Here is a 57,671-nt window from a genome sequence, read left to right as displayed (position 1 = left end):
CATACGCTATACGATACATATCAATCAGAAAAAAACAGACCAACAGAAGAACAGAATAAGGATTTACTTCATTTAGCTCAGCAAGTTCGAACAATTATTGGTAAGAAACCGAAATTGAAAGAAGTATATCGTAAATTACAAGAAGAGCACGACATAGAATTTTAACCAGAGGGGGCATTCAAATGAAACGTTGTGATTGGGTGAATGATGATCCCTTATATATCAATTATCATGATTATGAGTGGGGTGTACCTGAATATAATGATCAAAAGTTATTTGAATTACTCATTCTAGAAGGTGCTCAAGCTGGACTTAGCTGGTATACAGTGTTGAAGAAACGAGCGCATTATCAAGAAGTTTTTGATCATTTTGATCCAACTGAAATAGCTAAATATTCCGAACAAAAAGTAGAGCAATTACTTCAGGATCCTGGAATTATTCGAAACAAGTTGAAGATCAGATCTACGATTACCAATGCCCAAGCTTTTTTAGCTATTAAAGAGGAATTTGGTTCGTTCTCCTCTTATATATGGCAGTTTGTAGATGAGGAACCAATTATCAATCATTGGAGAACAATTGATGAAGTTCCTGCAACAACGGTTACTAGTGACCGAATGAGTAAAGATTTAAAAAAACGAGGCTTCAAATTTGTTGGATCGACAATCTGTTATGCATTTATGCAAGCAAGTGGAATGGTTGATGACCATATTGAGTCATGTATTTGTAGGAAAAAGGGATAGATGATTATTTGAAAATGCCTTTAATAAAGCTCAACCGAAAAATGTTATTCGGCTGAGCTTTTTCTTTGATCACGCCATAACTGTTCCAGAAGAATGACTAAACCAGTTCCTACTAATAAGCCGTTACTCATAATATTTTGTATAATAGACGGTAATCCGTTAAATACGCCAGCAGGTAAAAACATTGTCCCCATACCAACAAGATATGCAATTCCCACAATCGTCATTTTCCTTTGATCTAACTTTTCCAGTGTTATATTATTAATTGCTAATCCAACCAGCTGAACAAACGATGCCATTAATGCAGCATTTGCAACAGGCACAGGGATTGTTGCGATAAAAGTAACCACTGGAGGGAAGAAGGCAATGATAATTAGAATAATTGTAGCGTACACAAAGGGCATCTTTCTTTTTTGTCCTGTTAATGCAATAAATCCGGATGACGTTGCTAATGGAACATTGGCAATAGTAGAGAAAAGGCCAGCTATCCCATGGTTGATACCAGAGAGTGTTGTACCATTACTCACACGCACGTCCTGGTTAGTTTCTTTCAATCCAATTGTTTGAGTTGTTGCTACAACAGAGGCTACAACATTAGATATGGAAATAATTGCAGTTATAAAAGCAATAGGGATGACACTTAGATCAAACGCAGGTAAACCAAATGCTAACCATTCTGGAAGTGCGAACAACGGTATATCTTCTGTCACGCCTTGCCCACCAACAATGACGGCAAATGTTACCCAGCCAATTAAAATACCCATGAAAACAGCATAGTTACTTAGCCATCCTTTTGCAAAAACAGATAAACCTAGCACGATAAAAAAGGTAATAAAAGCAATGGTCGCTTCTTTTATTTGTATCGTTTGTGTACTTCCTTGTAAACCAAGCATTCCTTCTAAGAAAGTTCCGCTTAATTGAACAGTCAACAAGAAGAAAAATGTTCCTGTTACTAGAGGTGTGAAAATTGGCAACATGCGTTGGGCTAATTTTGTAATACCTAATAAAAACATAAATAGCCCAGTAACAATCATCATTGATTGCAATGTTTGCAACGTTCCTGTTAACGATGAACCAGTTGCAGCCATTACGGTAAAAATACTTACCCATATGCCAGCAGGACCTTCCATAATTGGCAGGCGATATCCGATTAGAGCTTGTAATAATGAAGCGATTCCGACTGTGAAAAATGTGCGTTGCATTAGTCCTGTTATTTCGGTTGCATCAAGGTGAAAAACAGCACCAATAACAATGGGCATCGCCACAGAACTAGCTAATAAAAATAGGAGCCATTGGAACGTCTCCATCGTTGTAGTAGTAAATCGTGTTGAATTCAATGAAAACACTCCTAATCAATCATTTTTATTTTTTATTTGTATGTTTAATTTCAGGGAAGAAAAGACTTAAAATAAATGCAAGCAGTCCAAGAATAAATAAACCAATAAAAACAGCGTCCATTGCTTGTGCTAGTGTTTCTTGCATAGTTGCTAAAACATTTGGCTCTAACCGATTTCTAGCTGTTTCATCTAATAGCATGTCCGTATTGGCTAGTGTTAATGATTCACCTTTATTAACTAATAGCTGATTCATTCGCTGATTTAATACACCGCCAAGGATTGCTGCTCCTGTAGCACTGCCAATGATTCGCATAAACATATTTAAAGATGTAGCGGATCCTCGTGTTTTCCAATCCACACTATTTTGAATGGCCACTATGAATGTCGTACTTGTTAGTCCCATACCTACACCAACAACAAAAGAACTAAAACCGACATAAATTGGTCCGTGAGTTGGTTCTAAAAACATAAACAATGTTCCACCTAAAAAAAGTGCAATACCACCCAATATTGCGGTAGGACGAAATCCGATTTTCAGTACTAAATGTCCGGCTGTAGTAGAAGATATAGGCCAGCCAATCGACATGGTGCTTAATGTGAATCCAGCAATAATAGGTGAATACCCCATCACGCCTTGCACATAAGTAGGTAAAAAACTAGATAGGCCAAGAATAATCATTCCTGAAACTAATGTGATTAGATTAGCTGTTGTCATTAATTTATTTTTCCATAAATGTAATGGCATCATTGGTGCAGCTGTTCTAGACTCTTGCCATAAAAAAAATCCAAACCCTACAATAAATATAGTAATCAAACCAATGATCGGAGCAGAAGCCCAATCCCACGCGGTTCCACCTTGAACTAAAACAATAATTAAAGCGGAAATAGAGACAAAGAATAGGCTAGTTCCGGCATAATCAATAGATTTTTTCTCTTTTGAAATTTCCTCATGAAAGAAAAGGGTAACTCCCACTAGTCCAAGAATACCTATCGGAACATTGATCCAAAAAATCCATGACCAATCGACAAACTTAACAATGATTCCTCCGAAAAGAGGACCAATAACGGAAGAAATACCCCAGACACTTGCTAGATAGCCCTGTACTTTTGCACGTTCTTCCATGGTATACATGTCTCCAACCATCGTTGCGACAACCGGCTGCACCGCTCCAGCACCGATACCTTGAATGATACGAAAGATAACTAATAGTGTCATCGTAGGTGCTAACCCACAAAGGATGGAGCCAGTTAAAAAAATTACAACGCCAGAAACATATATAGGTTTTCTACCATATAAATCAGATAATTTTCCGAAAATTAATGTAGTGACTGCCTGCATTAATAAAAAAGCGGAGAACACCCAACTGTACATCGAAAACCCACCTAAATCGGCAACAATATTAGGCATAGCTGTAGCGACAATCGTTCCTTCAATTGCCGCCATAAACATAGATAGAATTAAAGCTATAAGCACAAGTGGACGTTTCGTTTGTTTTTTCTTATGTAAAGCTAAATTTGCCTGCATTATTTATAACCTCATTTCAAAAAACCTACTTATACTACTTTAACGGAATTCCTTGAAAAATCAATTAGCATTTGTCATATGTTTATGATAATTGAGATATGAAGAATGAATGGAATAACAAAGGAGATATAGAATGAGCTTGCTTGATATAGGTAATAGGAATGGTGTAATCTTGACGTAACTCGTTTTATTTGTATTATCGTGAATTTGTTAAAACGAATGGATTAAAAAATTATCAAGGAGTGAAAAAATGGTCAAACGTTTATTAAGTGCAACCGCATCAGAAGTGGCAAAGTTTTCTCCAGAGGAATTAAAACAAAGTATAAAAGCTAATGAAGGAAGAACAGTATTGAGTGAAAATATTGTTGCGTGTGAGCCATTGCTTCCTGGTATTACAAACGCAGAAATTTCACGTTCGTTTGGAGCGGATCTTATTTTGTTAAATGTATTTGATGTCTTTCACCCTGTAGTATTAGGGATGTATGATGTTAACAATATGGCTGCAGCAACTCCAAATGATAATGTTATTTATGATTTAAAGAAATATGTTGGTAGACCAATTGGCATCAATCTAGAACCGGTAAGTGATTCGGCTGATATGGCAGAGGATAAACAAAACATCTCCAATGGAAGAGTGGCATCTAAAGAAACATTAGAAAGAGCAAATGAGTTAGGGTTTGATTTTATCTGTTTAACAGGAAATCCCGGAACCGGTGTAACAAACGCAGAAATCACAAAAGCGATCAAGCTCGCGAAAAAGTACTTCGATGGTATAGTGATTGCAGGTAAAATGCACGGATCGGGTGTGAATGAAGCCGTTGTTGATTTGAAAACCGTTGAAGAATTTTTAGAAGCAGGAACAGATATCCTTCTCGTTCCCGCAGTCGGTACGGTGTGGGGACTTGGCGATGATGAAGTGCGTCAAGCAGTTAAACGAGCACATGAAAAAGGTACATTAGTAATGAGTGCAATAGGAACGAGTCAAGAAAGTGCGCAACCAGAGACCGTTCGTGAAATAGCCATCCGCAACAAGATATTAGGCGTTGACATACAGCATATTGGCGATGGTAGCTATGCTGGAGTAGCCCCTGTTGAAAATATCTTTGCAATGAGCAAAGCAATCCGAGGAGAACGCCACACCGTAGCAATGATGGCAAGATCCATCTACAGATAAGAATGGGACATTGGGGTCAGTCCCCTTTGTCCCATTCTGCTCACAATAGTTCATTATTTTGTTATGAAGTTTTCGGTATAAAAGGGTTGGTTCTCATTATTAAATGCGACGCCGACTGTTAATAATTCGAACTCTTTCTTGAGAATGTTTTTTCGATGTCCTAATGAATTCATTAATCCTTCATGTGCATAAATACTACTTGATTGCCCCGTAGCTAAATTTTCACCTGCTATTCGAAACGCAACCCCGTCTTCTTGTAATCGATCAAAAGGAGACTGTTGATCTAAATTGGTATGTCCGAAATAATTGTTTTCAGCCATATCCTGGCTATGATCACGAACTGTCGACAATGCAGATTCTTCCCATGTTAAAGGCTTCAAGTCATTCTCAACCCGAGCAGCATTTGTGAGATCAAATAACTGGTACTCTAAACCTTTCTTTAATTCTTTGCTAGGCTCAGCAAAATAAGCAGGTTTTTGCATTTCCAACTGTTTGTTTATAATTTGAACAGCCGTAATTGTATGGTTTTCATGGACATCATAAAAAATAGTTACATAATTATTATCAATTAAAAAAGTATCATACTCCTCTTTTCCTTCAATTAAGTAATTTATTGATCCTTTTTTTATTCCGGATACAGGCTGATCTAATGTATTAAGCACCTCTTCCATTGTATTATCGAATGAAAGTTCTTCGGTTGAACTTAATAGAGGCTGATTGGTATATAATCCTGCAACTTTATCGTTTTTGTCATAGGCTATCATCATAAAATTATGGTAATTCTTATGATATGCCATCCACTCCACACCGTATTCATTTTTACTAGCACGTTGCGGCTTCCCAAGCTGTGATTCAACAGTTTTTCGTTCATCTCCAATTTCAATGTTGTAAATCGAAAAGGTTTGTTCAACGGGTTTATTTAGGTTTGGTTTTTCTATTTTAACTTCATTAGAGGGAGCAGTACTATCTATTTTATCGGTAAATAAATCTGTAACAAACTCATATCCTTGTTTTATTGAGTTAACTGTATTAGTTACAAAAGCACTTTCTTTAAAGCTAACAATATCCTCGCGCACTTCATGAACAGTAGCTTCTAAACCATCTTCTTTAAAACTGTCACCATAAAAATGCCAAAAAACTACAGCGAAAAGGATGATAAAAATAATCCCTTTTAATTTAGCCAAAAACTCACCTCGAATTCATAAATCGGATACTCTATTTTAGCAATTATCTCCCGTATAAACAATATTGGGACATTTGGGTCTGACCCCAATGTCCCATCAAACACCAATATCCTGAATGGAATAATGTTTATTTTATTTGATATGGGGGTAATTGACTGGTACTTACAATCTTTAACTATTTTAGGAGGAAGAAAAAATGAAAAAACACAGACATCGAAGTTTAATTGACTATTCCATTTTTATACCTTCGATCATTATTTTGATATTAATAAGTATTCCATTCTCTATGTATGAATCTAAATCTTTGGAAGTACTAAACCGGATATTTGATTCTGTTGTAAGCACGTTTTCTTGGGGGTATATTTGGTATGCAATCATCCTAGTTGGAGCAGGATTATATTTATCTTTTTCAAAATATGGAAATGTAGTTTTAGGAGATCCAAATGAAAAACCACGTTTCAATTTATTTGAATATGCATCAATCTTAATTGCGATGGGACTCGGTTCCACCATTATGCGAACGGGAATGGTAGAATGGGCAAATGTGACACTTGATCCCCCTTTTGGTGTAGAGGCAGGCTCTAGCGAAGCGCTCTTGTGGGGAAATTCATATGGTATGTTTATGTGGAGTTTTCAAGTATTTGCGATTTTCGTAATGGCTGCACCTGCATTAGGTTACATCCTACACGTTCGCAAAAAACCTTTTATGCGAATATCAGAAGCTTGCCGAGTATTATTTGGAGATAAATTTACAGACGGCATTGGTGGAAAAATTTTAGATATTATCTTTCTAGTAAGTATATTAGCTGGAGCAGCTGTAACTTTAGGTTTAGGAGCGCCGATTATTACATATAATTTAGCGGAATTGCTCCAAATTGAACAATCCTTTACATTAACACTAATTGTTACAATTATATGGGTAACCTTATTTTCTATTAGTGCTTATTTAGGTGTAGAAAAAGGCATCAAACGATTAAGTACATTTAATATGTATTTAGCAGGTGCTTTTGCTTTATTTATTATGATCGCAGGACCTGGAATTTTTATTTTAAACTATTTTACGGATAGTGTTGGATTTTTACTGTCAAATTACTTTAATATGTCGTTTCATACAAATGCAGTGAATTTAGGTGGAAAAACATATATAGAAAGTCAAACGATTTTTTGGTTTGCTTACAGTGCCACATGGGCAATGCTCCACAGTGTATTCGCTGCGAAAATATCTAGAGGAAGAACAATCAGAGAAATGATTTTAACCTATTTATTAGCACCGACAGCTATTTCATGGGTTGCGACCGGCGTATTAGGTGGACTAGGTGTTGATCGTTTCATGAGTGGAGCTGTAGATGTTTTATCTATTGTGCAGGAAGATGCTATGGCAGCTATACCAGCTATTCTCCGCACACTTCCATTGTCATCTATAGCAATCATTATATTTATTGTTGTAGCAATGATATTCTTAACGACAACATTAGACTCAACAACTTATACGATTGCTTCTTACACAGGGACCAAAGACATGAGTGAAAACGAGCCATCAAAGAAACTTCGAATCATTATTGCAGCCGTTATTACCATCACAGCACTTATTTTAATGCAGATCGGTGGACTCGCGCCATTAGAAGTATTATCTGGAATTATGGGTATCCCGATTATAGTTATTCAATTCTTGACAATTGCCGCTGCTAAAAAGATGATGGATCAGGATAAAGCATGGTTGCACAATGTCCGTAAAAAATAGTTGAAAAAGCTTTACTATTTGATAGCGATCGTGCTATAGTAAATGAGCGATGAGCTATTTTGCGTAAGACGAAAGATATGCTTTACTGCTAAACGTTACGTGGACTTAACGGTCTTTCGCCGCAAAACGTACATGATACTTGCAATAAGCAAGTAAAAGTCGATACCTATAATGGTGTCGACTTTTTTGATGGACTGATCTCTGTTTCTAGAGGAATTACCATAGCATACAATACAAGCGCTGATCGATTAATTTAGTATCGTTTATAATCCCTTGCTAACTAAATAAGTCTTAATATATATGATTGTTTGTAGTGATAAGTGTTGTTCAATGGAATATATTTTTTTGTAGTCAAAAACATGCTAAACTATTGCTAAATTAATCAATTTGAAAGAAGGACCAATAATGTTTAAAAAAGTGATTAGTTACGCGGGACTTGCTACCATAATAGCTGGAAGTCTCAAGGTACTATATGATACAAATATATTTAAAGTAAATTATGTAAAAATTGAGACAGATAAACTGCATCCTCAAACAGCGTTGACGATCTTGCATTTAACAGATATTCACAATAAAAATTTCGGGGAAAATAATCAGCAGCTTATTAAGAAAATTAAACAATTAAATCCAGATGTAATTGTTATTACAGGTGATCTGATTGATCGAAAAACAACAGATTTTTCAGGTATGTTTTACTTAGTTGAACAATTAAAGTCAATTTGCGAAAAATTGTATTTTGTTTCAGGTAATCACGAATGGGGTCACGAACATACAAAAGATCTTTTTAAAGGCTTAGAAGCAAGAAAAATTTATATCCTTGATAATACTAACCAAACTGTAGCTATAAATGAAAATATAATTAATATAGCAGGTGTCGCTGATTATGCAACATGCCATGAAGATATAAATGCAGCATTGAATCAAGTACAGCAGGATGAAAAATATACAATTCTGCTTTCGCATGCACCTGATATTATCAATGAAATAAGTAATGAGCCAATTGATTTGATTTTGTCAGGTCATACACACGGAGGGCAAATCAGATTACCATTTATCGGTGCACTTGTTGCTCCAGATCAAGGGCGATTTCCAACTTTGGATAAGGGCTTATTTGTACGAGGAGAAGACAAATATTTATACATTGATAGTGGGCTAGGTACAACAAAGATGCCAATCCGATTCTTTAACCAAAGTCAGTTATCTTTAATTACAATTGTAGGGAAATAAATAGTAATATTTACTTTTTAAACTATGACAGCTAAATAGAAGGAGTTTTAGTACTCTATGTTTTTAGGTAGTAATTAAATTTTTAACTAAGATAGCAATAATCTACAATTAATCACCTTTATACAATTTTAATTTACAAATTATCACCCTATTAGGATTAACAATCTGGAAAACGGGTATCTATACTTTGTAATAAGTTGTAAAAGGTGGTTGTTTTTATGGAGCAAATGTTGATTGGTATTATCTGTGCACCAGAATTACCTAGAAAAATTACAGAAAACATTATAGATGATTTATCAACAACTTTTTCTCAATCCATTACTGACAATGTTGAATGGAAGATTGAATATCAAGAGGATTTACTAACAGGTGCTGCAGAGAAGGTAGATGAAATCTTTGAAGCGGCTGAAAGAATTAAACAAAATAACAATTGGCAATACGTGATATGCTTAACTGATTTACCTATATACTCAACAGCTGGTGACATCGTTTTAGCCGACTTGAATATAGAACGAGGGATTGCTCAAATATCTCTCCCTGCATTTGGCTTTCCGCCGATGCAGGCAAGACTAAAAAAAGTGATATTACAGATGATGGTAGAGCTTTATAAAGATGAAAGTTTTGATAAAAAAGAATATAAACAAAATTTAAAAACAATTACAAGAAGCTTTCCGCTTTCTCCAGTTCGTCGAATAAAGCCTAAAGAAAAAGAGGGAAAAGTTGACTCGCGATATATTGTACATCCACGTGTAAATGGTGAAATTCGACTTATCTCAGGAATGACTATTGCGAATAGACCATGGTTGCTGATTACTTCTTTTAAACCGATCATTGCGGTTGCTTTTGCAACTGGCGCTTATTCTATAATCTTCACAACGTTATGGAAGTTGAGTGTGCATTTTTCTTTGATACGTTTAATCAGTTTAATGCTCGTGTCTATTGCGAGTATGGTTCTTTGGATTACGTTATCTCACAATTTGTGGGAAACATCGACAACCAAAGGGGATAAAAAAATCAAGCATTTATATAACATGGCAACAATAACTACATTGACTATTGGGGTAGTAACCTTTTACTCTTTACTATTCATCATTTTTTCTATTGCAATTCTTATTTTTGTGCCACCAGACATGTTTCAATCTGTGACTAGTATAAAAGAAGAAGTGGATGCTTTAATCTTACTACGCTTATCTTGGTTAGGTACTTCTGTAGCTATTCTAGCAGGTGCTATTGGTGCTGGTGTAGAAAACCCAGAGCTTGTTCGTAATATTGCTTATGGTTACAGACAGAAACAAAGATATAATGAAATTGAGAATTTATGAATTTTTAGAAAGTATTTCTTTTATATGTCGTTCGCGAGTGAAAGCTTGTGAACGTCATTTTTTTGTTCTAAAGATCTTGTTATTAATCATCGATCTATTATCTATCAAAATATATATTTCTAACATAAACACAATTTTAACAAACATAAACACATTAATTTTTTATTAAGAAAACGCTATCATATAATTGTAAGATTAAATACTTTACTTATAAATAAGGGAGAGTATCACATGAGTAAAACAATAGCATTAGCAGGTACATTTGATTCAAAAGGAAAAGAGTTTTTGTTCGTAAAAGATTTAATTGAATCATTAGGTTTTCAAACACTCACTATTCATACAGGTGTATTTGAAGCAGCATTTCAAGCAGATATATCGAATGCGCAAGTAGTAGAAGCAGCAGGCTATAAAATTGAAAAGATCGTTGCAGATAAAGACCGGGCTATAGCAACCGAAGCCTTAGCAAAGGGAATGGAGTTTTTACTTCCTAAATTGTATGAAGAAGGGAAGTTTGATGGTGTCTTGTCATTTGGTGGTACTGGCGGAACCTCCATTGTTACACCAGGAATGAGAGCATTGCCTATCGGTGTCCCAAAAGTAATGGTTTCAACGGTGGCTTCAGGAAATACACAGCCATATATAGGTACCAGTGATATTATTATGATGCCTTCGATTGTAGATGTAGCTGGTTTAAATGAAATATCGACGACAATTTTTAGTAATGCTGTATTTGCTATAACGGGCATGCTGGATTTTAAAGATAAAACAAAAAATGACCAAAGTGAGCATAGAAAGCCTTTAATTGCAGCATCTATGTTTGGGGTTACAACACCATGTATCAATCACGCTAAAAGTTATTTAGAAGATAGAGGTTATGAAGTTTTAATATTCCATGCTACTGGAATTGGTGGCCAAACAATGGAAAATTTAATATTAGAAGGATTTTTCGATGGAGTTCTTGATATAACCACAACAGAATGGGTAGACGAAATTGTAGGTGGTGTACTAAATGCTGGACCTCATCGGCTAGAGGCTGCAGCTACTTCTAGAACACCTCAAGTAGTTTCTGTAGGTGCACTTGACATGGTCAATTTTGGCCCATATAGCTCTGTTCCAGATGAATTTTATGATCGGAAATTTTATAAACATAATCCTACTGTAACTTTAATGAGAACGACACCAGAAGAGAACAGAAAAGTGGCAGAAGTAATTGCAACGAAGTTAAATCAAGCACAAGAAAGCACTGCTTTATTATTACCTTTAAAAGGTGTGTCAGGTTTAGATGCTGAAGGACAAGATTTCTATGGTCCTGAAGAAGATCAAGTTCTATTTGATACATTAAGAGAAAATATTAATCCCAATAATGTGCAACTATTAGAGTTAGATATGAATATAAATGACCCACAATTTGCGGAAGCTGCTGCAGAGAAGTTAATACAATTAATCGAACAAAAAAAAGGAGAGAAGTAATATGCTTTCAAGAAAAGAAATTTTAGATCGATTTAAAAAAGAAGTATCACAAGGTAATATATTATTAGGTGTTGGTGCAGGGACAGGTATTACGGCAAAGAGTAGTGAAGCTGGTGGTGCAGACATGTTAATCATCTACAATTCTGGACGATATCGCATGGCTGGTCGTGGTTCACTAGCTGGATTACTTTCATACGGCGATGCTAATGAAATTGTTATGGAAATGGGAAGAGAAGTTTTACCTGTAGTCGAAAACACCCCTGTTTTGGCTGGGGTGAATGGTACCGATCCGTTTAGAGTAATGGATGTTTTTCTTAAACAATTAAAAGAGCAAGGTTTTACTGGTGTGCAGAATTTTCCTACAGTTGGTTTAATAGATGGTGTGTTCCGACAAAATTTAGAAGAAACAGGAATGGGATATGGCTTAGAAGTGGAGATGATTCGTAAAGCACATGATTTAGATATGCTTACAACGCCGTATGTTTTTGATGAAGAACAAGCAACAGCTATGGCGGAAGCTGGTGCAGATATATTGGTTGCGCATATGGGCTTAACTACGAAAGGAACGATTGGCGCTCAAACTGCATTAACTCTTGATGATTGTGTAGAGCGTATTCAAAAAATAGTAGAGGCTGGAAAAGCGGTTAACCCTGATATTTTAGTCATTTGTCATGGCGGTCCAATTGCTGATCCAGAAGATGCTGATTATGTTATCCAGCGAGTAGAAGGAATAGTAGGTTTCTTTGGTGCATCAAGTATTGAGCGGTTCGCTGCTGAAAAAGGTATTAGAGAACAGTCAGAGGCATTTAAACAAATTAAAAAGTAATGTTTAGAAGATTCTAGATAATAATAATATGAAAAAAGCGGAACATAACCATGTATAATAGTACAGTTATGTTCTTTTTTTACATTTAATAAATCTTGCTAACATCACAATTATCATATTCATGTATAATAAAAATACAGATAAAAATTATTAAATGGAGTTTGATTACTATGACCTCAGCACAATCTGAAATCATAACAAGATTAAAAAAACAAATAAAAACAGATCGACACATTATTGGTGTTGCTGCAGGGTCGGGACTAACTGCAAGATACGCGGAAGCAGGAGGAGCTGATTTTATATTAGCTTTAAGTTCTGGTTATTTTCGACAAAGAGGTGTAAGTTCACTTGCTGGTTATTTAGCTATAGCAAATAGTAATCAAATCGTTATGGACTTCGCTAGGAAAGAGATCATACCTGCAATAAAAGAGATTCCTACTATATTTGGATTATCCGCAACGGATCCTATGATTCATTTAGAAAGTTATATTAAAGAGATTAAAGAGAATGGTTTCGCTGGAATTAATAATTATCCAACAATTGGACTTTTCGATGGAGAATTCCGCAAAGGATTAGAGTCACAAGGAATTACTTTTGACCGAGAAGTACAAGCGATTGAAATAGCAAGTAAGCAAGGACTTCTCACGGTTGCATTTGTGTTTAATACAGAGCAGGCAATTAAAATGCTGCATGCAGGTGCAGACATTATTTGTGTTCATTTGGGTTTGACATCTGGTGGAATCTTAGGTGGAAAGCAAATTAAATCTTTGCAAGCAGCAAAAAAATTAGCGGTTTCTATTTTTGATGCATGTAATAAAATAAATCCGGAAGTTATTAAAATGGTATATGGTGGGCCTCTTAATAAACCGATTGATGTACAATTTATGTATGATGATACCGAAATAAATGGCTATGTTGGTGGATCTGCTTTTGAAAGAATACCAGCAGAGCAAGCTATCTTAAGAGTTACTGAATCGTTCAAGTCTACTTTGGATATTCATTATGACGGATTAATACAAAAGATAATTGACGGGATTGGTTCTAATGAAGATTATGTAGATTTTGTTAAGGAATATATTCAATTACATTATAATCAAGAAATAACTTTAAATGAATTAGCAGAGATTTTGAACTTAAATCGATCTTATTTAAGTACGCTCTTCAAAAATAAAGTTGGTGTATCTTTTCAATCGTATCTCATTCAATTCCGCATGAATAGAGCATGTGAAATAATAGAAGAAGAAAAGGTATTATTAAAAAATGTAGCAGATATGGTAGGTTACACAGATTATGTACATTTCAGCAAAATATTTAAAAAAACAAAAGGAATGTCTCCGAAAAACTATGCGAATAAATATAAAGTAAGTAATCCTTATGAGTGAATAAAAAAGTTAATCTTTACTAGGTGAATATTTTGTAAACGTTTTAATACTTTGACAATTATTTAATCCAACAGTATATACTTATTGAGAAGCAATTGTTATGATGTGAATATATATTGTGAAAAGATTAACAATTGCTTGTTAGCATTTTTTCTTTTGGGTGAGAAGGCTTCTAGCCCCTAAATTAACACGTTGAAAAATCAATCTAATAGGCGATTGTAAAGGAAAATTAAGGAGGACTAAAAATGAAAAATGTTTTTATTTTAGGTGGAACAGGTTTACTTGGTTATCACACAGTTAGAGAGTTATTAAGGAGAGGTTACAAAGTATCTACCGTTTCTTTACCACCCATGCCTACAGAAGATTTATTACCAAAAGAGGTTACATGTCAATTAGGTGATATTAATGATATGACTGATGAAGAAGTTCTTGCTTTACTGAAAGGAAAAGATATATTTATTTATGCGGCTGGTGCTGATGAAAGAATGGTTCCAGAGATTCCAGGGGTCAAGTTTTACTATGATGCAAATGTTGTTCCTACACAAAGAATGGCGCGCTTAGCCAGAATATCTGGTGTGAAGAAGTTTGTTATTTATGGCTCTTATTTTTCTCACTTTGCAGAACAATGGACCGATTTAGAATTAGATAAACAACCTTATCCGAGAACTCGACTATTACAAGAAGAAGTTGCAATTTTAGAAGGAGAGGGTGAAATGGATGTTATGTCCATCCGTTTACCGTATATTTTCGGCACTATGCCAGGTAGGACGCCTCTCTGGTCTATGTTCTTGCCCGAGATTCAAGGGAAAGATGTAGTTCCAGTCTTAAGTGGTGGGACAGCAATGGTTACCGTTCAACAAGTAGCAGATGCAACGATCGGAGCATTGGAATTTGGTGAACATGGAGGAAAGTATGCTATTGGTGGTACAAATATGAAACACCAAGAGTTTTATCAGATTATTGCAGATTTATTAGGGCAAAAGGATACGCTGATTAAAGTGGTTCCGAAAGATCATATTAAACCTACTTTAGTGGAATATGATAAGAAACTAGCAGCTGAGGGAAAAGAACATGGAATACATCTAGGTTTAACAGCTGATATTAAAGACCGTGATGCATACCTAGATTCGAATGATACGATGACTATTTTAAAATATAATCAAGACGATGTAATTGCATCTATAAAAGAAACAATTAAAGTTTGTATCGATAATTCTAATTAAACATTTAGATGAAGTTTTTCCTTGCAAATTTGAAAGATTTTATCAATGCATTGTTATAAAATAGAGTACAAGCCTACACCTAAAACGGTGAGGCTTTCTTTTTTGTGTAGTTAATCAATCAATTGCAAAATGATTTTGCAATTTGCAACCAAGTGATTGCAAGATAACACGCAAGTATTTGGTCTTGGTGGTACATGAAAAGATTACTTATAATAAATGTGAGGTGAAGATAGATGAACAATCGCGCGCGAGATCTTGCTTTACTATTAACAGAGAATGACCTTTTGTTTACCATTAAAGAGCTAACTAAGCACTTTTCTGTTAGTCAACGTACCATCTATAATGACTTAATGGAAGTAGATGATTTTTTAAATAAAAATAAACTTCCTATGTTACAACGTCAAAAAGGAAAAGGTGTATCGTTGCAGCTTACGAAGAATGAGCTACAACATTTAAAATCGCTTCTTGATCAAGAAGAATTTATTTTTCATACACCAGAAGAAAGAAAATACTCTGCCTTACATTTCTTATTAATTCAACAGGGCTATGTAACGATTGACCAAATCTCAAATTTTCTTAAAGTATCAAGGAATACAGTCATTAGTGATATGAAGTATTGGAAACAGTGGTTTCAAGAACATGAATTATCACTAATGTCCTATCCTTACAAAGGCTTGAGAGTAGAAGGAAGAGAGTTATCTATAAGAAAAGCATTGCTGGCAGTTTTTCGAGAGGAAAAAAGAAACCGTATTCACATGACCAACACCGAGCAGTCTATCTTAAATGAATTTCTTTCCATTCAAGAAATCAATCACCTTGTACGTATAGTCGGAATGGCAGAACATAAATTACACATTATTATTTCAGATCACTCGTATTTCAGAGTTATTCTTCATCTTGGTTTAGCGATCAATCGAGTGAAACAGAGACGAATGTTAGGAAGGGATGCAATCTCAGATCGGGTTTTAGCAACGCGAGAATATGAGATAGCATGTATAGTTAAAAAAGAAATTAATCGTGCATTTGGGATTAGTTTTCCGGAAAATGAAGTGATGTATTTTGCTTCGCAGCTAGTTAGTAGTAGTTTGCAGGATACGAATCAATATGGTAATACAAATGAACAGTGGCTTCCATTACAAATGGTAACCCGGACGTTTATTGAAGAGCTTGAATCTATTTTTCATGTTTCATTTATAGAGGATGAACAGTTGTTCAATGGATTAATGGCTCATCTTAGACCTGCAATATACCGACTTAGTAATGGAACATCCATTGATAATCCTGTGTTGGATGCAATAAAGCAAAATTATCATTATGTTCATAATCATGTCATGCGAACAATTCCTATAATAGAAGCTCAATTAGGTGTTGGCTTTAATGAAGATGAAGCTTCTTTTATAACGATGTATGTTACAGCTGCGTTAGAAAGGCAAAAGAAACGAACGAGAAGAAAACCAGTTGTCATTATTGTTTGCGACACAGGAATGAGTACATCACAAATGTTAGCCACACAATTAAAAAATTTGTTTCGGATAAGAGTACTTGGGGCATTTCCAGCTAGACAAGCTTCAGAAATCGTTAAAGAACAAATAGTTGATTTAGTGATCACAACAGTCCCATTAACATTGCAGGAGATAAAAGTAGTCAATGTAAATCCTGTTTTGTTAAAAGAAGATATTAAGAAATTAACTTTGCTATTAGAAAAGTTTGAGGGGCAAGAATTGCTTGTGTTCGACATTTTGAAAATTATAGAACCTTACTGTACGATTCATGATCCGAAAGTACTTCAGGAAAAATTACAACAATATTTTCAAAGTGAAAAAACAAAGTTACCAAATCCGGAGAGGAGATCACATCCTGTGTTAATTGAAGTTTTAAATGAAAATCTAATAGAAACACAAGCAGAAGTAAAAGACAGAGATAGTGCAGTTAAATTAAGTGGTGAATTACTTCTAAAGAACAATCTTATTGAAGAAAAATATATTCAAGCAATGCTTGATAATGTAAAAGAAAACGGTACGTATATTGTTATTGCGCCAGGTATAGCGATGCCGCATGCCAGACCAGAATATGGTGCGAAAGATATTGGCTTTAGTATTGTTACATTAAAAGAACCAATTGTATTCGGGCATCGTACAAATGATCCTGTGAGAATTGTCATTGGATTATGTGCAATTGATCATGAGACTCACCTAACGGCTTTATCGGAATTAGTAGGTGTCTTAAATCAAGAAGAGAAATTGGAAGAAATACTAAATGCTAAAACAGCAGAAGATATCATGCGAATTTTTAAGGGGGATAAGTAAATGTATAAAATAGTGACAGTTTGTGGAGCCGGCGTAGGGAGTAGTATGATGCTTAAAGTATTCGCTCAACAAATTTTATCAAATGAAGGTGTAGAGGCAACTGTAGATGCATCTGATATTGGGTCTGTTAGTGCTGATGATTATGATATTGTAATTACCACATCTGATTTTGCGGACATTTTAAGAAACTCAAAAGCCAAGGTTGTTAGAATAGATAACATGATGGATAAAGAATTTTTAAGAACAGAATTATTGAAAGTAATCAATTAATCGTGTTTGTAAATATTTGATGTCCCGTAATGCTAACTTATGCTTATGGGACAGGATAACTATTGTCTATGAGCATATTATGTATCTATGACTTTAGTCAATTACTATTGCAGTGCGATAAAAAAGGAGAGAGCAGCTAATGGATTTTCTTATGTATCTCATTAACAATATATTCAGTCAAGCAGTATTTGTAATTGGAGCTGTTGTGCTAGTAGGTCTATTAATACAACGAAAGAGCTTTGACTCATTAGTTTCGTCTACAGTTAAAACAATGATAGGTTTTTTACTTATTAATACTGGTGCACAATCACTAGGAGTTTCCTTGCTCCCATTACAACCAATGCTCAGTAAAGTATTTCAGTTAAATGCGGAGATTCCTACACTTGAAGAAGCACAAATGGAAAGTTTTGTAGAGATAGGAACGGAAATGGCGTTAATTTTCGCATTAGGATTTATTATTCATATTTTATTTGCACGTATAACACCATTTAAATATGTGCATTTATCTGCACATGTATCTTTTTTCTATGCAGGATTAATTGCAGCTCTACTTAAATTTGGTACAAACATGGGATTCATTCCGCTTGTATTAACAGGTTCTCTTATTCTAGGTTTTTATTTAACATTTACTTGTTCATATGTGGCACCTTTAATGAAAAATATAAAAGGTGGCGAAGGATTTACTTTAGGTCACTCAAGTTCCAGTGGTGTTTGGATCGCAGCGAAACTTGGAGGTTTACTAGGTAATAAGAAAAACGATTTAGAAGATATTAAAATACCAAAAAGCTTAAACTTCCTACGAGAAATGACTATTGCATTAACAGTTATTATGACGCTATTATTTTTAGTTGTATCACTTATTTCTAATCCAGCTTGGGTAGCAGATAATATTAGTGGAGGAAGAGATATTGTTACTTTCTCTTTACTAAATGGTTTACAGTTTGGTTTATGGATTACCATTATTTTATCTGGGGTAAGGATGTTGTTGGCTGAAATCATCCCAGCATTCCATGGTATTGCAGATAAATTAATTCCGAATGCCAAGCCAGGTTTGGATGTACCGTTATTATTCCCAAATTATCCAACTTCAGTAATCGTAGGTTTCTTAACTAGTTTAGTAGCTGGATTTGTAGGGATGTTCATTTTAGCTATAGTTGATTATCCGATAGCAGTTTTTCCAGCGTTAATACCAACGTTTTTTACAGGTGCAGTAACTGCCATTTTCGGTAATTCGACAGGTGGAATTAGAGGCGCGTTAATTGGTTCATTCACGAATGGTTTAATCCTAATTATAGGACAAGCATTATTGCTTCAGCATATAGGTTCTTATGGTTCTATCATGCGTATTCTTAGTGAAACAGACTATGCTCTATACGGGCCATTAATGGGTATGCTGTTGAAGCTGATAGGAGGGTAATGGTTTATGAAACAACTCGCCCTTTATCTACCATGTTGCTATCCTAATGAAGATCGTTTTTTTGAAATATTAGACATAATGGATTTACACAAGGTAGATGTATTAGAGCTTGGCATTCCGGTAACAGACCCCCACATGGATGGTGCGGTTATTAAAGAAAGTCATCAGCAGGTATTAGTCCAAGGATTTGATAGAACGTATTTAAATCAAATCCTCATGAAGATTAAAGAAAAATACACATTTAAAGTTGTTCTTATGACATATAAAGAAGGAGTGGATAATTATGATCTATTCACTATCGATAGTCAGTTAATAGATGGTATATTGTGCGTAGATCAAGAAATTACGTTAGAAGATTATCCAATGCCTATCCAACTGTATAATGAAACGATGTCAGATCAATTATTAGAAGAACAGCTGAAGAATAATCGCGTATTTGCCTATTGTATGAGTGGTGCTGGAAAAACGGGGAGCTTTAACCAAGTACCTACAAATTACATTGAAACAATAGAACGAATTAGAAAGTATAGCAATCTACCCATTTTTGTTGGGTTTGGGATCAAAGACGAACAAGATGTTGCTAGTGTGTATTATAATGGTGCAGATGGCGTAATTATTGGATCTTTTTTTGTGAAAATGATTGCAAGCGAATCCTTAGAAACTGTCACTTCGTATTTAAAAAGTTTAAAAAATGTTTCATTGTAACTATATAAAAGTAAGTGAAGAAAGGTGGGGAATAAGATCCCTGCCTTTCTTCATATAGTTAAAAGGTGTTGTGATTGGATTATCTCCTTCTATAAATAACTTTAAAGTAATTATTTCATAAAATTCATACTATAAATTAAAAAATACATTTATTGAAAAAATAATTCTTTTGAACTATGAAAAGGGAAAATTAATCGTTTTTTAATGATTTTTTATATTTTGAAGTTTAAAAAGTCGATAAAAAGAAATTATAATCAGTAATTATATACTACTTAATTTACAATTTAATGTAATGGTAATTTGTACTAGGTAAACAGTAGTGTATTTCACTAAAAAAAAGAAATTAATTACCGATATTAAAAATGATCTTAGAAATGACATCAAGAATATGTGCTTGTTAATTTTTTAGTTTTTGGTGGATATTTCATATGAAAAATATGAAGGTAGAAGGTGTATAAAAATGGGGAAGTTGTTTCGTTTTAACAGTATTAGGAAGAAAATCTTGTTTGGTTTTTCAATTGTAATTTTTTTAGTGGTTGCGTTAGGTGTATATAATGTATTGGCTATAAAGAAATTAAATGATAATACAACGGAAATGGTTGACGTTTATCAGCCATTCTTAAATCTAGTTGATGAAATTGCATTAGATATGACAGACAGAACTTCTTTAATTCGGGGTTACCTACTTTATGAAGATGAGGAATTTAGAGATGAATTTGTTAATAAAACAGAAGAAAGTATAGCATTAGAAAATCAGTTATTGAAATCCCCTTTTGCGGAAAGTATTGAAGGTACAATAGAACGAAAGGTAGTATGGGGCGAGACAACAAACCTTGTGCTTGAAAAATACGATGCTGGTAACAAAGATGCTGCTATGAAGATTATGCGTGAGCAGGTAAAACCCCTTGAAGAGGAAATAACCTCAGAGTTAAAAGCAGTTGTAGATAAAGGCGACAAGATGTTGGGCGAGAAATCCAACGATAATCAACTTTTTGGTAAAGTTTCTTTAATTATTGATCTAGCATTAATACTTATTATTATTGCTATGGCTGTTATAGTTGCCTTAAGAACTGCAAGTATTATTTCTAAACCAATTGTTAAAGTAAAAGATAGAATGAAGACTATTGCGGATGGTGACTTTACTCAAGGTACTTTAGAGATAAAAGCAAATGATGAAATTGGTGAGCTTGTCCGTTCTACTAATGAAATGACAGATAATACGCGAGAACTGTTAAATAGAATTAATGCGGTTTCTGAAACAGTAACGATTCAAGGTGAGAAACTTACGAATGCGGCTAATGAAGTGAAACTGGGTACTGAACAAGTTGCAGTTACAATGGAAGAGTTAGCTACAGGTGCAGAAACTCAAGCAAATAGTACAAGTGACTTAGCGAATCTTATGGGAATGTTTACGAATAAAGTAGAAGATGTAAATAAAAACGGTGAGAATATTGAATCTAATTCCTCTAATGTTCTAGAGATGACAAATAGAGGAAGTCAATCGATGCAAACATCTACAGAACAAATGACGAAGATTAATCACATTGTTAAAGATTCAGTAGATAAGATGAAAAAGTTAGACGACCAAACTCAAGAAATTTCGAAACTTGTTTTAGTTATTAAAGATATCGCTGACCAAACAAACTTATTAGCTTTAAATGCTGCAATTGAAGCTGCAAGAGCAGGTGAGCACGGAAAAGGATTCGCTGTTGTAGCAGATGAAGTAAGAAAGTTAGCGGAACAAGTTGCATTATCGGTAAATGATATTACTAAAATAGTTACTTCCATCCAATCTGAATCAGATGTTGTTTCAACAGCATTAAAAGATGGATATAATGAGGTTGAACAAGGGACGGTTCAAATTAAAGCGACAGATGAGATTTTTGATCAAATTACTGATTCAGTGAAAGAAATGGTAACAAGCATTCATGCAACATCACAAAGTCTGTTAGAAGTTTCTACTAAGACACAGGAAATGAATAAGTCAGTAGAAGAAATTGCTTCCGTATCTGAGGAAGCGGCGGCTGGAGTAGAAGAAACTGCTGCCTCAACACAACAAGCAAGTAGTTCTATGGATGAGGTTGCTGACAGTTCACAGCACCTTTCAGGATTAGCAGAAGAATTAAATGAATTAATTAATCGTTTCAAAGTTTAATATCTATTAAGGAATTAATAAAAGCTGTATGCGTTAGTAAGTCTAACGCATACAGCTTTTTTATAATTTGCGAATTATATTAGGATTTTTCTATTGTATAATAGTGTAAAGATAAAAAGAAATAAATGATTGGGAAGTGATAAAAAGATGGAACATGTATTCAACCAAACACCGTTATACAAGTTTTTAAGCTATTGTAACCATGAAGGTTTAGAACGGAGTGTTTTGGATTGCGGGGCAGGGGGACCCTTTCCTCCACTTGCTCTTTTTAAGCAATTTGACTATCAAACATATGGGATTGAGTTAAACGATGGTCAAATAAAAAAAGCCAGCATCTTTGCTATCAACCACAATTTAGCATTAAATATTAGAAAAGGCGATATAAGAAACCTTCCATTTAATGATCATTCAATTAGCTATATCTACTCTTATAATACCATTTTTCATATGAAAAAAGATGATATCGTCATGGCTATAAATGAAATGAAAAGGGTTTTGAAAACAGGTGGTTTATGTTTTATTAATTTTTTGTCTATACATGACGAAGGTTTTGGAGAAGGGGAAATTTAGAAAAAAGATCATTTTTACAATTGGAAGATGGACAGCAAGTCGTTCATACGTATTATCAAATAGATGAGGCAGAAGATCATTTTAGGAACATGAACATTATATATAAAGAGAATCGAATTGTTGAGAGGCTATATGAGGGTAAAAAAATAAAATAAGACTATATTGATTATATCTTTAAGAAGTAATGTGTTTATTAGTCCAATGCTATGCTTATGCTCAAAGAAATTTGTCGAAAACGTTATAAAAATCCATAGATTTTGTCAAAATGTAATGGTATTCTTTATTGGATACCATTACATTTGAGAGGCGTGAAATTGTGTTTAAATCAGTCAAAGCAAAGTTGTTTTTATCCTTGTTATTAGTAGCTATTATTCCTTTAATTGTAATTAGTTCGATTCTTTATTTTAAAACTAACCAAGGATTTGAAAACATCTTACATAAAAATTTGGATGCTTCAACAGAAACTGTTTCAGAGCAGTTAGATCGTGTTTCAGAAGATTTATTATCAATTACTCAATCATACGCAGAAAATGGAGAAATGTTAGAAGCTTTTAAAAATCGTGATCGTGAACAATTGATAGAAGTTATTACACCAATATTTAAAAGACTTGAATCGGAACACCAGTTCGATGTTTTTGAACTAGGTGATAAAAATGGAACGGTTTTTCTAAGAGGGCATAACCCTGAAAAATTTGGTGATGACAAGAGTGATATTTCTTCTATTCAAGCTGCTCTTGATAATGAAGGGATTTCAGGATTTGAATTTGGAAATAGTGGGCTATCTGTCAGAGCTTTCGTTCCACTTGTTTATAATAATGAAGTGATAGGAACGTTGCAAACGGGCTTAAATGGTCAAGTAATTCAAACGATTACAGATACATTAAAAGGCGTTCAACTAAATATTTTGAACACGGAAGGGAAAGTATTGGTCACTTCCAATCAAGCTGAAGCAGGTAGTATGTTTGATGATCAATCGACATTAGAGCAGGTTGTTGCGGGAGAAGAGATTTCGCAGGAGTCAGATACAAGTATGGAATATTATATGCCGTTGTATGATCCAACACACTCAGAAGCAATTGGTGTGATGGAGATTAAACAAGATGCAACTGACGTTTTAAATATAAATAAAGAGCTTATGTTTTATATTTTAGAAATTGCCTTAATAACGATCGTGCTCGTGGTAATTATTGCACTCTTCTTAAGTAGATTTTTTTCTAAGCCAATACAACAAATAACGCTTGTTATGGATCAAATTGCAAAGGGTGACTTAACAAATTATCTGCAAGCGCAAGGCAGACAAGATGAATTTGGGCAATTAGCTAGGTCTGTTATAAGTACGCAAGCTAAGTTAAAGGATATGCTAGAGAAAATTACAAACCTTTCTGGAGTAGTGAGGGAACAGTCAACTTTAGTTAAGCAATCAAGTAATGAAATATATGATGGAAGCAATCAAGTAGCCTCAACTATGCAGGAACTTGCCTCTGGTACAGATCAACAAGCAGATGCAGCTTCTGACTTAGCTGAACAAATGAGCGATTTATCCAATCGAATTACTGAGGCTTCTGAGAACGGTGCAATGGTACAAGAATCATCGAATGGAGTATTGAACATTGCAAAAAGTAGTAATGAAATGATGAATCAATCTGTTGTACAAATGAACACCATTTACAGCTTAGTAAAGGAATCTGTCGAGAAAGTGGGAACATTAGATGAGCAGACTAAAAAAATATCATCTTTAATTAATGTGATTCAAGACATCTCGGAACAAACCAATCTGCTCGCTTTAAATGCAGCTATAGAAGCGGCTCGCGCTGGAGAAGAAGGGAATGGATTTGCAGTTGTTGCTGAAGAGGTTAGAAAATTATCTGAACAAGTATCAGAATCGGTTCTAGAAATAACAGATATTGTCGGTAATATTCAAGTTGAATCAAGTAATGTTGTTACTTCATTAACAAAGGGTTACAACCAAGTGGATGAAGGCGCAAAACAAATTCAATTAACTGGACAAGAATTCAAAAAAATTGACCAATCCGTTGTAGAAATGGATAATAATATTTCTACAATTAATGCTCACTTTAAGCGAATTTCTGAAAATAGTACAAAGATTAATGATTCTATTGAAAATATCGCATCAGTTTCAGAGGAGTCAGCGGCTGGTGTGGAAGAAACGTCAGCTTCTATTGCTGAAATTAGTAATTTAATTGGTGGAATTACAACTAATACGAATTCTTTAGAGGAGTTATCTGAAAAATTAGATGAAATGGTTAAACAATTTAAGCTTAATTAACTACATGCACTTGTGGAATTTATTTGTTACTGGATTTGAAGTCTACATGCATCGTTTATAAAAAACAAGGCCTAATCTAATTCGGCCTTGTTTTTTATGAGATTTAATATACTTTATCGCCATTAAAGATCGAGTTTTTTACTACAACATAATCAACGGTACGAATTGCTTCTAAACGATTTCCTCCTGCATAAGAAATAGAGGATTGTAAGTCTTGTTTCATTTCAGTAAGGGTGTCGATGAGTGCGCCTTTATGCTCTACATACATTTTCTTACCCTCAACATTCTTCTTCTCGCCTTTTTGGAACTCTGAGGCTGATCCGAAGTATTCTTTATAAAGTTTACCGTCTTTTTCAATCGTTTCACCTGGTGATTCCTCATGTCCTGCAAATAAAGAACCGATCATAACCATCGATGCGCCGAAGCGAATTGATTTTGCAATATCACCGTGTGTTCTGATTCCACCATCAGCAATAATTGGTTTGCTTGCTGCTTTAGCACACCATTTTAAAGCCGCTAATTGCCAACCACCTGTACCAAATCCAGTCTTAATTTTTGTAATACATACTTTTCCGGGACCTATACCAACTTTTGTTGCGTCAGCTCCTGCATTTTCAAGTTCTCTTACTGCCTCTGGTGTTCCGACATTTCCGGCGATAACAAATGTATCAGGTAAATAATATTTAATGTGCTGAATCATTTCAATAACAGCAGTAGAATGCCCATGTGCAATATCGATCGTAATATAATCAGGAATTAACTGTTGATCTGATAACTGTTTGATAAAATCGTATTCTTCGTATTTCACACCAACACTAATGGATGCAATTAATTGTTGCGCATGCATATCTTTTATAAAAGCGATTCGTTTCTCTGGCTCAAATCGGTGCATAACATAAAAGAAATTGTTTTTTGCTAGAAACAGTGCAATATTTTCATCGATAATTGTTTGCATGTTTGCAGGTACGACAGGTAGATCAAAAGTGTGTTTCCCTAAAGTTATACTCGTGTCACACTGGGATCGGCTGTCCACAATACATTTTGCGGGAATTAGTTGAATATCTTCGTAATCAAATACATTTTCCATTAATAACACTCCTAAAAACGAATAATTTTATCTTTATTTGTTTAAACGTTCGTACTTTTATAATTTAACCTATTTTCTCCTTCTTGTCAAAATGGGACATTGGGGACTGACCCCAATGTCCCAAAGTCGTTTATCTTGAATTCAAGATAATATTTTGGTATGATTTATTTAGAAATCGAGATAATAAGTGTGAATCTACTCGATTTGGGTATTTAGATAAGTATAGAATAAATAAAAAAGGAGAGATGACAAATGGTAAAAGTAGCAGTTGTATATTACAGCTCAACAGGAATTAATTATCAACTAGCAAATTGGGCAAAAGAAGCGGTTGAAGAAACTGGTGCAGAGGTTCGGTTAGTTCGTGCACCTGAAAATGCTCCGGAAGCGGCTGTAGCATCTAATGAAGCGTGGAAAGCACATATTGAAGCAACGAAAGATGTACCAGAAGTTACTTCAGATGACTTTGAATGGGCTGATGGAATTATCTTTAGCGTACCAACTAGGTTTGGTGCTGTCCCTTCCCAAATGAAATCAGTGATTGATTCTCAAGGAGGACTATGGGGATCCGGTAAGACTGTTAATAAGGTAGTGACAGCGATGACTTCAGCGTCAAATCCGCATGGTGGTCAGGAAGCAACATTGCTTAATTTATATACGTCAATGATGCATTGGGGAGCAATTATTGTTCCTCCAGGTTACTCTGATCAATCTGTGTTTAGTGCAGGTGGTAATCCATACGGAACAAGTGTGACTCAAGGACAAGATGGTAAAATGATAGAAGATGTGCAAGCGGCTGTTAAGCATCAAGCTAAAAGATTAGTCGAAACTACAACGAAAATTGTAAATGGATAATCTCATTAAAAAAAGGAATCGGTCTCAAGATCGGTTCTTTTTTGCTTTCAGACCAATAATTTCCTCGTCAAAATAAATGACATATCTCTAATCATTAGACAACTTTATTCCGATAGTTATAAGTAGAGTGAAATCACATCGAAGTGTAACAAGTAAAGGAGAGAGTAATTTGAAAATTACTGGGAAATTAATTGGTACAACCTTATCTATTGTTTTAATTATGATTGTAATGGGATTATTATCTGTAACAGCTTTATCAAACATCAATCAAAACGGAAAAGAAATGTATTTTGACAAAATTGTACCAATGGAAGATTTAAATCAGATTGTACGTCTAGTCGAAAATACACAAGTGAATCTTTTAACAGCTGCATTATACGAAGACGAAAGATATGCGACTATGGTGGAAGATAACACAGAAGAAATCACTCAATACATTGATCGTCTAAACGAGGCTCCACTTACAACAAATGAGCAAGAATTATTTCAGCTATTTAAAGCGGACTGGTCTGAATTAGTTAATGGAGTTTCAAGCAATATTGCTCATATTAGAAGTAACGAGTATGACAAGGCGTTAGATGGTATTAGCAAAGATTCAAATAAATTTAACAATATAAGTAGCAATTTAAATGAGCTACTACAAATTAATCAAAAAAACATTCAAGAATTTAACTTGAGAAACAAGGGTCAATTTGAGAAAAGTAGATTTAATGTATTATTCTTAATTCTTATAGCAACTGTTGCTGCTGTAATAATTGGTGTGGTTATGGGTCGTAGTATAGGGACACCGTTAAGAAAGGTTGCCCGACGTATGGATGATGTAGCTAACGGTGTTCTTACAAATGAGCCTTTAAACATAAAACGAAAAGACGAAATCGGGATGTTAGTTTTAGCTACAAACAAGATGCAAGAGAACTTACAACAAGTACTGCAACAAATCAAGCAAGCTACTGCAAATGTTACTACACAAAGTGAAGAATTAACACAGTCTGCTAATGAAGTACAAGAAGGAAGTAAACAAATAGCAACAACAATGGAAGAATTATCAGATGGAGCAGAGTCGCAAGCCAATAGTGCGACGATGTTAACAGAATCCATGGATCAATTATTAAATAAAATTGATCTTGCAAATAAAGAAAACGTCACGACAGTAAAAGAAGCAAAGCGAATTTTAACGCAAACAAAACAGGGTAGTGAATCCATGGATCAATCTGTAGAAATGATTCAATCTATTCGTGATACGGTTCATCAATCTGTAGATAAAGTGAAGCAATTAAATGAAGAATCACAAGAGATTTCGAAGCTGGTTCAGTTTATTCAAGACATTGCCGAACAAACTAATTTACTGGCTTTAAATGCTGCAATTGAAGCGGCTAGAGCAGGAGAGCATGGTAAAGGTTTTGCTGTTGTTGCCGATGAGGTTAGGAAATTAGCTGAACAAGTTACCCAATCTGTACAAGGTATTACGACTATTGTAACTCGGATCCAAAATCATTCAGACGAAGCAACAGCTGTTTTAAGTAATGGGTACACAACAGTAGAAGAAGGGTCAAAACAAATTAAACAAACCGGAGAAGTGTTTGAAAAAATTGATGAATCTTATACAACGTTAGTCAGTAGACTACAAAATGTTGCTTCACACTTAGAGAACATTGTACAAAATAGCTCGAAAATTGATACGGCCATTCAAGATGTTGCTGCTGTATCACAGGAATCCGCAGCTGGAGTTGAGGAAACGGCAGCGTCTTCCCAACAATCATTAAGTGCTATGGAAGAAGTATCCTATACCGCTGAGGAGTTAGCGCGTTTAGCAGAGCAATTGGAGAAAGAAGTTGCTCGTTTTCAAATTTAATCACACGCGAAAAAGATCGGAAATACTACTATCCGATCTTTTTTTAATTGCAAAGCTTATTTTTGTCTTCTTATTTGGTAGAATAAATAGTATGAAAAGGAGTGGTTGCAATGAAGAATGCAGATCGATTTGTAATTGCATTTAATAAAATAGAGAAGTTTTTTGATAAGGAAATTAAAGAGAAAAAATATATTCCTTTTTATCGTGCTGTTCAACGATTGAGCCATACCAATCCAGTAGTTCAAAGATATCAGGATGATCTATTAGAGTTCTCTGAATTACGGAATGCAATTATTCACGAAAGAACTGAGCCGCATTACGCGATTGCAGAACCGCATGATCAAATTGTTAATCAAATTGAAAAGATTGCCGAAGAACTTACTGCTCCTAAGTTAGTTATTCCAACATTTGCCAAAAAGTTACACACGTTAGATGGAAATAACACATTTAAGCAAGTACTATACAGTATTAAGAAAAGTGGCTATTCCCAATTTCCTATTTATAGAAACAAGCAATTTGTTGGTTTACTTACAGACAAACATATAACGCAATGGTTAGCAAGAAACATAGATACATCCTTTGATCATTTATTAGAAACTAGAATTTTAAAGATCATACAAGACGATCAAATGGCGAGAAATTATCTGTTCATCAACAAACAAATGACGATTTATGAAGCAGAAGATATATTCCTCAGACAATTAAAACAACAAAAAAGATTAGATGCTTTGCTAATTACGGAAAGTGGTAAGCAAACCGAACAATTGCTAGGTATGGTAACAACAAATGATCTTATTCATATTCCTTAAGGATCCTTGTTAGATATGCGCTACTCATAGTAACCGTCATATATTTGTTTGATTTTTTCTTCAAAAGGCTCTAATGGTATGATTCTAGCGCCACGATAATATTCTTTACCCTCAACAAATACTAGTACGACTGGAACTGTGAAGATTGAAAAAGCACCCGCAACTTCAGGAACTATATCAGCACTAACTTGAGTGGTTTCGATCTTCGGGTATTTCTCCATGATTGATTCTATTTGTGGAAGTAAACCATGACACACGCTACATTGTTCTCTTGAAATATAAACAAGTGAGACGTCATTAGATTTAATGAATGTGTCTAATTGTTCCATTGATTCCGTTTTTGGAAAAGCAGTCATAATAATTCACCTCATAATAATTTCAATAAACTTATTAAAGCATATTCAATATGTAATTCCTAATAATTTGACCTAAAGTACCATTAATATTTGTCGATTATAGTCGATATAGAAAGTAGGTACGAAATTTAACGGTAAGGGGATACATACATGAAAAAACTTTTTCAATTCAAGTCTTTACGTACGAAAATATTAGTTGGTTTTTTGTTGTTGGTTCTACTTATTTTTGCATATAGCACATTTACAATTCTTACAAATTATCAGTTAAAATCAAGTTTCGAAAATATAACAGAGGAAGATCTGAACACATTGCTAACGGATGAGACGCTAGTATTTAATATTAGTGAGCGTATTGGGTTAGCTAGAGGGTATGTATTATATGGTGATGCGAGTTACTTAGAAAGATTTGATGAGATTACAGAAAAAAGTAAGAAGCTTGAAGAAGAAATTGCCGATGAATCAAGCTTTGCAGAAATTAGAAAGCTAGCAGAAGACTCAGCTAAATGGCAAGAACAATTAGAGAGAAATGTGTTTGCAGAATATAGAAGAGGTAACGAAGAAGAAGCTGCATCATATTTAAAAAACACGGCAGAGCCAGTAGCTCAACGAATCATTGCTGATTTCAAGACACTCGTTGAAAAAAGAGAAGAACATATAATGGAAGATTCCGATAGAATTGTAACTAACTTTGAATATGTTAACTTGTATGGATTTATCGCTGCAATAATTATATTTTTTGTTGCTATAGCAACAGGTTTATACGTAGCGCGTATTATTACACAGCCGATTAAAAAAGTGAAAGAGCGGATGGTAACAATCGCATCCGGTGATTTACAAGAAGAGCCGCTCGAAATAAACACAAGAGATGAAGTTGCAGATTTGGTGCATGCAATGAATACAATGCAAGCGAATTTAAAAGAGATAGTTAATGAGATTCAAACGGTATCAAGTACTGTCTCTCACCAAAGTGAACAGTTAACACAATCATCTGACCAGGTGAAAGAAGCGAGTGAGCAAGTTGCTGTGACAATGGAGGAACTTTCAAGAGGTTCAGAATCTCAAGCGAATACAACGAGTGATATCTCTGCTTCAATGAGTGATTTCGCTCAAAAAATTACTGAGGCAAATATAAAAGGGGAGAATATATATAACTCTTCTAGAACAATGACTGATCTTGTTTCGAGTGGTAAGCAAGAAATGGATAGCTCTATTCAGCAGATGGCACAGATTTTCCAAGTTGTTTCGGATGCTGTAACCCAAGTGAAAGGATTAGACGAGCAATCGAAAGAAATCACGAAGCTAGTAAATGTAATTAAAGATGTTGCAGAACAGACGAATTTACTAGCATTAAACGCAGCGATTGAAGCAGCGCGTGCCGGAGAACACGGTAAAGGCTTTGCTGTTGTTGCAGACGAAGTTAGAAAGTTAGCAGAACAAGTAGCTCAATCTGTTACAGACATCACTCGAATTGTGACAAGCGTCCAAACTGAAACAGACCAAGTGGCTACAGCGTTAGAAGGTGGTCATAAAGAAGTAGAAACAGGAATGAACCAAGTGGTAAACACGGGTAGTATTTTTGAACAAATTGATTCAGAATTAAATACTTTAGCATCTGAAATTAAAGATATCTCAAATAATTTGTCTACTATTAATAGCAACAGTGAACGAATGAGTAGTGGATTAGAGGATATCGCTTCTGTTTCGGAAGAATCAGCTGCAGGAATAGAACAAACAGCAGCATCAATTCAGGAAACGAGTAGTTCAATGGAAGAGGTTGCAAATAATTCTGGTCAATTAGCAAAATTGGCTGATCACTTAAAAGTATTAGTTCGTAAATTTAAGCTGTAATTATGTAAGTAAAATCCGATCAATTGGTCGGATTTTACTTATGATCATAAACTTAATCCGAATGATTAAAAACAAAGTGTCATAAAAAATTTAAAAATATATTTTTTCTGCTTTTCTTCCTATATGAATATTAGGAGAAAAAGAGTGTTTAGCGATTGTAGCCATAATTGCTACTAAAAATTAATTCATGTATAATTTCATTATGTTTGTATGTTACTTGTAATAAAACATTGCGTGTAGTGTATAAAGATAAAATTTAGTTTTGAATTTTGAGGAGGTATGGGCTCTTGTCATTATTACATATAGCAATAATAGCCCCTTTTTTATTTGCACTAACAGTCCCGTTTTTTTATAAGAAAATATCATCTATTCATACGGGATGGTTTGTGCTTGTATTACCGGCAGTATTATTTGTTTACTTGTTGACGTTTATTCCAACTATGGCTAGTGGTGAAGTAATTACACACATGCTTAATTGGGTTCCATCTTTAGGAATTAATTTTAATATTCATTTAGATGGATTAGCATTGCTATTTGCATTATTAATTACAGGTATAGGTACATTGGTTGTTTTGTATTCTATCTTCTATTTAGATAAAAACAAAGAATCACTACATAACTTTTACTTTTATTTATTAATGTTTATGGGTGCGATGTTAGGTGTTGTTCTTTCTGGAAACTTGATGGTTCTATATGTATTCTGGGAATTAACTAGCCTATCTTCTGCATTGCTGATTGGTTATTGGTACAACAGAGAGAAATCTCGATATGGTGCACAAAAATCAATGTTAATTACCGTTTCAGGTGGTTTTGCAATGCTTGCAGGCTTCTCATTACTTTATGTAATGACAGGCACATTTACTATTACTGAAATTATTGCTCAAGCAGATGTCATCGCCCAAAGTAGTTTATTTATTCCAGCGATGTTATTAGTTTTAGCTGGTGCATTTACTAAATCTGCACAGTTTCCGTTTCATATTTGGTTACCAGATGCGATGGAAGCTCCAACACCAGTAAGTGCATATTTACACTCAGCCACAATGGTAAAAGCAGGTATTTATTTAGTTGCTCGTTTAAGCCCTGTTTTTTCAGGCTCGTCTGAATGGTTTTGGCTAGTTTCCGGTTTTGGTCTATTTACATTACTATGGGGATCGTTTAATGCGGTTCGACAAACAGACTTGAAATCAATTTTAGCTTACTCAACGATCAGTCAGCTTGGTATGATTATGAGCATGCTTGGTGTAGGTTCTGCTGCGGCCTTTTATGGGTACAAAGCTGGATTTACTGCAGCTACAATAGCTGCTATTTTTCATTTAATTAATCACTCTACGTTTAAAGGTAGCTTGTTCATGGTCGCTGGTATTGTTGATCACGAGACAGGCACAAGAGATATTCGTAAACTAGGTGGGCTAATGACAATTATGCCGATTACCTTTACTATCTCTGTGATTGGTGCTTTCTCTATGGCCGGTATTTATCCATTTAACGGGTTCTTGAGTAAAGAGTTGTTTTTAGAAAGTATGTTACATGCAACAGATATTACTAGTTTTAATATGCAATCGTTAGGTATCTTATTCCCAGTCGTTGCTTGGGTTGCAAGTGTATTCACATTTGTTTATAGTATGATCCTTGTTTTCAAAACATTTAGAGGAAAATATCAACCCGAAAAATTGGAGAAAAAACCGCATGAAGCACCAATTGGTATGTTAATACCGCCAATCGTGTTAGCTAGTTTAGTTGTGTTTTTTGGCTTTTTCCCAAATGTATTATCAAATACGATTATTGAGCCAGCAGTCAAAGCAATTTATCCGGCTTCCTTAACTGGAATAGAGAGTTTTGATATTCATTTTTCAGCATGGCATGGATTTAACTACCCGCCATTGTACATGACACTTACTATCATTGCGGTAGGAATCCTAATGTATTTAACTTTAGCAAAATGGCAAAAAATCTATGCGTTTTTACGCTTGCATAAAAAAGATCCAATCAATTATATATATGACGGTTTCTTAGATAAATTAGTTTCAGGTTCAGCTAAAGTAACTAATCTTCAAATGACAGGGTTACTTCGTGATTACTTTGTCTATATGAATGTTTTCTTAATTGCTCTAGCATTCTATACGTTATATCATTTCAATGCTTTTGCGATTGATACAACGAATGTAGCGCCAATACCAATTTATGTATGGATACTTGTTGGAATCGTTGCCGCAGCTGCACTTGCAGTTCCATTCATTAACAATCGTGTTGCAGCGATTATCTCAGTTGGGTTTGTAGGCTTTCTCGTTGCTTTATTCTTCGTTATGTTCCGAGCTCCGGATTTGGCATTAACACAGTTGCTTGTTGAAACAGTTACAACAGCATTGTTCTTGTTATGTTTCTATCATTTACCGGAATTACGAAAAGAGAAATCAAAGCCAACATTCAAATGGGTTAACCTATTTATTTCTTTAGGTGTAGGATCATTAGTAACAACGATGGCACTTAGTGCAATGGCATTCGGTAACAAGAAACCATTTGAGTCTATTTCAAATTATTTCATCGAAAATTCACATGATTTAGGTGGCGGTGACAACGTTGTTAATGTTATTCTAGTTGATTTCCGTGGAATGGATACAATGTTAGAAATTCTAGTGTTAGGAATTGCTGCTTTAGGTGTAGTTACTTTAATCAAGTTAAGAATGAACGGAAAGGAAGATGTATAAATGAAAAATAACTTATCATTGCATACGATCACTCGAATCGCAGTATTCATCATTCTTTCCTTTTCTTTGTATTTATTATTTGCTGGACATAACAATCCAGGTGGAGGGTTCATTGGAGCTTTAATGGCTGCGTCAGCTATCGTTTTGTTATATGTAAGTTTCGATTTAAAAACGATTAAGTCGGTGCTTCCATTTTATTATCCCTATTTTATAGCGACTGGCTTAATTTTAGCGATGGGTACTGGTGTTAGTAGTGTATTATTCGGTTATCCATTTTTAACTCAGTTTTTCAAGTATGCAACTTTACCAATCTTAGGAGAGGTTGAGTTAACGACTGCATTGGTATTTGATATTGGTGTATTCATCGTCGTAATTGGAGTTGCGTTACTAATTATTACAACGATTGCGGAGGATGATGCGTAATGGAGATTTTGATAGCTATTCTAATTGGTGTATTGTTCTCAGTTGCGACGTACCTCATATTAACAAAGAGTTTATTCAGAGTTGTGCTAGGAACAGTTCTATTGTCTCACGGTGCTCATTTACTTATTTTGACGATGGGTGGTTTAGGTGGTAAATCTGCACCATTACTAGGTGAAGAGGCTGCAAATTATACCGATCCTTTACCTCAGGCGTTAATATTAACCGCTATTGTTATTAGCTTTGGTATGACCGCTTTATTACTAGTGATGACGTATAGAACATATAAAGTACACCAAACAGATGATTTAGATCAATTAAGGGGAAGATCAGATGAGTAATTTTTTAACGCTACCAATATTATTACCGATGTTTATCGGAACTATATTGATTTTTCTAGCAAAAAAACATAGGATTCAACGAGTAATAGCAGGAATAAGCAGTATTGCCTTGCTGATAGTCGCTATCTACTTAGCCTATGCTGTATATCAATCACCAGATCAGATCATTACTTTAGAAGTTGGAGATTGGTCAGCACCATTTGGTATTGTGTTAGTTGCAGATATGTTTGCAACCATGATGGTTATTTTATCAAGTATCGTTGGTGCGGTTTGTTTATTTTTTGCTTTCAAGACAATTCATAGTGACCGTGAAAAATTCTATTTCTATCCATTCTACTTTTACTTGCTTACTGGTGTGAATGGGGCATTTTTAACAGGAGATATATTTAACTTATTTGTATTCTTTGAAGTAATGTTGATTTCTTCTTATGTATTGATTGTCCATGGTGGAACTGGATATCAATTAAGAGAATCGTTTAAGTATGTAGTCATGAATATGGTTGCCTCAGCGTTTTTCCTTGTAGCTTTAGCGTATCTATATGCAACAACCGGAACGTTAAACATGGCGCATTTAGGTGAACGTGTTGCAGAACTTGGGCAGGAAGGGATTCTAAATGGTGTTGCAATCATTTTCCTATTTGTTTTTGGTGCAAAAGGTGCTCTGTTCCCATTGTACTTTTGGTTACCAAAATCATACTATGGTCCTCCAGCAGCAATTTCTGCATTATTTGGTGGTTTATTAACCAAAGTAGGTATTTATGCGATTATACGAACATTCACCCTAATCTTTGTTCATAATCCATCATTTACACATACGATTATTTTATACTTAGCTGCCGGTACGATGTTCTTTGGTGTACTTGGAGCCGTCTCGCAATTTGATTTTAAACGTATCTTATCTTTTCATATTATTAGTCAGGTGGGATACATGGCAATGGGATTGGGGGTATTTTCTCCATTAGCTATTGCAGGTGCGATTTATTACATCGCCCACCACATTATTGTAAAATCAGCTCTATTCCTTTTCGCTGGTGCAACAGAAAAGATTACTGGCACAACGGATTTAAAGAAAATGGGTGGCTTATTAAAAACACATCCTTGGCTAGGTTGGCTATTCTTTATATCAGCTATGTCATTAGCGGGGATACCGCCTTTAAGTGGTTTCTTTAGTAAATTTGCGTTAATCTTATCGGCAGTACAAGAGCAGGAATACTTCATTGTGGCTGTAGCGCTTATTGTAGGTGTGTTAACACTATTTTCTATGATGAAAATATTTATGTACGCTTTCTGGCGTGAACCAACAATAAAAGAAGAGGATATTAATAAAAAAGAAATGTTTGGATTATTAAGACCGATTATACCTTTAGTAGTATTGACAATTGGTTTAGGTTTTCTTGCAGAACCGATCTTTACTTATTCTCTAGGTGTTGCTGATCAAATTCTAGATCCAACAAACTATATCCAAGCTGTTCTAGGCAAATAAGTAAATTATTTATCAAAATTTTGCAATACAAAAAGCTTCGTGTTTATTTTGTACTAGAATACTTAGCTTTTCTAATAAAGGGGTAGTGCTATGGCTTTACAAATTTTATTAAACTTGAGTTTAGCTCTTATTTGGATGTTGTTATCTAATGATTACTCATTTGGAACATTCATTGTAGGTTATTTTCTTGGGGTAATTTTATTATATCTATTCAGAAGCTTTCTAAAAGCGGATATTTATTTCTCCAAGGTAGTGGCTTTTGCTAAATTAGTAGTAATTTTTATTAAAGAAATGATTATTGCGAATTTAAATGTAGCTAAAATTGTCTTGTCTCCAAAAATGACTGCTAAACCTGGTATTATCGCATATCCAACAGAATTAAAATCTGGAATTGAAGTAACCTTACTTGCCAGTCTAATTACGTTGACACCAGGTACACTCGTCATGTCATTTTCAGATGATCAGAAGACATTGTATATTCACACATTAGACATTGATAATAAGGAAGCTGTAATAGCTGGAATTAAAGAAACATTTGAAAAAGGCATCTTGGAGGTGACTGATTAATGCTTGATACAGTGGCATGGATTGTCTTAGTTATTTTATCGGTTGCAATTCTCCTTTGCTTTATTCGAATGATTAAAGGGCCAACTATGTTTGATCGCATCGTGGCATTAGATTTGTTGGGAATAACGATGATTGGATTCGTTGGTATGCTAATGATTATTCAAGATACTTTGGTCTATACGGAAATTTTACTTGTTTTAGGGATTTTATCTTTCTTTGGGACAGTAGCATTATCTAAATATATGGAAGGAGGGGTTATCATTGATAGAGATAGTGATTAGTTTTTTTGTTTTAGTTGGTGCATTATTCACATTGCTAGGTGCTGTAGCGATTATTCGTTTACCAGATACTTATACAAGAATAAATGCTGCAACAAAAGCATCAACATTTGGTGTCATTGGTTCAATGATCGGCCTCTTCATCTTCTATGCTGCTACACATGGTCAAGTAAGTGGTAAGCTGATCCTTACCATTGTTTTTGTGTTTATTACTGCACCTATTGGCGGATTTATGATGGCGAGATCTGCTTATCATGCAGGTGTTCGAATTTGGGATAATAGTGTTCGAGATGACCTTAAAGAAGATATGAAAAAACAAATAAATGAATCAAATTAATGGAAATGGCTGTTTAAATGGTTAATGAAACTTTTTAGGCAGTCTTTTCTATATTCATTAAAGCAATAAATGTATAGACTATTTATTTGTTTTTTATAAATTTTTTGACTAAACCGTACAAAAAAGTGGTAGTGATAACTAAGTATTTAAAAGAAACTTATAACAATCGATATATTTTCTCTAGTTTATTTAACATAATTTGCATGCTTTAAGGAGTGAACGATTGTGAAGTCTGCTTTAAAGGTGAGCATTATTTATCTTATTTTTGGTTTAGCTTGGGTCGTGTCCTCAGATCATATATTGAATATAATAACAGATGATTCGCAAAGTCTGGCTCAGCTGCAAACCATCAAAGGGTTTTTATTTGTTTTATTTACAATGATATTAATCTATTTTATGGTTCGTGTCTTAGTGAAACAGCATGATGACCAAGTGAAGCGTCGACTTGCTAAAGAGAAGAAACTATTAGAAGTGATTAATGAGAATAAAGTTTTCCAGCACTTATTTGAACAATCATCATCAGGGATGTTAATTACTGATCCAAAACAAAATGATAATCCTATTGTGTATGTAAATGAAGGGTTTGAACAAATAACTGGTTATCAGCGTGAAGAAATTATAGGAGAGAATTGTCGTTTTCTACAGGGTGAAGATACAAGAAATACAGATAAGATTAGACAAGCAATTGAGAATGAACAACCGATTCAAATAGAACTTAAAAATTATCGTAAGGATGGGACACCTTTTTGGAATTCGCTTAGAATTAACCCAATTTATGATGAAAGCGGACGACTAACATCTTTTATAGGCATCCAAGAGGATATCACGAAAAAACGAACTCAGGAAATATTTATGGAAAATCAGTTTAGGATGGTAAAGAAAATAATTTCTTCAAATGACATCTTTAAAACGATTACTGACTCTTGCCAAATGATAGAAGACCACTTAGACATAGGCTGTATCATTTTACGTTTAGATGATGAACAAAAAATTATTCAATGCTTTGGCTCTACTTTAGTACCCGATCAATTAAAGAGTGATTTGGATGGTTTAACGTTTAATGATTCTCGAAAGAATTATATTGATATGATTCTTAATGATAATCAAAAAATAATTAAAGAAATGGTAACAGATGATTCTTTCGGTTTTTATTGGAATTTGTTAATTCAAGCAGATTTTCATCACTTTTGTATCACTCCTATAGTTAGTGAGGATCAGCAAATACTTGGCGTATTCTTTGGGTTCTCTAAAGAAGAAGAACCGTTAGATGCCATTCTATTAGATACTATAAGAAATTATGCTTCCATACTAAGTTTTTCATTGAAAAGCATAGAGTATTTAGAACGTATTAAAAAGAATGAGAGAAGATATCGTTTAATAGCAAATAATTCTACCGATTTCATATTAGTTGTTACAAAGGATTTAAAGGTGGAGTATATGTCACCTTCACATAAAAGATTAATAGGTGAGAAGTATGACTTTTCATCCATTATAGATGCTTTAGTAGATGATTCTAAGCATAAATTGTTAGCTTTAGTTGATCAATTAAAAAATGGTGTCGAGTTTGATAGAGTAGAGGTTGAGTTAAAGGATTTACAAGGTGTGACTCATTATGTCGATGTTGATGGTAAACAATTTCTAGATGATGAGGAAAATCAGTATAAGATCCTTCTCGTAGCGAAAGATGTGACAGAACGTAAGAAATTCGAAAGTTCTTTAAATCATGTGTTGTATTATGATGGACTAACTCAATTGCCAAATAGGTATCATTTTAAAAAATTATTAGATAAACACTTGAATTTTACAGATAACCAAGCATTATTTGTATTAGATTTTGATCAAATGAAAGAGATAAGTAATACATTTGGTCAAGGTGCTGACGAATATGTCCTAACGAATGTAGTGGATCTGATAAAAGAAGTCTTTCCAGAGGCAGTTATTGGTCGAACGGGTGAAGATGAGTTTTCTATTTTAATTAATGATATAGAAAACAATCGAATATTAGAAGAAGCGCTCAAAAAGCTATTAAATCGTTTGGATATTTCGTGGTATTATCAATCAAAAGAATTTGTCGCAACAGTAAGTATTGGTGCAACTTTATTTAATAAGCAATCAACAGAAGGTGTTATACTCGAAGCAGAATTAGCTTTAAAAGAAGCAAGAAGAAAAGGAAAGCAACAGTATCATATTTATAGTGAAGGAATGGAAGAAGGGGCGATTGATTCATTTACGCTTCAAAATGAGTTATATCATGCTTTGAATAAAGAGGAATTTGAAGTGTGGTATCAACCGCAAATTGATACGAAAACAAATGATGTAGTAAGTGTTGAAGCTTTGATTCGTTGGAGGCATGAGGAATTAGGAATCATTTCACCAAATCAATTTATACCTATTGCGGAAGAAACAAAATGGATTGTTCCGATTGGGACATGGGTCTTGCAAGAAGTATGTCAAGATGTTGTGAAATGGCGCCATCAAGGTAATTCAATCAAAGCATCAATAAATATTAGTTATGCACAATTAGAAGAACCGACCTTTATTTCAATAGTTGAGAAAATATTAAATGAGACAGGATGCCCTGCTAACCAAATTATTTTTGAAATTACAGAAAGTATGCTTATGCATGATTTATCACTATCCATAAGAATTTTACAGCAAATAAAAGAGTTAGGTATTCAAGTTGCTGTAGATGATTTTGGTGTAGGCTATTCTTCTTTATCCTATTTAAAACAATTTCAACTAGACTATTTAAAAATAGACCGTGCGTTTATTACTAATATACACGAGGATAATAATGACTTTGCGATTGTACAAGCAATTATGGAAATGGCACGCACATTAGGGTTAGAGGTAATTGTAGAAGGAACGGAAACAAAGCAACATGTGGAATTGTTAAAAAAATTAGGCTGCTACTATTTCCAAGGATATTGGTACAGTAAGCCTGTTCCTAAAAATCTATTATTCAGCACAATTGATAGTATTTATTCAAATAAATTAGCCATGAATAATATTTGATTAATGAGCTAATTTATGATTTTTTGAAGCGGGGATCGGGTATATCATATATAGGTTTTCGATGATAAAGGGATGCAATATCACTGTTAGCCTTTATCATCGAATCTTATCTGATAGAAGTTAGTTAGTCACTAGTTGTTTTAATAATTAATTAAACAAGGAAAGGATGATACGTGTGATGCATGGTACAAATTGGTATGGGAATGGTATGTTTGGATTTAGTTTTTTTGGGTTAATCATATTAATAGGATTAGTCATTTTAGTTGTATGGGTTGTTAAAAATGGTTCATCTGAAAAAAGTAATCAAGCAAACAATGCTTTAGATATATTAAAATATAGGTTAGCAAAAGGTGAAATTTCAGAGGAAGAATATGATCGGTTGAAGAACAAAATAAATGAATAAGGTCATCTGCGTCCTTCAAGAACTTTTTCTGTACTATAATAATGGTGTTCATTTTAGAATTAAAAAAAGTACATTATTTTCTCTTGACATTATACCTAAGGGGGTATATATTAAGAGTAAGCAATTTAATTGCACTATATTTTTTTCGCTGTTAATATACCCTTATAGGTATTTAGAAACTTTTAAAAATGGAGGATTAACAAATGAGTCAAATGAAAGTGTACACAACGACATCTTGTCCTTATTGTGTCATGTTGAAAAATTATTTAACAGATCAAAACATTCCTTTTGAAGAAGTGAATGTAGAAGAGAAGCCAGATGCAATGCGCTATGTTGTAGAATCAACAGGTCAAATGGGGGTTCCTCAAACTGAAGTTAATGGCAAATGGATTGTTGGATTTGATCCAAATCAAATTATGGCTGCATTAGAAAAATAAATCATTAGGTGCTCGTACTATTATTTAGTACATGCGCCTACTTTTATGGCTAAATAGTAAACAAAAGAGTATAAAAAGTATAAAATTGGAGGATTTATTATGACGATGAAAGCAATGACGCCAGGTCAAGTAGCGAAGAAAGTAATTAACAATGAAAAACTATTTATTTTAGATGTGAGAAATCAAGATGCTTTTGAAGATTGGAAGGTAGAAGGACATCAATTCGACTATTTAAATATCCCGTACTTTGAGTTGATTGATGGTGTAGAAAGCATTTTAGATAAGCTACCTAAAGACAAAGATATTTTAGTTGTTTGTGCGAAAGAAGGTTCATCTGTAATGGTAGCTGAAATGTTATCAGAAGCTGGACTAGATGTTTCTTATCTTGAAGGTGGAATGAAGGCTTGGAGTGAACATTTAGAGCCGGTAAGAGTAGGAGAATTGAATGGTGGCGGGGAATTATATCAATTCGTTCGTATAGGAAAAGGTTGCCTATCTTATATGGTAGTCTCAGGTGAGGAAGCAGCTGTAATTGATCCGGTTAGAATGACAGATGTATTTGTTAACTTTGCTAAAGAAAAAAATGTAACAATTAAACATGCGTTAGATACACACTTGCATGCTGACCACATTTCTGGTGGACGCTTAATAGCACAAGAAACAGGTGCATCATACTGGTTACCACCAAAAGATGCGACAGAAGTAACATTTTCTTATAATCCTTTAAAAGATGGTCAGTTAATTCAAGTTGGTGCATCAACGATTGATATTAATGCATTATACACACCAGGTCATACTATCGGATCAACATCTTTTATTATTGATGATTCGTACCTGTTAACTGGAGATATACTTTTTATCGATTCAATCGGTAGACCGGATCTTGCAGGAAAAGCAGAAGATTGGGTAGGAGACTTAAGAAATAGCTTATATTCAAAATATAAACAGCTTTCTGATGAACTAGTTGTTCTACCAGCCCACTTTATGATTGTAGATGAATTAAATGAAGATGGAACAGTAGGTAAAAAGCTTGGAGATTTATTTAAAGAAAATCATGGCTTAAATGTGGATGATGAAACAACCTTCCGCCAAATGGTAACAGAGAACCTACCACCACAACCGAATGCTTATCAAGAAATTAGAGAAACAAACATGGGGAAAATTGAACCAGATTCTGAGAAGCAACGTGAAATGGAAATTGGTCCTAACCGTTGTGCAGTAAGATAATAATTTAACTGTATGAGAGAAGAGGAATATTCCTCTTCTCTCACCTTAAGATAACGGTATAGGAGTGGATTGAATATGGAGATCACAATCAGTTTTGTAGTTATTGTATTTTTAATCGGGTTTATAGGGTCATTTCTTTCGGGTATGCTAGGAATAGGTGGATCAATTATAAAATATCCGATGCTATTGTATATTCCACCATTGTTTGGTTTGGCAGCTTTTTCAGCGCATGAAGTATCAGGAATTAGCGCGGTCCAAGTCTTTTTTGCTACGATAGGTGGAGTATGGGCTTACCGAAAAGGTGGCTATCTTAACAAATCACTAATTTTGTATATGGGTGTTTCAATCCTATTAGGAAGTTTGATTGGTGGATATGGTTCGAAATTTATGCCTGAAGCATCGATTAATTTTGTTTATGGAGTACTTGCATTGCTGGCAGCGGGTATGATGTTTATCCCTAAAAAAGGGGTAGATGATATCCCGTTAGATCAAGTGTCATTTAATAAACCAATTGCTGCGAGTTTAGCTTTTGTTGTTGGAATTGGAGCAGGTATTGTTGGTGCAGCCGGTGCATTTTTATTAGTTCCAATTATGCTCGTTGTATTAAAAATTCCAACTAGGATGACAATTGCATCTTCACTAGCGATTACATTTATATCTTCAATCGGTTCTACAATTGGGAAGATAACAACAGGTCAAGTTGCCTATATCCCGGCAATTATTATGATTGTAGCAAGCCTTATTGCTTCGCCTTTAGGAGCGCAAGCCGGTAAGAAAATTAATACGAAGATACTTCAAACGACATTAGCCGTATTGATTGCTCTTACAGCAGTGAAGATATGGATGGATATTTTAAGTTGAAAAAACAAACTAAATACCTTTACGGGTATGTGTATATTGTGTATAATGTAACATGTAGGAGGAATGAATATGGCAGAAAAGAAAAAAACAACGATCGTTTTATTTAGTGGTGACTATGACAAAGCAATGGCTGCATATATCATTGCAAACGGTGCGGCAGCTTATGATCATGAAGTAACAATCTTCCATACGTTTTGGGGATTAAATGCGTTACGAAAAGATAATCATCAACCAGTGAAGAAAGGTTTACTTGAGTCAATGTTTGGTAAAATGATGCCTCAAGGCCCAGAAAAAATGGGGTTATCAAAAATGAACTTCTTTGGTTTGGGTAAAGTAATGATCAACAAAGTGATGAAAAAGCATAATGCGATGAATTTGACTACTTTAGTAGATATGGCAAAAGAACAAGATGTGAAGTTTATTGCTTGTACAATGACAATGGATCTATTAGGATTACAAAAAGATGAATTGTTAGATGAAATAGAATATGGTGGCGTTGCAGCATATATTGGTGACGCTGAAGATGGTAATGTAAATCTATTTATTTAATATTGGAGGGGTTAAAAATGAAACAGATTAGTGCAGATGCATTAGCAGAAAAATTACAAAACAAAGAAAATGTAAACATTATTGATGTGCGTGAAGATTTTGAAGTAGCTGAGGGTAAGATTCCTGAAGCAATTCACATTCCATTGGGAGAAATCGAAAAACGTGTAAACGAATTAGACAAAAATGAACATTATTACTTAGTTTGTCGTTCAGGTGGAAGAAGTGGTAATGCATGTGGTTTCTTAGATTCACAAGGTTTTGATGTAACAAACATGACTGGTGGAATGCTAGCATGGAATGGTGAAGTTAAGTAAAAAAATATTTATTATAAAATGGAGGATTTTGAAATGGAAGCAACTAAAGTATTAGACGCAAAAGGATTAGCATGTCCAATGCCAATCGTTAGAACAAAGAAGGCAATCGCTGAATTACAAACAGGTGATATTTTAGAAATTCATACAACTGATCAAGGCTCAAAAAGTGATTTAACTGCATGGGCAAAATCAGGTGGTCATGAAATTCTAAAAGATGTTGAAGAAGATGGAGTTATTAAGTTTTGGGTTAAAAAAGGCGAATAAATTTAAATCTTATAGTTAGGAGTTGTTAAAATGTTTCATTATACAGTAACTTCTGATAAAACGATTGAAGCAGTGGTCCATTCTTTAGAGGAAAATCTAAAAGAGGAGAAATTCGGTGTCTTATGGAAATTCGATGTGAAAGACACATTGAATAACAAAGGATTTGATTTTGATCAGCCGTATCTCATCTTAGAGGTTTGTAATCCTAAAGAGGCGCATGATATGTTACATGAAAATCAAATGGTTGGATATTTTTTACCTTGTAAGCTAGTAGTTTATAAGGACGGAGATCAAACTAAATTAGGCATGCCAAGACCAACAGAATTAATTCAACTTGTAAGCGACCCGTCACTAAATGACAAGGCAAAAGAAATAGAAGATCGTTTAATAAACGTTCTGAATAAAAGTAAATAATTAATTCTAAGGCTACTTTGGTTATTAAGACTAAAGTAGCCTTTTTAATAGACATACTGCGTTATGATTGACTTGATACCTCCAGTGGTATAAAGTGTGGGTAGTTATGAGGAGGGGGAGTATTTAATGGATCATCTAAACAAACGATTTAACCTGGATCACGTCAATAAACTTATGTCAAATGAACGTTATGAATTACTTCAGCCAGAGAAATTAATTGATAATTTATCTATAAATGAAAACGATGTCGTTGCTGACCTAGGAGCAGGTGCTGGATTTTTTACTATACCTGCTGCAACACAAACGAATAACGCTGTTTATGCAATTGATATTGAACCCAGCATGATTCAACTATTGGAGGAAGCTGCATCAAAGCAGTCCATATCTAATATAAATACAATAGTAAGTAATTTAAATGTTATTCCTTTAGCAGACCAAATACTAGATAAAGTAATTTCTGCATTTGTTTTGCACGAAGTAGACCACCTAGATACAACTATAAAAGAAATAGCGCGAGTAACAAAGCATGGTGGAAGAATAATGTTGATTGATTTTAAAGCGATTCATACAGAGGCAGGGCCACCATTAGAAATTAGAATCCCATCTTCTAAATTAGTGACACTATTAAAAGACCACCACTTTAACAATATTATTACAAAAGAAATCAATGATAGCAATTACATGATAATTGCTGAACGTAATTAGTAAAGGAGTTCTTCGTATGCCAGAAGCAATTATGATAGGGTCATTAGTGCTGAAAACATCATTACTTCTATTAGTCGCAAGTTTTGTTATTGGTATTTTATTTTTTTGGTTAACAAGCCCAATGGAGAAAAAAGAAAAAAATAATTACATAGATAACGTTACGAGTATGCTGCTTACTTTTATTTTAATACTAATAGGTAGCAAAATTGCATTAAATTTGTCGCTTTTCATCGACGATCCGATAGCGGTTTTAGCTTTTCCAAGTGAATCCACATCGTTTTATATTGCCTTTGTTGGTTTGTTGTTATATGTAGGATATTTAATTAAACTAAAAAGCAAATCAATAGTTAATATGTCTCTAAGCTTTTTTATTGTGTTTCTAATGTCTTCTTTTAGTTTTTTGATTGGACAGCTTTTAGTAATGAAAACGGAAGTGTCCATCATAGAATTGAGTGTACATTTCCTATTACTTATCTTATGGCTGTTATTGCAAACTAAATTGCGAAATCAATACTTAGTAGGTATGATGATCATGGTTTTTGGAGGAACGAAGCTTGTATTATCCTTCTTTAAAACGATGTTTGTATTTACGTTTCCATTACATAGCTGGTTCTATTTATTACTTATAGTTCTAGGATTAGCTTTAATTTTAATGAAAAAGGAGGGTGACAACTTTGGAACCAATAGCTGATATTACAATATGGTTGGCATTATTTGCAGGTGTGCTTTCCTTCTTATCTCCATGTACATTACCAATATTCCCTGTCTATTTATCTTACATAACCGGGATTAGTGTGAAGGATATTCAAGGAGAAAAGCAAAGAAAAGTACAAATGCGATTATTGATTCATTCTATATTTTTCTTGTTAGGTGTTTCTCTCGTTTTTCTTGGCTTAGGCATCGGTGTTTCCTTTCTGGGTCAATGGATTCAAGGTCTGTTATCTGGTGAATCTGGTTTGTTTATTCAACGTATAGCAGGTATTTTTGTTCTCTTTATGGGATTTGTTATCGGTGGATGGCTTAAAGTTCCGGCATTAATGCAAGAAAAAAGATTCAAAACAAAACGTAAACCTATGGGATTAGTGGGGACCTTTTTTGTTGGAATGGGTTTTGCTGCAGGGTGGACACCTTGTATTGGTCCTATTTTTGCATCTATTTTAGTAATTGCAGGGACAAACCCTTCTGAGGGAGCGGTTTATACGATCTTTTACATTATCGGATTCGCTTTACCTTTCCTAATTTTAACTTTCTTCTTAGGTTATGCAAAATGGTTAGTTAAGTATAGTAATAAGATCATGAAAATTGGTGGAGCGATTATGATCGTATTCGGTGTCCTGTTGTTTACTGGTCAAATAGCTAAATTATCAAATTTATTATTGCGAGCGGTGCAAGGCACTTGGTTTTCGAATTTAGGATAGGCGGTGAGTGAGTTGAAAAAAGCGATTATTGTATTAGTAATAACAGGAATGTTTGGTTGGGCGATTTTTGATTTGGTTTATGATGGAGATAAAGAACAAAACGAAGAAATAACAGAGGAAGAACAAAATTATCAAGCAACAGATGAAACAGAATTAATTGAAAACGAAGAATCGGCTAACAATGATCAATCTTCAGCGAACGAGATTGGTTTAAATGTTGGCAATACAGCCCCTGATTTTACATTAGAGACTTTATCTGGAGATCAAGTTTCATTGTCAGATTATCGTGGAAAAAAAGTAATGTTAAATTTTTGGGCAACCTGGTGCCCGCCTTGTCGTGCTGAAATGCCAGCAATGCAGAATTTTTACACAGACAATGATGTAGAAGTTTTAGCGGTGAACTTGATCAGTACAGAGACAGCGAAACAAGATGTTGTTGATTTCGTTGATTCATTTGGTTTAACTTTCTCTATTTTATTAGATGAAGGGAACCAAGTGGCACTAGCTTATGGTATTCGCCCAATCCCAACCACATATATGATTGATACAAATGGAGTAATACAGAAGAAATCATTTGGTCCAATGAATCAAGAACAAATGGAACAAGCACTAACAAGTATGAATTAAATTATTTAATAGCATGTTCTTACTTAACCTACAATTATTTAATTGTAGGTCTTTCTATATCTAAAATATGATCTATAATAAACATATAACTAAATCGATAGGATGTATAACATAATGGCTAAAAAACTATACTATGACTACTTAACTCAAGATAATCAATCCTACTTCTTAATAGCAACTGAAAAAGGGCTATGTTTTCTTGGTTGTGTTGATATGGATGAACAATATTGGGGAAAATGGAAACAGAAGTATTACGGTGAATTTACAGTAATACATTCATCAAAAGCTTTAGAGTCTTACGTTACAGAATTGTCTACCTATTTGGATAAAAAGAAAAAGTGTCCGTCGATATCAATAGATCTTGAAGGAACTGCTTTTCAGAGAGAAGTTTGGCATGCGCTTCAAACCATACCTTATGGTGAAGTAAGCACATATAGTTCAATTGCTACACAAATAAATCGTCCTAAGGCAGTTCGAGCCGTCGCCAACGCTATATCTGCTAACCCTTTATTAATTTTCATTCCGTGTCACCGTGTTATTGGGAAGAACGGTGGTTTAACTGGCTTCAGATCGGGAATAGATGTAAAGAAAAAGTTATTAGAACTTGAGTCAAGAAGGTAGACAAAACACCTTTATTACTTTATAATAATTATAAAGTAATAATTATTAAAATAGGAGTGGATATAATGACAACATCAAACGAAGCATTGAAAAATCATCTAAATCAATTGGTAGCTACACATGGTATGTTTTTCACCAAGTTACATCAGTATCATTGGTATGTTAAAGGAACAAATTTCTTTGTATTACATGAAAAATTTGAAGAGTTATATGGTGATGTGAACGCAAAATTTGATGAATTTGCAGAACGTTTATTAACTATTGGCGGAGAGCCATATTCCACACTTTCAGAATTTATTGAGCATTCAAGCCTCAGTGAAACACCATATAAAAAGGAAATTCCATCAGATAAGATGGTTGAATTGGTTGTAGATGATTATAAGATAATTCAGTCTGATTTAGAAAAAGGAATTGAATTAGCCGGCGCAGCAGATGATAATGTTACAGAAGATCTGTATATTGGCTATAAAACAGAAATAGAAAAGACTCTATGGATGTTAACCGCTTATTTAGGAAAGTAAAATGTAACTATAAAGAAATTACAAAAGCTCCAGCCGTTAGAAAAAACTAATTGCTGGGGCTTTTGTTTGCTTTTCTAATACAACTTCACATAGTATAAAGATAGCTATTAATTACTTTTAATAATCTTTCAATCTACCACTACATCGCAAAAGGAGATACTATATGAAAATAGAAGGAGTTATACCAGCTATTCGTAATATGAAAGATTTTGAGCGTATTATCGAAAGCGACCATCAAATTATGGTCATGCTAGAAACTAGAATTTCACAATTACCTCAACTCGTTCGACATGCAAAGAAACATCATAAAAAAGTACTTGTTCATGCCGATTTAATTAATGGATTAAAAGTCGATGCCTATGGTATGGAATTTTTGGTGCGTCTTGTCAAAGTCGATGGTGTCATATCTACAAGGACAAGTGTTATTGCGTTAGCGAAAAAGTATAACATATTAGCTATTCAACGATGCTTCGCTATCGATAGCTCAGCGATAGCAAACAATATTAAATTGATTGAGAAATCCCAACCAGACTATATAGAAGTCTTACCAGGCATTATGCCAACAGTTATTAGTGAATTTATTGATCGTACAAAAGTTCCTGTTATTGCTGGAGGATTAATCAAAAATAAAGATCAAGTCAATCAAGCGCTTCAAGTTGGAGCTGTTGCAATTACTACTTCACATAAACAATTGCTTTAAAAAGTAATTATAATAACTATTTCGTATTTATTTTCACATATGATAGATTTAATAAATTAATCTTTTAAAAAATATGCAAACCTATTGACACCGCTTTCAAGTTATTATACTATTTAAACCAACAAGTTAAAAAAGTGCGGGAGATATGGAGTCCACACAGTTTGTAGCATGCTTTCCTAGGAAGCGGTGTGCTATAGCTATGTGGACTTTTTTATGGTCTCTCAAATAAAATTAGCTTGGGTGCTTCATTACCTTGAAAATGGGGTAAAGTCAAAATAAACTGAGGGGTGAGCTAAATGTCGGAGTTTATTGCTGAATTAATTGGAACGATGATACTTATTATTTTTGGTGGCGGTGTTGTAGGTGGCGTAGTTTTAAAGAAATCTAAAGCGGAAGGTGCAGGTTGGGTACTCATAACTATTGGATGGGGCTTAGCTGTTGCGATGGGAGTTTATGCTGTCGGAAATGTTTCCGGTGCGCATATTAATCCCGCAGTAACTTTAGGATTCGCTGCTATTGGTGAATTCCCATGGGAAAAAGTTCCGATGTATATTAGCGCTCAAGTAATTGGTGGTTTCATCGGTGGAGTAATTGTGTTTTTTCAATATTTACCACATTGGAGAGAAACAGAGGATAAAGGCGCAAAGCTAGCCGTATTTTCTACTGATCCAGCTATAAAAAGTACACCATCCAATTTTGTTAGTGAAATGATAGGTACATTCGTATTAGTGATGGGGTTGCTATTCATTGGAGCTAATCAGTTTACGGAAGGTCTAAACCCAGCAATTGTCGGCTTACTTATTATAGCAATTGGAATGTCTCTCGGAGGAACCACTGGTTATGCAATTAACCCTGCCAGAGATTTAGGTCCAAGAATTGCCCACGCTGTTCTTCCGATATTCGGTAAAGGTTCATCAAATTGGGGATACGCATGGATACCTGTATTCGGTCCAATTGTAGGCGGCGTATATGGTGCTGTTTTCTATAATGCAATTTTTATGGGAGAAATATCTATGCTATTTTGGATAATGTCAGCTGTGGTATTAATTATACTAGGATTAGCTTTAGCTAAAGAGTTAAATAATAATAAGTCAACTGCAAAATCAGTTACAATATCTTCAGAAGAAGAAGCAGTATAAATTAATAAATTTATTTTGGGGAGGAAGTATCATGGAAAAGTATATGTTATCAATTGATCAGGGGACAACTAGTTCAAGAGCGATAATCTTCAATAAAGACGGTGAGATTGTTGGAATAGGTCAAAGAGAGTTTGAACAATTTTTTCCACAAGCTGGTTGGGTTGAACATGATGCAAATGAAATCTGGACATCTGTATTAGCTTGTATTGCTGAAGCACTAAGAAAAGCAGATATTGAACCGAAGCAAATTGCTGGTATTGGTATTACGAACCAACGTGAAACAACAGTTGTTTGGGATAAAGAAACAGGTAAGCCAATATATCAAGCGATTGTGTGGCAATCTAGACAAACAGAAGAAATCTGCCGTGAATTGCGAGAAGCAGGTTACCAAGATACTTTTCGTAATAAAACAGGCTTGTTAATTGATCCTTACTTCTCAGGTACAAAAGTAAAATGGATATTAGACAATGTAGAAGGTGCTCGTAAAAAAGCAGAACAAGGAAAACTGCTATTCGGTACGATCGATACTTGGTTGATTTATAAATTAACAGGAAATAAAGAACATGTTACCGATTACACTAACGCATCAAGAACACTTATGTATAACATCTACAATTTAGAATGGGATCAAGAACTCTTAGATATCTTAGGCGTTCCCAAAAGCATGTTACCAGAAGTGAAATCGTCTTCTGAAATTTATGGTGAGACAGTTGGATATCATTTCTATGGTGAGAATGTACCTATTGCTGGAGCGGCTGGAGATCAGCAAGCAGCATTATTTGGTCAAGCGTGCTTTGAAAAAGGAATGGTGAAAAATACTTATGGTACTGGTTGCTTTATGCTTATGCACACAGGGAACGAACCAGTAAAATCTGATCATGGTTTACTTACTACGTTAGCATGTAGTTTAGATGGCGAAGTAAACTATGCTGTAGAAGGTAGTATTTTTGTTGCAGGTTCTGCGGTGAAGTGGTTAGTGGATGGACTGCGAATGTTTAATAAAGCTAGTGAATCAGAAAGTTACGCAACACATGTCCAATCAACAGAAGGGGTATATTTCGTTCCAGCATTTGTTGGATTAGGAACACCTTACTGGGATAGTGACGCTCGTGGAGCAGTATTCGGCTTAACAAGAGGTACTACAAAAGAACATTTCGTTCGTGGAACATTAGAATCGATTGCATATCAAACGAAAGATGTTTTGCTTGCGATGGTTGAAGATTCTGGTATAGATGTAAAAACGCTACGTGTAGACGGCGGGATGGTTGCAAATGACTTCCTAATGCAATTCCAAAGTGATGTATTAGATGTTCCGGTTGAACGACCTAAGGTAACTGAAACAACAGCTTTAGGTGCAGCATATTTAGCTGGTTTAGCAGTAGGTTATTGGGATAACAAAGATAATATAACCGAGCAGTGGCAAGTCGATCATAAGTTTGATAGTAAAATGGCAGGAGAAGAACGAGCAAAACTATATAATGGTTGGAAAAAAGCAGTAAAAGCAACTAGAGAATTTAAGTAATTACAGATGTTCATAAGGGGGACAACAAAATGACCTTCTCAAGTTTACAAGAAGATCGTCAACAAATGTACCAACAAATGCAGTCGAATAAATTAGATTTAATTGTTATTGGTGGTGGCATTACAGGCGCGGGTATCGCGCTTGATGCTGTTACTAGAGGGTTGAGGGTAGGACTATTAGAAATGCAGGATTTTGCTGCAGGAACTTCTAGTCGTTCTACTAAGCTTGTCCATGGAGGGCTACGTTATCTAAAACAGTTTGAAGTGAAGATGGTAGCTGAGGTCGGAAAGGAACGAGCAATTGTTTATGAAAATGGGCCACATGTAACAACACCCGAATGGATGATGCTACCTTTCTATAAGGGCGGTACGTTCGGACCGTTATCAACAAATGTTGGTTTGCGTGTCTATGACTTTTTAGCAGGTGTAAAAAAATCAGAACGAAGAAAAATGCTAAGTCGGGAACAAACAATTAATTATGAACCTACGTTAAAAGAAGATGGCTTAAAAGGTGCGGGATATTATGTAGAATATCGAACAGATGATGCTCGACTAACAATAGAAGTAATGAAGAAAGCTGTAGAGAAAGGGGCACTTGCATTAAATTATGCAAAAGTGTCTAATCTATTGTATCAAGATGGGCGTGTAGGTGGAGTAGCTGTTGTTGATCAATTAACTGGTGAAACATATGACATTAAAGCAAGCCATGTTGTTAATGCTGCTGGTCCATGGGTAGATGATATTCGAGAAAAAAACAAATCGAAAAAAGGAAAAACATTGCGTTTAACGAAAGGGATTCATCTTGTCTTTGATCAATCACGTTTTCCGCTAAAGCAAGCTATTTATTTTGACACTCCAGATGGTCGGATGGTGTTTGCTATCCCAAGGGAAGGTAAAGTATACGTAGGTACGACAGATACGGTTTATGAAGGTGATATTTCCCATCCAACAGTAACGAAATCTGATCGTGATTATGTGTTGAATTCTATTGCATTTATGTTTCCGGATCAGAAAATTTCTGTCGATGATATTGAATCTAGTTGGGCCGGCTTACGTCCGTTAATTGCTGAGGAAGGTAAGGACCCCTCCGAGATATCTCGAAAAGATGAAATTTTCGAATCAGATACTGGACTTGTTTCTATTGCAGGTGGAAAATTAACAGGTTATCGCAAAATGGCAGAAGATGTGGTAGAAGTAATTTGCGATAAAATAGTGAAAGAAAACGGAATTATGTATGATAAAAGTAATACGAAACACCTGCCTATATCTGGTGGTGACGTAAACGGATCTGAAGGATTTGAAAAATATAAACAGGAACAGATATTAAAAGGAGAAGAACTTGGCCTAACGAATGATCACGCTGCTATGCTTGTTCAACGATACGGTTCAAATGTACCAGTGTTCTTAGATTATTACCAGCGTGCATTGGCACAAAAGGATATTTTAGATCCTGTGACTTCTGCGATGCTACAATATAGTATTATGCACGAAGCGACCTGTAAACCAGTCGATTTCTTTATTCGTAGAACAGGCGCATTGTTCTTTGATATCAATTGGGTCAAAGAGAAAAAAGAAGCGGTTATTAATAAAATGAGTGATACATTCAGTTGGTCTAATCAAGCGAAAGAACAATACACACAGGAATTAGACCAGTTATTATATGAAGCAGACCATGCAGTTTAAATCCACAAAGTTGTATGTGGTAATCGAGTAAATAGAAAAAGTGGCAAAAAGAAATAAATTTTCTTTTTGCCACTTTTGCTTAATTGATTTTAATAAAAAGATGCACCGACAATGATTAACAAAATAAATAAAACTACAATTAACGCAAATCCACCACCAGCACCATAACCATAACCTTGTTGTGGAGGGCAGCAACCGCCATAGTAACCCATATTTTTTCACCACCTTACTGTCTTGACTACTATAATCTATGTAAGGTATCCGTTTGTGTTGCGGGCGTATGTCTATATTTATGGAATTACTGTTCTTGAATTGATCAGTCTTGATAAATATGTGTTACTTGCTAAAAAAAGATCGTATGAAAGCTTATGTTACTCATAAACATGTTACATTGTTGAATTAATAAAAGTTAGGATAATCGTTTCTCAATTGCTATAGCGACACCATCTTCACTATTTTTCGCTGTAATTGTTTTACAAGCATTCTTAATTGCTTGGTCTGCATTTCCCATTGCTACACTGTGTCCTGCGACTTCTAGCATGGAAAGGTCATTGAAATTGTCTCCAATGGCCATTACATCTTTCATATCAATATTTTTCTCTTCCGCATATAATGATAAAGCAATACCTTTTTGCGCGTCCGGATGATTGAACTCAAGGTTGTCATGCCCTGAAGAAGTTATAACAATATTATCTTTCTCAGTAAATGTCGCTCTAATTTGATCTAGAATGTCTGCTTCTAATGAAAAAGCTAAAGCCTTATAGATATCGATAGACTCGTCATCAATGACCGATTGGAAATCAGTAACTACACTAAAATCTTCTTCCTGAAAACGTAATTCTGCACGCTTTTCTATTTCTTCTTGTGACATGGTCGGATTGGCTGATAGCATAATATTAACCATCACTTCAACAAATTGTGAGCGATCAGGTGAAAGTACACCTTTATTTGTATATAATTCAAAATATATTTCGTTGGATTGACATTGCTCTACAACTTTACGACTTGAGTGTTTGGAAAGTGAAATACTTTTTAAATTTTCCCCAAGTACATTGTACATGCTTGCTCCGTTTAAGCTTATGATTGGAAGGTTTAATCCTACTGCTTGAATTGCTTTGTTTGCTGATTGATAGGATCTACCTGTTGCTACAACAACTTGAACGCCTTGTGTCATAGCTGTCTTTAATGCTTGTGCGTTTCTTTCGCTGACCTCGCCATTTTCATTTAATAATGTTCCATCTAAATCTGTAGCAATTAATTTCATGTATGATATGACTCCTTATGTAATAATTTCTATTTATTTTAAGCATACACAAGAAGTAATGCACTTGCAATTATTGCATGCGTCCTTGTGTATGCACATTTTTAAGATTGGCGAGGAAATGCTATTCTTTCTTATTCAAATCAATCGTTGAACCAAGCATATCAGACAACCAAGCTGATTTATTTTCATCATTCATTACATCTTTCATCAAGTCCATCGCGTTATTTGAGAAGTCTGGATTACTAAGCATTTGTTCCATCATCTGTTTTGTTTCCTTTTGCTCCAATAACTTTTTCAAAAAATCATTGACTTGTGAATCTGTCATTTTGCTACATACTCCTTTCAGTGGGTCACTTGTAATAAAACCTTTTACTTTCTTTAGAATAGCTTGCATCTTTTCTTGAACTGCTGGTTGTTTCAGCGCATTGAGAATCGCTTCAAATTTATCAATTTCGGACGTATTTAACCCTTTTTTATTCCATTCATTGCGTAATTCCTCAATAAATATGGCTGAATGATTTTTGTTTCTATTAATAGATTGATCCGTTGTTTTATTAGAAGATGGTTTAATTTGCTCGAACTTTCCTTTGCTTATTTTTTTTAAATGAATTACTTGGTGTTGCAAGAGAATACACCTACCTTCTTTGATTTACTTTATATATACGAAGATTTTATAAAATAGTAAGTGTACTAGTCTATAAGTGATGCAATATATGCTTTTACCTATACTTTAATAGTTTCAACTGTGTACTTATATTAATTTTAAAAGATACTTTATGTTGGTCTATACTTTCTAAAAACAATTTCATAAATTATTATTGTGAGGCCGCACAAATTCGCTTTGGTTTGGGGGGATCGCAATGGCAATTATTGCTGCTTTAGCTTTGTTTTTCTTTTGGTTCTTTATCTTTACACCAATCATTTTAATAATCGCCGTACTAGCTTTATTAGGAATTTAATCTAGTTAAAAAGGGTGCTGATAGAACAGTACCCTTTTTCTATGGTTGAGCGTGCTAGTTAATTATTCTACTGCTTTACGATATAATAGATAGAAGAAAAATTGTATAGTCTCATTTTCAATTAAGGTATTTTACCTTATTCAATCTATAAATTTTATTATATTAAAAAAGGAAGGGATACATGTTCACACAAATTGTTCAAACTGATGCGTTTATATTATTTATTGCTATACTATTTATTGCGGGGGTGATTACAACAAAGCTCTCTGCAAGGTTAGGCGTTCCTGCGCTTGTATTGTTTATCGGGATAGGTATGTTGGTAGGTAGCGATATACTAGGGATTATCTATTTCGATAATGCTCAAATCGCCCAAGCTATCGGTATATTTGCTTTAATTGTTATATTATTTGAAGGTGGTTTACAAACGAATTGGAGTAATTTAAAACCTGTGATTAAACCAGCTTTGTCATTAGCGACATTAGGTGTTCTCATCACTAGCGTATTAGTTTCTATTGCCGCAAAATACATACTATCTGTTGATTGGGAAATTGCTTTATTATTTGGTGCTATTGTTGGATCAACAGATGCTGCTGCTGTGTTCGCTGTTTTAAAGGATCAACCAATTCAAAAAAGATTAGGTTCCACGCTTGAGGCTGAATCTGGTTCAAATGATCCAATGGCAGTATTTTTAACTGTTGCTCTAATCGAGTGGATTACTAATGCAAATACAAATATTTTACTATTGTCACTAACGTTCTTCCTTCAAATGGGATTGGGGCTATTATTTGGTGTAATATTAGGAAAAACTTCTGTTGCTGCTATCAATCGAATTAATTTAGATTCTAGTGGGTTGTATCCTATTTTTGCAATATCATTCGCCTTATTGACTTACGGGATTACCTCATTCTTCAATGGAAGTGGATTATTAGCTGTTTATATTCTTGCTATTATTATTGGTAATGCGGATATCGCATATCGTTATTCCGTATTTCGTTTTTCTGAAGGTTTTGCGTGGGTAATGCAAATATTAATGTTTGTTATACTAGGATTACTTGTTTTTCCTTCCGACCTATTCACGCTTGAAGTGATTTTACAAGGTGTAATTATTTCTGCTATTTTAATGATTGTAGCACGTCCAGTTGCGGTGTTTATATCTACATTTAACATGGGATACAAGATTAGTGAACGAATTTTTTTATCATGGGCTGGGTTAAAAGGAGCTGTTCCAATTAT

Annotated in this window: 56 protein-coding genes (2 of these 56 cut by a window edge); 48 read left to right on the top strand and 8 right to left on the bottom strand. The window is 34.5% G+C overall.

The features are described from left to right. Both HP569_RS04620 and HP569_RS04615 read left to right on the top strand, forming a co-directional pair. Nucleotides 1–165 carry the 3' portion of a hypothetical protein gene (locus HP569_RS04620; protein WP_182199991.1) on the top strand. 87 nt of this gene lie to the left of the window's left edge, so only the last 165 of its 252 coding nucleotides appear in the window; its start codon lies off the left edge, out of view; the stop codon is at nucleotides 163–165. A gap of 17 nt (nucleotides 166–182) precedes the next feature. Further along, nucleotides 183–740 (top strand): DNA-3-methyladenine glycosylase I, encoded by a 558-nt coding sequence (locus tag HP569_RS04615; protein WP_182199990.1) that lies wholly within the window; start codon nucleotides 183–185, stop codon nucleotides 738–740. Nucleotides 741–784: 44 nt separating this feature from the next. Here the strand turns inward: HP569_RS04615 and HP569_RS04610 are convergent, their stop codons facing one another. Together HP569_RS04610 and HP569_RS04605 are read right to left on the bottom strand one after the other, a co-directional pair. Beyond that, nucleotides 785–2,086, bottom strand: a complete 1,302-nt coding sequence (locus tag HP569_RS04610) for a purine/pyrimidine permease (RefSeq protein WP_425501817.1) — start codon at nucleotides 2,084–2,086, stop codon at nucleotides 785–787. Between the two features lie 16 nt (nucleotides 2,087–2,102). After that, entirely contained in the window at nucleotides 2,103–3,602 is a 1,500-nt protein-coding gene (locus HP569_RS04605; RefSeq protein ID WP_182199989.1) for an MDR family MFS transporter, read from the bottom strand. 250 nt (nucleotides 3,603–3,852) lie between these two features. On the opposite strand from HP569_RS04605, the gene HP569_RS04600 reads away from it, so the two are divergent. After that, the gene (locus HP569_RS04600) at nucleotides 3,853–4,776 is read left to right on the top strand and encodes a DUF7916 family protein (protein ID WP_182199988.1); all 924 of its coding nucleotides are present in this window, start codon (nucleotides 3,853–3,855) and stop codon (nucleotides 4,774–4,776) included. A gap of 53 nt (nucleotides 4,777–4,829) precedes the next feature. On the opposite strand, the gene HP569_RS04595 is transcribed toward HP569_RS04600, so the two are convergent. Beyond that, entirely contained in the window at nucleotides 4,830–5,960 is a 1,131-nt protein-coding gene (locus HP569_RS04595; protein WP_182199987.1) for a CAP domain-containing protein, read from the bottom strand. 196 nt (nucleotides 5,961–6,156) lie between these two features. On the opposite strand from HP569_RS04595, the gene HP569_RS04590 reads away from it, so the two are divergent. The 14 genes from HP569_RS04590 to HP569_RS04525 all read left to right on the top strand — a co-directional run bounded on the left by HP569_RS04590 (nucleotide 6,157) and on the right by HP569_RS04525 (nucleotide 24,861). Next, nucleotides 6,157–7,701 (top strand): BCCT family transporter, encoded by a 1,545-nt coding sequence (locus HP569_RS04590; RefSeq protein WP_182199986.1) that lies wholly within the window; start codon nucleotides 6,157–6,159, stop codon nucleotides 7,699–7,701. A 405-nt stretch (nucleotides 7,702–8,106) separates the two neighbouring features. Further along, nucleotides 8,107–8,928 carry a metallophosphoesterase gene (locus tag HP569_RS04585; protein ID WP_182199985.1) on the top strand — a complete coding sequence of 274 codons (822 nt, stop codon included), beginning with the start codon at nucleotides 8,107–8,109 and terminating at the stop codon, nucleotides 8,926–8,928. A gap of 218 nt (nucleotides 8,929–9,146) precedes the next feature. Next, nucleotides 9,147–10,250 carry a hypothetical protein gene (locus HP569_RS04580; RefSeq protein ID WP_182199984.1) on the top strand — a complete coding sequence of 368 codons (1,104 nt, stop codon included), beginning with the start codon at nucleotides 9,147–9,149 and terminating at the stop codon, nucleotides 10,248–10,250. Between the two features lie 231 nt (nucleotides 10,251–10,481). Next, nucleotides 10,482–11,720, top strand: coding sequence for a Tm-1-like ATP-binding domain-containing protein (locus tag HP569_RS04575; protein WP_182199983.1), 1,239 nt, complete (start codon nucleotides 10,482–10,484; stop codon nucleotides 11,718–11,720). Nucleotide 11,721: 1 nt separating this feature from the next. Then, the gene (locus HP569_RS04570) at nucleotides 11,722–12,546 is read left to right on the top strand and encodes a phosphoenolpyruvate hydrolase family protein (protein ID WP_182199982.1); all 825 of its coding nucleotides are present in this window, start codon (nucleotides 11,722–11,724) and stop codon (nucleotides 12,544–12,546) included. A 170-nt stretch (nucleotides 12,547–12,716) separates the two neighbouring features. After that, nucleotides 12,717–13,928, top strand: a complete 1,212-nt coding sequence (locus HP569_RS04565) for a phosphoenolpyruvate hydrolase family protein (protein ID WP_182199981.1) — start codon at nucleotides 12,717–12,719, stop codon at nucleotides 13,926–13,928. A 245-nt stretch (nucleotides 13,929–14,173) separates the two neighbouring features. Then, nucleotides 14,174–15,151 (top strand): NAD-dependent epimerase/dehydratase family protein, encoded by a 978-nt coding sequence (locus HP569_RS04560; RefSeq protein WP_182199980.1) that lies wholly within the window; start codon nucleotides 14,174–14,176, stop codon nucleotides 15,149–15,151. A gap of 233 nt (nucleotides 15,152–15,384) precedes the next feature. Continuing rightward, nucleotides 15,385–17,457, top strand: coding sequence for a BglG family transcription antiterminator (locus tag HP569_RS04555; protein ID WP_182199979.1), 2,073 nt, complete (start codon nucleotides 15,385–15,387; stop codon nucleotides 17,455–17,457). Continuing rightward, complete coding sequence (locus tag HP569_RS04550; RefSeq protein WP_182199978.1) at nucleotides 17,458–17,727, top strand: PTS sugar transporter subunit IIB; 270 nt, start codon at nucleotides 17,458–17,460, stop codon at nucleotides 17,725–17,727. 139 nt (nucleotides 17,728–17,866) lie between these two features. Continuing rightward, nucleotides 17,867–19,144 carry a PTS ascorbate transporter subunit IIC gene (gene ulaA / locus HP569_RS04545; RefSeq protein WP_182199977.1) on the top strand — a complete coding sequence of 426 codons (1,278 nt, stop codon included), beginning with the start codon at nucleotides 17,867–17,869 and terminating at the stop codon, nucleotides 19,142–19,144. A 6-nt stretch (nucleotides 19,145–19,150) separates the two neighbouring features. Next, entirely contained in the window at nucleotides 19,151–19,849 is a 699-nt protein-coding gene (trpA, locus tag HP569_RS04540; RefSeq protein WP_182199976.1) for a tryptophan synthase subunit alpha, read from the top strand. 460 nt (nucleotides 19,850–20,309) lie between these two features. Further along, nucleotides 20,310–22,004: a methyl-accepting chemotaxis protein gene (locus HP569_RS04535; protein ID WP_182199975.1), complete on the top strand. Its 1,695-nt coding sequence runs from the start codon at nucleotides 20,310–20,312 to the stop codon at nucleotides 22,002–22,004. 147 nt (nucleotides 22,005–22,151) lie between these two features. Continuing rightward, on the top strand, nucleotides 22,152–22,574 hold the full coding sequence (locus HP569_RS04530; RefSeq protein WP_246366915.1) for a class I SAM-dependent methyltransferase: 423 nt from the start codon (nucleotides 22,152–22,154) through the stop codon (nucleotides 22,572–22,574). Between the two features lie 316 nt (nucleotides 22,575–22,890). After that, entirely contained in the window at nucleotides 22,891–24,861 is a 1,971-nt protein-coding gene (locus HP569_RS04525) for a methyl-accepting chemotaxis protein (RefSeq protein ID WP_182199974.1), read from the top strand. Between the two features lie 103 nt (nucleotides 24,862–24,964). Here the strand turns inward: HP569_RS04525 and guaC are convergent, their stop codons facing one another. Next, nucleotides 24,965–25,948, bottom strand: coding sequence for a GMP reductase (gene guaC / locus HP569_RS04520; protein WP_182199973.1), 984 nt, complete (start codon nucleotides 25,946–25,948; stop codon nucleotides 24,965–24,967). A 252-nt stretch (nucleotides 25,949–26,200) separates the two neighbouring features. Here guaC and wrbA point away from each other — a divergent pair, with 252 nt between their 5' ends. The 3 genes from wrbA (at nucleotide 26,201) to HP569_RS04505 (ending at nucleotide 29,461) form a co-directional block, all read left to right on the top strand. After that, nucleotides 26,201–26,800 (top strand): NAD(P)H:quinone oxidoreductase, encoded by a 600-nt coding sequence (gene wrbA, locus HP569_RS04515; RefSeq protein ID WP_182199972.1) that lies wholly within the window; start codon nucleotides 26,201–26,203, stop codon nucleotides 26,798–26,800. A 169-nt stretch (nucleotides 26,801–26,969) separates the two neighbouring features. Beyond that, nucleotides 26,970–28,652 carry a methyl-accepting chemotaxis protein gene (locus tag HP569_RS04510; protein WP_182199971.1) on the top strand — a complete coding sequence of 561 codons (1,683 nt, stop codon included), beginning with the start codon at nucleotides 26,970–26,972 and terminating at the stop codon, nucleotides 28,650–28,652. Nucleotides 28,653–28,762: 110 nt separating this feature from the next. After that, a complete protein-coding gene (locus HP569_RS04505; protein WP_182199970.1) occupies nucleotides 28,763–29,461 on the top strand; it encodes a CBS domain-containing protein in 699 nt (232 codons plus the stop codon). Between the two features lie 20 nt (nucleotides 29,462–29,481). On the opposite strand, the gene HP569_RS04500 is transcribed toward HP569_RS04505, so the two are convergent. Further along, entirely contained in the window at nucleotides 29,482–29,817 is a 336-nt protein-coding gene (locus tag HP569_RS04500; RefSeq protein WP_182199969.1) for a thioredoxin family protein, read from the bottom strand. A gap of 150 nt (nucleotides 29,818–29,967) precedes the next feature. On the opposite strand from HP569_RS04500, the gene HP569_RS04495 reads away from it, so the two are divergent. From HP569_RS04495 to HP569_RS04365, 27 genes are all read left to right on the top strand, one after another. Further along, entirely contained in the window at nucleotides 29,968–31,665 is a 1,698-nt protein-coding gene (locus tag HP569_RS04495) for a methyl-accepting chemotaxis protein (protein ID WP_182199968.1), read from the top strand. Nucleotides 31,666–31,952: 287 nt separating this feature from the next. Then, nucleotides 31,953–34,370 (top strand): Na+/H+ antiporter subunit A, encoded by a 2,418-nt coding sequence (locus HP569_RS04490; RefSeq protein ID WP_182199967.1) that lies wholly within the window; start codon nucleotides 31,953–31,955, stop codon nucleotides 34,368–34,370. Beyond that, nucleotides 34,371–34,793 carry a Na(+)/H(+) antiporter subunit B gene (locus tag HP569_RS04485; RefSeq protein WP_182199966.1) on the top strand — a complete coding sequence of 141 codons (423 nt, stop codon included), beginning with the start codon at nucleotides 34,371–34,373 and terminating at the stop codon, nucleotides 34,791–34,793. Further along, entirely contained in the window at nucleotides 34,793–35,131 is a 339-nt protein-coding gene (locus tag HP569_RS04480; RefSeq protein ID WP_182199965.1) for a Na(+)/H(+) antiporter subunit C, read from the top strand. Before HP569_RS04485 ends, HP569_RS04480 begins: the two co-directional genes overlap by 1 nt. After that, the gene (locus HP569_RS04475; protein ID WP_182199964.1) at nucleotides 35,124–36,614 is read left to right on the top strand and encodes a Na+/H+ antiporter subunit D; all 1,491 of its coding nucleotides are present in this window, start codon (nucleotides 35,124–35,126) and stop codon (nucleotides 36,612–36,614) included. Before HP569_RS04480 ends, HP569_RS04475 begins: the two co-directional genes overlap by 8 nt. 90 nt (nucleotides 36,615–36,704) lie before the next feature. Beyond that, entirely contained in the window at nucleotides 36,705–37,181 is a 477-nt protein-coding gene (locus HP569_RS04470; RefSeq protein WP_182199963.1) for a Na+/H+ antiporter subunit E, read from the top strand. Next, nucleotides 37,181–37,462 carry a Na(+)/H(+) antiporter subunit F1 gene (locus tag HP569_RS04465; RefSeq protein ID WP_182199962.1) on the top strand — a complete coding sequence of 94 codons (282 nt, stop codon included), beginning with the start codon at nucleotides 37,181–37,183 and terminating at the stop codon, nucleotides 37,460–37,462. Before HP569_RS04470 ends, HP569_RS04465 begins: the two co-directional genes overlap by 1 nt. Continuing rightward, entirely contained in the window at nucleotides 37,443–37,796 is a 354-nt protein-coding gene (gene mnhG / locus HP569_RS04460; protein ID WP_182199961.1) for a monovalent cation/H(+) antiporter subunit G, read from the top strand. The genes HP569_RS04465 and mnhG overlap by 20 nt, the downstream gene beginning before the upstream one ends. Before the next feature lie 225 nt (nucleotides 37,797–38,021). Continuing rightward, the gene (locus tag HP569_RS04455; protein WP_182199960.1) at nucleotides 38,022–40,811 is read left to right on the top strand and encodes an EAL domain-containing protein; all 2,790 of its coding nucleotides are present in this window, start codon (nucleotides 38,022–38,024) and stop codon (nucleotides 40,809–40,811) included. A 178-nt stretch (nucleotides 40,812–40,989) separates the two neighbouring features. Further along, a complete protein-coding gene (locus HP569_RS04450) occupies nucleotides 40,990–41,214 on the top strand; it encodes an SHOCT domain-containing protein (protein ID WP_182200146.1) in 225 nt (74 codons plus the stop codon). A gap of 203 nt (nucleotides 41,215–41,417) precedes the next feature. Next, a complete protein-coding gene (locus HP569_RS04445) occupies nucleotides 41,418–41,651 on the top strand; it encodes a glutaredoxin family protein (RefSeq protein ID WP_182199959.1) in 234 nt (77 codons plus the stop codon). A gap of 99 nt (nucleotides 41,652–41,750) precedes the next feature. Continuing rightward, on the top strand, nucleotides 41,751–42,878 hold the full coding sequence (locus HP569_RS04440) for an MBL fold metallo-hydrolase (protein WP_182199958.1): 1,128 nt from the start codon (nucleotides 41,751–41,753) through the stop codon (nucleotides 42,876–42,878). A 75-nt stretch (nucleotides 42,879–42,953) separates the two neighbouring features. Further along, a complete protein-coding gene (locus HP569_RS04435) occupies nucleotides 42,954–43,739 on the top strand; it encodes a sulfite exporter TauE/SafE family protein (protein ID WP_182199957.1) in 786 nt (261 codons plus the stop codon). Nucleotides 43,740–43,808: 69 nt separating this feature from the next. Beyond that, complete coding sequence (locus tag HP569_RS04430) at nucleotides 43,809–44,288, top strand: DsrE/DsrF/DrsH-like family protein (protein WP_182199956.1); 480 nt, start codon at nucleotides 43,809–43,811, stop codon at nucleotides 44,286–44,288. A gap of 17 nt (nucleotides 44,289–44,305) precedes the next feature. After that, on the top strand, nucleotides 44,306–44,602 hold the full coding sequence (locus HP569_RS04425; protein ID WP_182199955.1) for a rhodanese-like domain-containing protein: 297 nt from the start codon (nucleotides 44,306–44,308) through the stop codon (nucleotides 44,600–44,602). Between the two features lie 33 nt (nucleotides 44,603–44,635). Continuing rightward, nucleotides 44,636–44,866, top strand: a complete 231-nt coding sequence (locus tag HP569_RS04420) for a sulfurtransferase TusA family protein (RefSeq protein ID WP_182199954.1) — start codon at nucleotides 44,636–44,638, stop codon at nucleotides 44,864–44,866. Between the two features lie 30 nt (nucleotides 44,867–44,896). Then, nucleotides 44,897–45,280, top strand: a complete 384-nt coding sequence (locus tag HP569_RS04415) for a DUF302 domain-containing protein (protein ID WP_182199953.1) — start codon at nucleotides 44,897–44,899, stop codon at nucleotides 45,278–45,280. Nucleotides 45,281–45,406: 126 nt separating this feature from the next. Then, entirely contained in the window at nucleotides 45,407–45,985 is a 579-nt protein-coding gene (locus HP569_RS04410) for a class I SAM-dependent methyltransferase (protein ID WP_182199952.1), read from the top strand. A gap of 16 nt (nucleotides 45,986–46,001) precedes the next feature. Then, nucleotides 46,002–46,676, top strand: a complete 675-nt coding sequence (locus tag HP569_RS04405; protein ID WP_182199951.1) for a hypothetical protein — start codon at nucleotides 46,002–46,004, stop codon at nucleotides 46,674–46,676. Continuing rightward, a complete protein-coding gene (locus tag HP569_RS04400) occupies nucleotides 46,660–47,403 on the top strand; it encodes a cytochrome c biogenesis CcdA family protein (RefSeq protein WP_182199950.1) in 744 nt (247 codons plus the stop codon). The genes HP569_RS04405 and HP569_RS04400 overlap by 17 nt, the downstream gene beginning before the upstream one ends. A 3-nt stretch (nucleotides 47,404–47,406) precedes the next feature. Continuing rightward, nucleotides 47,407–48,030, top strand: a complete 624-nt coding sequence (locus HP569_RS04395; RefSeq protein WP_343051098.1) for a redoxin domain-containing protein — start codon at nucleotides 47,407–47,409, stop codon at nucleotides 48,028–48,030. 114 nt (nucleotides 48,031–48,144) lie between these two features. Next, on the top strand, nucleotides 48,145–48,651 hold the full coding sequence (locus HP569_RS04390) for a methylated-DNA--[protein]-cysteine S-methyltransferase (RefSeq protein WP_182199948.1): 507 nt from the start codon (nucleotides 48,145–48,147) through the stop codon (nucleotides 48,649–48,651). Nucleotides 48,652–48,716: 65 nt separating this feature from the next. Further along, nucleotides 48,717–49,172 (top strand): Dps family protein, encoded by a 456-nt coding sequence (locus tag HP569_RS04385; RefSeq protein ID WP_182199947.1) that lies wholly within the window; start codon nucleotides 48,717–48,719, stop codon nucleotides 49,170–49,172. Nucleotides 49,173–49,335: 163 nt separating this feature from the next. Further along, nucleotides 49,336–49,872 (top strand): glycerol-3-phosphate responsive antiterminator, encoded by a 537-nt coding sequence (locus tag HP569_RS04380; RefSeq protein ID WP_182199946.1) that lies wholly within the window; start codon nucleotides 49,336–49,338, stop codon nucleotides 49,870–49,872. Nucleotides 49,873–50,168: 296 nt separating this feature from the next. Beyond that, on the top strand, nucleotides 50,169–51,011 hold the full coding sequence (locus HP569_RS04375) for an MIP/aquaporin family protein (protein ID WP_182199945.1): 843 nt from the start codon (nucleotides 50,169–50,171) through the stop codon (nucleotides 51,009–51,011). Between the two features lie 31 nt (nucleotides 51,012–51,042). Continuing rightward, complete coding sequence (gene glpK, locus HP569_RS04370; protein ID WP_182199944.1) at nucleotides 51,043–52,533, top strand: glycerol kinase GlpK; 1,491 nt, start codon at nucleotides 51,043–51,045, stop codon at nucleotides 52,531–52,533. A 29-nt stretch (nucleotides 52,534–52,562) separates the two neighbouring features. Continuing rightward, nucleotides 52,563–54,215 (top strand): glycerol-3-phosphate dehydrogenase/oxidase, encoded by a 1,653-nt coding sequence (locus HP569_RS04365; protein ID WP_182199943.1) that lies wholly within the window; start codon nucleotides 52,563–52,565, stop codon nucleotides 54,213–54,215. 89 nt (nucleotides 54,216–54,304) lie between these two features. On the opposite strand, the gene HP569_RS04360 is transcribed toward HP569_RS04365, so the two are convergent. The 3 genes from HP569_RS04360 to HP569_RS04350 form a co-directional block, all read right to left on the bottom strand. After that, a complete protein-coding gene (locus tag HP569_RS04360; protein ID WP_182199942.1) occupies nucleotides 54,305–54,427 on the bottom strand; it encodes a YjcZ family sporulation protein in 123 nt (40 codons plus the stop codon). Nucleotides 54,428–54,624: 197 nt separating this feature from the next. Beyond that, complete coding sequence (locus HP569_RS04355; protein ID WP_182199941.1) at nucleotides 54,625–55,479, bottom strand: Cof-type HAD-IIB family hydrolase; 855 nt, start codon at nucleotides 55,477–55,479, stop codon at nucleotides 54,625–54,627. 121 nt (nucleotides 55,480–55,600) lie between these two features. Next, complete coding sequence (locus HP569_RS04350) at nucleotides 55,601–56,104, bottom strand: hypothetical protein (protein WP_182199940.1); 504 nt, start codon at nucleotides 56,102–56,104, stop codon at nucleotides 55,601–55,603. A 515-nt stretch (nucleotides 56,105–56,619) separates the two neighbouring features. Between HP569_RS04350 and HP569_RS04345 the strand changes: the two genes are divergently transcribed. Further along, nucleotides 56,620–57,671: the 5' portion of a potassium/proton antiporter gene (locus tag HP569_RS04345; RefSeq protein WP_182199939.1), read on the top strand. Its footprint extends 424 nt past the window's final position; the window shows 1,052 of its 1,476 coding nt (coding positions 1–1,052); the start codon lies at nucleotides 56,620–56,622; the stop codon falls past the right edge of the window.

This window comes from Paraliobacillus salinarum (genome assembly GCF_014083865.1).
Taxonomy (GTDB): Bacteria; Bacillota; Bacilli; order Bacillales; family Amphibacillaceae; genus Paraliobacillus; species Paraliobacillus salinarum.
Note: the sequence above shows the minus strand (reverse complement) of the source record. Positions and strands in the feature narration are given on the sequence as shown.

Bases quoted from the DNA above. Each gene is read 5' to 3' on its own strand.
- HP569_RS04590 (WP_182199986.1), top strand. From the start codon at position 6,157: ATGAAAAAACACAGACATCGAAGTTTAATTGACTATTCCATTTTTATA.
- guaC (WP_182199973.1), bottom strand. From the start codon at position 25,948: ATGGAAAATGTATTTGATTACGAAGATATTCAACTAATTCCCGCAAAA.
- HP569_RS04380 (WP_182199946.1), top strand. From the start codon at position 49,336: ATGAAAATAGAAGGAGTTATACCAGCTATTCGTAATATGAAAGATTTT.
- HP569_RS04495 (WP_182199968.1), top strand. From the start codon at position 29,968: ATGAAAAAACTTTTTCAATTCAAGTCTTTACGTACGAAAATATTAGTT.
- HP569_RS04550 (WP_182199978.1), top strand. From the start codon at position 17,458: ATGTATAAAATAGTGACAGTTTGTGGAGCCGGCGTAGGGAGTAGTATG.
- HP569_RS04360 (WP_182199942.1), bottom strand. From the start codon at position 54,427: ATGGGTTACTATGGCGGTTGCTGCCCTCCACAACAAGGTTATGGTTAT.
- HP569_RS04385 (WP_182199947.1), top strand. From the start codon at position 48,717: ATGACAACATCAAACGAAGCATTGAAAAATCATCTAAATCAATTGGTA.
- HP569_RS04405 (WP_182199951.1), top strand. From the start codon at position 46,002: ATGCCAGAAGCAATTATGATAGGGTCATTAGTGCTGAAAACATCATTA.
- HP569_RS04560 (WP_182199980.1), top strand. From the start codon at position 14,174: ATGAAAAATGTTTTTATTTTAGGTGGAACAGGTTTACTTGGTTATCAC.
- HP569_RS04365 (WP_182199943.1), top strand. From the start codon at position 52,563: ATGACCTTCTCAAGTTTACAAGAAGATCGTCAACAAATGTACCAACAA.
- HP569_RS04555 (WP_182199979.1), top strand. From the start codon at position 15,385: ATGAACAATCGCGCGCGAGATCTTGCTTTACTATTAACAGAGAATGAC.
- HP569_RS04465 (WP_182199962.1), top strand. From the start codon at position 37,181: ATGCTTGATACAGTGGCATGGATTGTCTTAGTTATTTTATCGGTTGCA.
- wrbA (WP_182199972.1), top strand. From the start codon at position 26,201: ATGGTAAAAGTAGCAGTTGTATATTACAGCTCAACAGGAATTAATTAT.
- HP569_RS04605 (WP_182199989.1), bottom strand. From the start codon at position 3,602: ATGCAGGCAAATTTAGCTTTACATAAGAAAAAACAAACGAAACGTCCA.
- HP569_RS04355 (WP_182199941.1), bottom strand. From the start codon at position 55,479: ATGAAATTAATTGCTACAGATTTAGATGGAACATTATTAAATGAAAAT.
- HP569_RS04375 (WP_182199945.1), top strand. From the start codon at position 50,169: ATGTCGGAGTTTATTGCTGAATTAATTGGAACGATGATACTTATTATT.
- HP569_RS04435 (WP_182199957.1), top strand. From the start codon at position 42,954: ATGGAGATCACAATCAGTTTTGTAGTTATTGTATTTTTAATCGGGTTT.
- HP569_RS04585 (WP_182199985.1), top strand. From the start codon at position 8,107: ATGTTTAAAAAAGTGATTAGTTACGCGGGACTTGCTACCATAATAGCT.
- HP569_RS04450 (WP_182200146.1), top strand. From the start codon at position 40,990: ATGCATGGTACAAATTGGTATGGGAATGGTATGTTTGGATTTAGTTTT.
- HP569_RS04615 (WP_182199990.1), top strand. From the start codon at position 183: ATGAAACGTTGTGATTGGGTGAATGATGATCCCTTATATATCAATTAT.
- HP569_RS04445 (WP_182199959.1), top strand. From the start codon at position 41,418: ATGAGTCAAATGAAAGTGTACACAACGACATCTTGTCCTTATTGTGTC.
- HP569_RS04480 (WP_182199965.1), top strand. From the start codon at position 34,793: ATGGAGATTTTGATAGCTATTCTAATTGGTGTATTGTTCTCAGTTGCG.
- HP569_RS04410 (WP_182199952.1), top strand. From the start codon at position 45,407: ATGGATCATCTAAACAAACGATTTAACCTGGATCACGTCAATAAACTT.
- HP569_RS04415 (WP_182199953.1), top strand. From the start codon at position 44,897: ATGTTTCATTATACAGTAACTTCTGATAAAACGATTGAAGCAGTGGTC.
- ulaA (WP_182199977.1), top strand. From the start codon at position 17,867: ATGGATTTTCTTATGTATCTCATTAACAATATATTCAGTCAAGCAGTA.
- HP569_RS04535 (WP_182199975.1), top strand. From the start codon at position 20,310: ATGGGGAAGTTGTTTCGTTTTAACAGTATTAGGAAGAAAATCTTGTTT.
- HP569_RS04570 (WP_182199982.1), top strand. From the start codon at position 11,722: ATGCTTTCAAGAAAAGAAATTTTAGATCGATTTAAAAAAGAAGTATCA.
- HP569_RS04530 (WP_246366915.1), top strand. From the start codon at position 22,152: ATGGAACATGTATTCAACCAAACACCGTTATACAAGTTTTTAAGCTAT.
- HP569_RS04390 (WP_182199948.1), top strand. From the start codon at position 48,145: ATGGCTAAAAAACTATACTATGACTACTTAACTCAAGATAATCAATCC.
- HP569_RS04420 (WP_182199954.1), top strand. From the start codon at position 44,636: ATGGAAGCAACTAAAGTATTAGACGCAAAAGGATTAGCATGTCCAATG.
- trpA (WP_182199976.1), top strand. From the start codon at position 19,151: ATGAAACAACTCGCCCTTTATCTACCATGTTGCTATCCTAATGAAGAT.
- HP569_RS04440 (WP_182199958.1), top strand. From the start codon at position 41,751: ATGACGATGAAAGCAATGACGCCAGGTCAAGTAGCGAAGAAAGTAATT.
- HP569_RS04500 (WP_182199969.1), bottom strand. From the start codon at position 29,817: ATGACTGCTTTTCCAAAAACGGAATCAATGGAACAATTAGACACATTC.
- HP569_RS04485 (WP_182199966.1), top strand. From the start codon at position 34,371: ATGAAAAATAACTTATCATTGCATACGATCACTCGAATCGCAGTATTC.
- HP569_RS04600 (WP_182199988.1), top strand. From the start codon at position 3,853: ATGGTCAAACGTTTATTAAGTGCAACCGCATCAGAAGTGGCAAAGTTT.
- HP569_RS04505 (WP_182199970.1), top strand. From the start codon at position 28,763: ATGAAGAATGCAGATCGATTTGTAATTGCATTTAATAAAATAGAGAAG.
- HP569_RS04430 (WP_182199956.1), top strand. From the start codon at position 43,809: ATGGCAGAAAAGAAAAAAACAACGATCGTTTTATTTAGTGGTGACTAT.
- HP569_RS04565 (WP_182199981.1), top strand. From the start codon at position 12,717: ATGACCTCAGCACAATCTGAAATCATAACAAGATTAAAAAAACAAATA.
- HP569_RS04475 (WP_182199964.1), top strand. From the start codon at position 35,124: ATGAGTAATTTTTTAACGCTACCAATATTATTACCGATGTTTATCGGA.
- HP569_RS04575 (WP_182199983.1), top strand. From the start codon at position 10,482: ATGAGTAAAACAATAGCATTAGCAGGTACATTTGATTCAAAAGGAAAA.
- HP569_RS04580 (WP_182199984.1), top strand. From the start codon at position 9,147: ATGGAGCAAATGTTGATTGGTATTATCTGTGCACCAGAATTACCTAGA.
- HP569_RS04425 (WP_182199955.1), top strand. From the start codon at position 44,306: ATGAAACAGATTAGTGCAGATGCATTAGCAGAAAAATTACAAAACAAA.
- HP569_RS04470 (WP_182199963.1), top strand. From the start codon at position 36,705: ATGGCTTTACAAATTTTATTAAACTTGAGTTTAGCTCTTATTTGGATG.
- glpK (WP_182199944.1), top strand. From the start codon at position 51,043: ATGGAAAAGTATATGTTATCAATTGATCAGGGGACAACTAGTTCAAGA.